The organism is Candidatus Ruminimicrobiellum ovillum, from assembly GCF_002392975.1.
Classification (GTDB): Bacteria; Elusimicrobiota; Endomicrobiia; order Endomicrobiales; family Endomicrobiaceae; genus Ruminimicrobiellum; species Ruminimicrobiellum ovillum.
Genome location: NZ_DGIC01000007.1, coordinates 1 through 49,205, shown reverse-complemented (window position 1 = coordinate 49,205; position 49,205 = coordinate 1). Strand labels below are relative to the sequence as shown.

37 protein-coding genes and 4 tRNA genes are annotated in these 49,205 nt (G+C 33.8%); 36 read left to right on the top strand and 5 right to left on the bottom strand.

Annotation, left to right across the window (positions count from 1 at the left end):
• The first annotated feature begins 44 nt into the window (after positions 1-44).
• Positions 45-13,259, top strand: a complete 13,215-nt coding sequence (locus B2Y85_RS02490) for a hypothetical protein (RefSeq protein WP_372518898.1) — start codon at positions 45-47, stop codon at positions 13,257-13,259.
• A 92-nt stretch (positions 13,260-13,351) separates the two neighbouring features.
• Entirely contained in the window at positions 13,352-14,887 is a 1,536-nt protein-coding gene (gene lnt / locus B2Y85_RS02485; protein ID WP_372518897.1) for an apolipoprotein N-acyltransferase, read from the top strand.
• On the opposite strand, the gene B2Y85_RS02480 is transcribed toward lnt, so the two are convergent.
• Together B2Y85_RS02480 and lexA are read right to left on the bottom strand one after the other, a co-directional pair.
• Complete coding sequence (locus B2Y85_RS02480; RefSeq protein ID WP_372518896.1) at positions 14,877-15,086, bottom strand: hypothetical protein; 210 nt, start codon at positions 15,084-15,086, stop codon at positions 14,877-14,879. The two genes, lnt and B2Y85_RS02480, sit on opposite strands and share 11 nt — an antisense overlap.
• A 12-nt stretch (positions 15,087-15,098) precedes the next feature.
• Complete coding sequence (gene lexA, locus B2Y85_RS02475; protein WP_372518895.1) at positions 15,099-15,701, bottom strand: transcriptional repressor LexA; 603 nt, start codon at positions 15,699-15,701, stop codon at positions 15,099-15,101.
• 245 nt (positions 15,702-15,946) lie between these two features.
• Between lexA and B2Y85_RS02470 the strand changes: the two genes are divergently transcribed.
• The 13 genes from B2Y85_RS02470 to rpsI all read left to right on the top strand — a co-directional run bounded on the left by B2Y85_RS02470 (position 15,947) and on the right by rpsI (position 27,318).
• Positions 15,947-16,867 carry a foldase protein PrsA gene (locus tag B2Y85_RS02470; protein ID WP_372518894.1) on the top strand — a complete coding sequence of 307 codons (921 nt, stop codon included), beginning with the start codon at positions 15,947-15,949 and terminating at the stop codon, positions 16,865-16,867.
• 25 nt (positions 16,868-16,892) lie between these two features.
• The gene (locus B2Y85_RS02465; RefSeq protein ID WP_372518893.1) at positions 16,893-17,942 is read left to right on the top strand and encodes a peptidylprolyl isomerase; all 1,050 of its coding nucleotides are present in this window, start codon (positions 16,893-16,895) and stop codon (positions 17,940-17,942) included.
• 3 nt (positions 17,943-17,945) lie between these two features.
• Positions 17,946-18,875 (top strand): 4-hydroxythreonine-4-phosphate dehydrogenase PdxA, encoded by a 930-nt coding sequence (gene pdxA, locus B2Y85_RS02460; RefSeq protein WP_372518892.1) that lies wholly within the window; start codon positions 17,946-17,948, stop codon positions 18,873-18,875.
• A 502-nt stretch (positions 18,876-19,377) separates the two neighbouring features.
• Positions 19,378-19,911 (top strand): translation initiation factor IF-3, encoded by a 534-nt coding sequence (infC, locus tag B2Y85_RS02455; RefSeq protein WP_372518899.1) that lies wholly within the window; start codon positions 19,378-19,380, stop codon positions 19,909-19,911.
• 21 nt (positions 19,912-19,932) lie between these two features.
• Positions 19,933-20,133, top strand: coding sequence for a 50S ribosomal protein L35 (gene rpmI, locus B2Y85_RS02450; protein ID WP_372518891.1), 201 nt, complete (start codon positions 19,933-19,935; stop codon positions 20,131-20,133).
• 30 nt (positions 20,134-20,163) lie between these two features.
• Complete coding sequence (gene rplT / locus B2Y85_RS02445) at positions 20,164-20,511, top strand: 50S ribosomal protein L20 (protein ID WP_372518890.1); 348 nt, start codon at positions 20,164-20,166, stop codon at positions 20,509-20,511.
• 6 nt (positions 20,512-20,517) lie between these two features.
• Entirely contained in the window at positions 20,518-21,837 is a 1,320-nt protein-coding gene (locus B2Y85_RS02440) for a TrkH family potassium uptake protein (protein ID WP_372518889.1), read from the top strand.
• A gap of 23 nt (positions 21,838-21,860) precedes the next feature.
• Entirely contained in the window at positions 21,861-22,553 is a 693-nt protein-coding gene (locus tag B2Y85_RS02435; RefSeq protein WP_372518888.1) for a potassium channel family protein, read from the top strand.
• Positions 22,554-22,560: 7 nt separating this feature from the next.
• Positions 22,561-22,833 (top strand): tetratricopeptide repeat protein, encoded by a 273-nt coding sequence (locus B2Y85_RS02430; RefSeq protein WP_372518887.1) that lies wholly within the window; start codon positions 22,561-22,563, stop codon positions 22,831-22,833.
• On the top strand, positions 22,826-23,848 hold the full coding sequence (gene pheS, locus B2Y85_RS02425; RefSeq protein WP_372518886.1) for a phenylalanine--tRNA ligase subunit alpha: 1,023 nt from the start codon (positions 22,826-22,828) through the stop codon (positions 23,846-23,848). Before B2Y85_RS02430 ends, pheS begins: the two co-directional genes overlap by 8 nt.
• Before the next feature lie 31 nt (positions 23,849-23,879).
• On the top strand, positions 23,880-26,240 hold the full coding sequence (gene pheT / locus B2Y85_RS02420) for a phenylalanine--tRNA ligase subunit beta (RefSeq protein ID WP_372518885.1): 2,361 nt from the start codon (positions 23,880-23,882) through the stop codon (positions 26,238-26,240).
• A gap of 240 nt (positions 26,241-26,480) precedes the next feature.
• Positions 26,481-26,909, top strand: a complete 429-nt coding sequence (gene rplM, locus B2Y85_RS02415; protein WP_372518884.1) for a 50S ribosomal protein L13 — start codon at positions 26,481-26,483, stop codon at positions 26,907-26,909.
• Positions 26,910-26,925: 16 nt separating this feature from the next.
• Positions 26,926-27,318 carry a 30S ribosomal protein S9 gene (rpsI, locus tag B2Y85_RS02410; RefSeq protein WP_372518883.1) on the top strand — a complete coding sequence of 131 codons (393 nt, stop codon included), beginning with the start codon at positions 26,926-26,928 and terminating at the stop codon, positions 27,316-27,318.
• Between the two features lie 152 nt (positions 27,319-27,470).
• On the opposite strand, the gene gdhA is transcribed toward rpsI, so the two are convergent.
• On the bottom strand, positions 27,471-28,808 hold the full coding sequence (gene gdhA / locus B2Y85_RS02405; protein WP_372518882.1) for an NADP-specific glutamate dehydrogenase: 1,338 nt from the start codon (positions 28,806-28,808) through the stop codon (positions 27,471-27,473).
• 295 nt (positions 28,809-29,103) lie between these two features.
• Between gdhA and B2Y85_RS02400 the strand changes: the two genes are divergently transcribed.
• The 8 genes from B2Y85_RS02400 (at position 29,104) to B2Y85_RS02365 (ending at position 36,825) form a co-directional block, all read left to right on the top strand.
• Entirely contained in the window at positions 29,104-29,391 is a 288-nt protein-coding gene (locus B2Y85_RS02400) for a co-chaperone GroES (RefSeq protein ID WP_372518881.1), read from the top strand.
• A 161-nt stretch (positions 29,392-29,552) separates the two neighbouring features.
• The gene (groL, locus tag B2Y85_RS02395; protein WP_372518880.1) at positions 29,553-31,184 is read left to right on the top strand and encodes a chaperonin GroEL; all 1,632 of its coding nucleotides are present in this window, start codon (positions 29,553-29,555) and stop codon (positions 31,182-31,184) included.
• A gap of 363 nt (positions 31,185-31,547) precedes the next feature.
• Positions 31,548-32,153, top strand: a complete 606-nt coding sequence (locus B2Y85_RS02390) for an outer membrane beta-barrel protein (protein ID WP_372518879.1) — start codon at positions 31,548-31,550, stop codon at positions 32,151-32,153.
• Positions 32,154-32,232: 79 nt separating this feature from the next.
• Entirely contained in the window at positions 32,233-32,832 is a 600-nt protein-coding gene (locus B2Y85_RS02385; protein ID WP_372518878.1) for an outer membrane beta-barrel protein, read from the top strand.
• 298 nt (positions 32,833-33,130) lie between these two features.
• On the top strand, positions 33,131-33,736 hold the full coding sequence (locus tag B2Y85_RS02380; RefSeq protein ID WP_372518877.1) for an outer membrane beta-barrel protein: 606 nt from the start codon (positions 33,131-33,133) through the stop codon (positions 33,734-33,736).
• Between the two features lie 209 nt (positions 33,737-33,945).
• Positions 33,946-34,019 (top strand) — tRNA-Pro (locus B2Y85_RS02375).
• A 73-nt stretch (positions 34,020-34,092) separates the two neighbouring features.
• Positions 34,093-36,156 carry an LTA synthase family protein gene (locus B2Y85_RS02370; RefSeq protein WP_372518876.1) on the top strand — a complete coding sequence of 688 codons (2,064 nt, stop codon included), beginning with the start codon at positions 34,093-34,095 and terminating at the stop codon, positions 36,154-36,156.
• A gap of 27 nt (positions 36,157-36,183) precedes the next feature.
• Complete coding sequence (locus tag B2Y85_RS02365; RefSeq protein WP_372518875.1) at positions 36,184-36,825, top strand: hypothetical protein; 642 nt, start codon at positions 36,184-36,186, stop codon at positions 36,823-36,825.
• Here B2Y85_RS02365 and queA read toward each other — a convergent pair.
• Positions 36,815-37,897 carry a tRNA preQ1(34) S-adenosylmethionine ribosyltransferase-isomerase QueA gene (queA, locus tag B2Y85_RS02360; RefSeq protein ID WP_372518874.1) on the bottom strand — a complete coding sequence of 361 codons (1,083 nt, stop codon included), beginning with the start codon at positions 37,895-37,897 and terminating at the stop codon, positions 36,815-36,817. The two genes, B2Y85_RS02365 and queA, sit on opposite strands and share 11 nt — an antisense overlap.
• Entirely contained in the window at positions 37,884-39,023 is a 1,140-nt protein-coding gene (locus B2Y85_RS02355) for a SpoIID/LytB domain-containing protein (protein WP_372518873.1), read from the bottom strand. The genes queA and B2Y85_RS02355 overlap by 14 nt, the downstream gene beginning before the upstream one ends.
• Positions 39,024-39,284: 261 nt before the next feature.
• Here B2Y85_RS02355 and B2Y85_RS02350 point away from each other — a divergent pair, with 261 nt between their 5' ends.
• From B2Y85_RS02350 to B2Y85_RS02290, 13 genes are all read left to right on the top strand, one after another.
• On the top strand, positions 39,285-39,998 hold the full coding sequence (locus tag B2Y85_RS02350; RefSeq protein WP_372518872.1) for a hypothetical protein: 714 nt from the start codon (positions 39,285-39,287) through the stop codon (positions 39,996-39,998).
• Between the two features lie 11 nt (positions 39,999-40,009).
• A complete protein-coding gene (locus B2Y85_RS02345) occupies positions 40,010-41,026 on the top strand; it encodes an acetyl-CoA carboxylase carboxyltransferase subunit alpha (RefSeq protein WP_372518871.1) in 1,017 nt (338 codons plus the stop codon).
• Between the two features lie 2 nt (positions 41,027-41,028).
• Positions 41,029-42,021 (top strand): class II fructose-1,6-bisphosphate aldolase, encoded by a 993-nt coding sequence (gene fba / locus B2Y85_RS02340; RefSeq protein WP_372518870.1) that lies wholly within the window; start codon positions 41,029-41,031, stop codon positions 42,019-42,021.
• Positions 42,022-42,126: 105 nt separating this feature from the next.
• Positions 42,127-42,417 carry a hypothetical protein gene (locus B2Y85_RS02335; RefSeq protein ID WP_372518869.1) on the top strand — a complete coding sequence of 97 codons (291 nt, stop codon included), beginning with the start codon at positions 42,127-42,129 and terminating at the stop codon, positions 42,415-42,417.
• 79 nt (positions 42,418-42,496) lie between these two features.
• The gene (locus B2Y85_RS02330; RefSeq protein WP_372518868.1) at positions 42,497-43,921 is read left to right on the top strand and encodes an ATP-binding protein; all 1,425 of its coding nucleotides are present in this window, start codon (positions 42,497-42,499) and stop codon (positions 43,919-43,921) included.
• Between the two features lie 11 nt (positions 43,922-43,932).
• The gene (locus tag B2Y85_RS02325) at positions 43,933-44,868 is read left to right on the top strand and encodes a GGDEF domain-containing response regulator (protein WP_372518867.1); all 936 of its coding nucleotides are present in this window, start codon (positions 43,933-43,935) and stop codon (positions 44,866-44,868) included.
• A 24-nt stretch (positions 44,869-44,892) separates the two neighbouring features.
• Entirely contained in the window at positions 44,893-45,591 is a 699-nt protein-coding gene (locus B2Y85_RS02320) for a response regulator (RefSeq protein WP_372518866.1), read from the top strand.
• A 56-nt stretch (positions 45,592-45,647) separates the two neighbouring features.
• Positions 45,648-47,789 carry a tetratricopeptide repeat protein gene (locus B2Y85_RS02315; RefSeq protein ID WP_372518865.1) on the top strand — a complete coding sequence of 714 codons (2,142 nt, stop codon included), beginning with the start codon at positions 45,648-45,650 and terminating at the stop codon, positions 47,787-47,789.
• Positions 47,786-48,310: a hypothetical protein gene (locus B2Y85_RS02310; RefSeq protein WP_372518864.1), complete on the top strand. Its 525-nt coding sequence runs from the start codon at positions 47,786-47,788 to the stop codon at positions 48,308-48,310. The genes B2Y85_RS02315 and B2Y85_RS02310 overlap by 4 nt, the downstream gene beginning before the upstream one ends.
• A 110-nt stretch (positions 48,311-48,420) precedes the next feature.
• Positions 48,421-48,504 (top strand) — tRNA-Tyr (locus tag B2Y85_RS02305).
• An 8-nt stretch (positions 48,505-48,512) separates the two neighbouring features.
• A tRNA-Gly gene (locus B2Y85_RS02300) sits at positions 48,513-48,583 on the top strand.
• Between the two features lie 22 nt (positions 48,584-48,605).
• Positions 48,606-48,677: transfer RNA gene (locus B2Y85_RS02295), tRNA-Thr, on the top strand.
• 47 nt (positions 48,678-48,724) lie between these two features.
• A partial coding sequence (locus B2Y85_RS02290; RefSeq protein WP_372518412.1) for a GTP-binding protein occupies positions 48,725-49,205 on the top strand: 481 nt, incomplete at its 3' end.

The window sequence follows — 49,205 nt, the reverse complement described above, 5'->3', positions numbered from 1 at the left end:
GCGGCAGCTATACACAAGAATACTTAAAAGATGTAACTACATATGTGGATAAAGACGGCAACCCGGTAGAGAAGGATGATCCGAATGCGATAACTAAGGTTACATATGAGAAAGGATTCAAGATAAGAGTAACATACGATAAGACAACGAAGAAAGCAAATCAAGAAATAATAGGTGGCAGCTATACCCAAGAATACTTAAAAGATGTAACGACATATGCGGATAAAGACGGCAACCCGGTAGATGAGAATAATCCGAATGCAGTAAAGAAAATGGTGTATGAAAAGGGATTTACGATAAGAATAACATATGATGAAACTACAAAAAAAGCAACTCAGCAGATTTTGAGTGGTACATATACGGAAACATATTTGCAAGATGTTGCAGATGTTAAGAACGAGGTAATGTATTTAAAAGGATCAGAGTTAAAAGTGACTGTTGAAAACGGCGAAGAAAAGTATGATTATAGTGGAATGAAGACTGCAAAATTATGGACAAATGCCAGTGTAAATGGGCAATCTGCTATGGCTTACTTAGAAGAAATTACCGATGATAAAGGAAATGTTATTGGTTATAAAGCTTACTATAGTATTGATGATGGAGAAACATTTGAGGAATATACACAATCTGCTACATTTGAAAAACAGAGTACATACAAAGGTTTTGTACTGGATAAGTCCTATTCTATACTTGGTGCAGACGGTTCGCTTTTCTTGTATTTTGAATATGATTCCGATAAAAAATGCGGAAGCATTAAATCGGACGGATTTGTTACGAAAAAAGGTACATTGCCTGATGGTACCGAAATTGTAGCTGAAATCGGATATGATTCCGAAAAAGGCGGATTGTATCTGATGAATGAAGGAGAAATAACAAAGGTAATGGATGTTGATGAGTATATATATGAGTATGGTATGTATACTTACGATACTCTTAGGATGAGTCAATTTAATTCTTATGAAGAATATTTACAACATCTTGCTTATTCATGGGGAGTTTATGATGAAGAAACAGGTATGCATACATTGGATAAGGATGCTGTAGAAGCTTATATAGCAGATAAGGCAAATGGAAAGAATGCGGATTATTATGCGAATATGTCATATGATGACTATTTACAAGATCATGGAATAATGACAAGAGATCAATTTAATGATGCCAAAGAAAAACGTCAGGAATTTGCGATACTTATTGATGAAGAAGCCAGAAGTTATACAGAGAAATTGTCTCTTAGTGATATTACATTCACAGATTCTTTCTTGTCGGATTCTACAGGAGATTCGAAAGATACTGACACTTATAGTTACAGAATACTAGATTCTTCTATAGGTATTAATGGATTAAATATTACTGCAAGAATGTCTCTTAATGATGGACAGAGTATTACAATGAACGGAGATATTGAAGTTCCGGGTGGTGAAGGAGGAGAATCTCCTAAAGAAGTTGAAAGAATTGTTACTGAAGTACACGCGGATATTCAGGGTGATAAACTCACATTAAGTGGAAAAGATGCTCAATTTGATATTTCTTTCAACGGAGAAACGAAGAAGGAAGGATATTATACTCCTCAATTTAATCAGTTCATAGGTGGAACAAGATTAACGTTAACCGCAGATTCACATATCAACTCAACAAACGATAATTTACAATCATTATCTAATTCTACTGTAGATGCCGGAACTATATTGGGGCAAGATCTTAGTGTTACAACTAACGGTGAGACTGTAGTAGTCTTAAAAACAGATACAAAACTTTATGCTTTAGCAGGTAAGATGTTGGAAACCAATTTGGAATCAGGAAGTATAACAGTAAAGGCTACATATAAATTTAATCCTGCAACAATAAATGATGTTAAAGATGGAAACTTTAATGCTAATTTAAATCAAGAGTTGACCATTACAGGAACTATTAATGGTGGACAGAGTTGGAAAGGAGTAGATGTTAAGAATAAGACATTCTCGTTAAATGGTATTGAATTGAAAAATGGAGATTCTGTATTTGGTGGAACATATAATAATGGAAATATCGATATGGGTGGATGGTTCAATTGGAATGGAACTATTGAACTAAACAAAAATATTTCAAGTATAACTATAAATAAAGGATGGTTCGCAAGAACATGTGAGACAGTTGCCGGTTTTGTTGTAAGTGTTGTTGGTATAGTTGTAGATCCTATAGTTAGAGCTGTAACTACAATTGTAACAGATATTCAAAATGGAACATTCGGAATAAATACCGTATTTAATGCTGTCAATGATTTACAGACAGGTGGTTTAATTGGAGGCCTTGTAAATGCTATATCAAGTGCTATAGACGGCAAAGGTTTTGGTGCAGGTTGGAACGAATATTTCTCTGGCAATGTGCTTCTTAATTGGTCAGCATCAATGATGTTGAATAAGTCATATAGTCAGGTTGTTGCTGATGGTGATGCAGGTAAAGCGGCAATAATGGGTGCTGTAGCGGTTGCAGCTATAGTAGTAACTGTATGTACAGGTGGATTAGGTCTTGCCGCATTTATTCCTGCGCTAGCGGCAGCAACACCTGCATTAACTGGAGCAGCATTAGTTGCTTCGGCAGTTATAACATCTTATCTTGCAGGAACAGCGGCATTTAATTCCGCGCTTGCTTTTGAAAAAGGCGATACACTTATGGGTGTAATGAATGCTGTAGCAGCAGTAATGACAATATTGTTCCCTGTTCGTATAGGAGGTGGAGCAGAAGGTGCAACAGCTGCAGCAAATGCAGCGAGTGCAGACAAAGTAGTTGTACATTTGTCAGCTGCTGAAAGATTGGCAGCAATTCCTAATTCAATAGTAACCGGTTTAAAAGGTTCAGTTAAGGCTTTTGGTGCACTATTCGGTTCACAAGGTGGAGTAGCAGCATTTAAAGCTTGGCAAGGATTGGCACAACATATGTATTCTATGACCAAATTAAATGTTGGCATGAATGTAATAGGTGCTGTATTTGAAACCTTTGGAATAACAGATGCGGTTGATAAGTGGTTAGGAAATGGCGGTTTTGGTAATGGTTGGCTTGGTAAGTTAGGAAATAGTGTTGCCAATGCAGTATTTGTAGAATCCGCACAATCAGATAGTTTAATATCCGTGAATATGGGTAATAGTGTAATGTTTGCTGGTATTATGTATGTAAGTATGCCTTTGGCACAAGAATTAATGTCCGGACTCTCAAAAACATTTACCGGTAAAATAACAATAGAAGCTCAAGCACCGGTAGAATCTCTTACTGGATTTGATAAATTTAAATATAATTTTGAGCATAGCTTTTTAGGTGAACAGGTAGGTGGATTTGTTGAAGAACAGGTAAAAGAAACAGTACTTAAACACGGTTTAGTTTCTTTAGGTATGGATCCTGCAGTTGCTGAATACTTTGTTGAATATTTAGATCCTTCCGGATCAGTAGCATTGACAAATTCTATGTATACAAATTTTGTAAACAATGCAAACTATAATGCTTTAGCTTCTTCTAACGGAAGTTCAAGTAATGTAACCGGCATGATAGATTCTATGTTTGCACTCAACGGAACTACTGCTCAAACATCATTTGCAAATAATACTTTAACAATAACTGTTAACGGACAAACATTGTCTATCAGTAATATTACAAATAATACAAGTTTACAAAATGCAATGCTTACATTGGCAACAGTTGCACAAACAACTGATTTTGCAAAAGCAGACATGGCAACTGTTCAGGCAAAAGTTAATGCTATATCAGAATCTGTTGCCAGTTTAAATACTTCTGATGTAAATACTGAAAACTTAATGCTTGCACTCACAGCATCAGTTGTTATGAACGGAGATGTTACAGCTTCACAACTTCAAAATGCTTATCAGATTGTAAGTAATTATAACGGCTTCAATAACTTAACTTTTAGCCAAGAATTCCACGGTGCTACAGAACTTAATTTGCAAACAAAAGTAAATCTTATAGCATTAGTTTCTAATTATGCGAATGCGAACGGTGTATTAGATAGCAGTAAGATTGTTGCTGATATTAATGCCGGCAATGTTCAAGCCGTAAATGCATTCGTTCAACTTGCAGTATATAACAACTTAAGTGCAATAAGCGGAGTGGCTGTTAATATATCGGATGTTATGCAGAATTTAGATTTGTCAAATGCAGAAGCTAATATTATTAACAACACTGTTAATTCGTTGCAACAAAGATTTTCTTCAGAAATAGAAACTATACAAAATGTACCAGGAGAATTAACGGCGCAACAAAGAGAAAGATTAGTTGCATTACAAGATGTTAATGAAGCTTTGTATGCATTTACTGAAGGAAGAACAACATTTGAACAATTAATGGAAAATAGTGTTGTAAGCGAAGTTATACAGCAAGAAACTTTGAGTTTTGTTTCAAATTTGGCATATATTGCTGATATTGCCAATAATAGCAAAAATAAAGTATTTACTTTAACAAATGAAGAACTTTCTTCTTTAACTACTCAATTAGAGACTTTTGTTGATAACAATAGTGCTATTTTGTCAGGAGCAATATTTAATTTAAATCTTTCAGATTTACAAACTTTAAATAGAGGATTACAGGCATTAAATTTTGCTGAAGGTTCGGCATTAAATACTTTGCAACAGAAAGTAAATAATCTTATAGAAAGCAGAACACCTGTTTCAGCGGAAGAAATTGCTGCTGCTAAAGTCAGAAATACAGAAATACAGACAGTATTAGATACGGCAACACGCAGTATAGGCTCTAATGCAACTACAGCAGAAGAACAAGCAGGAAAGGTAAATGAATTATTGAGAGGTGAAAATGGTAAATATGCAGCATTAAATTTCTTAATGAGCAGAGGATTAATAACTTCAGGATTTATGAATAATGCCGGTCTTCAGGTTTTGGTAGAAGATATACTCTCAGGAAGGGAAATAGATATAAACAGTGAAAGATATAGTGAATATTTAACAGGTTATTCATCCGATAATTATATGGCATATCTTGATTATAATAAGCTTGCAGAATGTATCAATCAAGCTGTTATGGAATTAGAGGGAAATTTTAGAGATTATACAGGTTGGAAAGGATATAAAACTGAGGGAGATAATTTAGGACAGTATGGAGCATTACTTAGTGTTCTTTGTGGTGCAAACCAAGGTATATATGCAGAAGTAGGTTTTGGTAAAACGTTTATTGCCGATTCCATAGGCCTTGCAAGATCGTATATCGGTAAGGCGGATATGGATCTTATTGTTCAAAATGATTCCGAATTAAATAACCATTTGAAAAACAAAGCTCTTATGGAAAGAAACGGAGCAGTTGTTTATGTAATGGGAGATATAGTTGATGCGGCACAGAACAGACCGGATTCAATTGTTGAATTTAACGGAGAGAAAATGACTGCTATTGAAAGATATACCAGAGTAATGAATGATGAAAACGGTATTCGTATATGGTTAGATTCTCAGTATGGTTTTGGAAGAACAACAGCAGAAAGAAATGCCACCGAGCAGGATACAAGATTACAGGATGTTCAGAAAGCTCATCAGGCAAGAACAGGAAGACTTACAATAGCTGATGAAGTTCATAAATTCATGGAAACAACGATGAGTTATGTAATGAGTGATGGCGGTAATTCTACATTAAGACAAGAGTTTAGTACAGAACAACAGGAAGCAATGAAACAGTTGTTTGCTATTGCAAATAATTTAGTTGAAGGTAAAGATTTTGTTGTAGATACCGTAAACGGGCAAGTTTCATTTACAGAAGCCGGAATGAGAAGTGTAAGAGAACAGATAAGTGGTATAAAAGATGCTACAACCGGTAAAGTAAAATCTATGTTACAGGCTATGAGTGAAGCAAGTTCAGGAAATAAATATATGCTTACCAATAATGCTGAACTTGTCGGAGAAGATGCAGTTGGAAAATTGGTAACAAAAGGTGCAACGGGACAAGCAGAACCTAGTATGATATTGTCGGATTTCAGTTATGCTTATGCTGCAACTATAATGTGTTTAACATCCAATAATGCTGAAGCTGATTTGAGATGTACGGAAGAAGAGGCTATAGAAAGAGCTTTTGATTGTGTTAGAACAAGTCATACAACTTATGGAACATCAAGGAGCGGATTATTCTTTGGTCAAGGGCAATATGTCGGTATGTCGGGAACTTTATCACATGTTGCTACTTTGTCTGATGTTTACGGAATGACAGTGACAAGATTTGGAACTCAAAAGAATTTTGATTTCGGTGAACTTAATATAGGAGGAACAAGAAATAGTCTTGAAGCAAAACTTGCACAGGCTAAGGCAGATTTGGCACAGGCACAAACAACAACAGGAGCACTTCATGATCAGATTGTTGATGCAAAACAAAAAGTAGTTGAAGATTTAACGGCTGCATTACAAATATTTGATACAGTTACCAATAATGGAACAGAAACAGATACTCAAAAAGTTCTTAATGAGCTTGGAAAAGCAATGCAAAATAAAGTTCCGGGTGCACAAATGGCTTATGAAGCATACAATACAATTTCTTTACAAGCTTTCACAACGGATAACGGAATGATTGACTCTAATGGAGCAATAAGCGATGCGGGAATAGATGTTATAGCAAATAATATTTTGAACGGTTCTGCTACCGGAATGAATCAACTCTTTACATCTGTAAGACAAGATACATTAGATAAAATTAAAGCGAGAATATTGGAAATAGCAAATTCTGAAAATAGCGGGTATACAGTATCTGAGATAAACGGTATAACAACGATAACTTCTAAGACCGGTCAAGTAATACAATTACTTGAAATAAACGGAACAACAAGAGCTGATGATATATATAAGAAATCAGAAACAGGTGAAGAAACCGGTTATATACTTGCTGAAGAAGGAGTTACTAAGATAATTTTGGGTAATGAAAGATCCGGTATGGGATTAGATTTTTCTGGAGATTGGGCACTCAGCACAGACAGTACAGATGCCGTCTATTCATTCTTACATCAGGATTTTGGAAGAGTTGGAAGACATAACGGTGAATTGTTCTCTAGAACAGTTTATGCAAATATGTCTGAAATCGGTACATTGTTGAGCGATGTTGAAACTGCCGGAATATATGAGTGGTTACAAAATGAATTTAGAACCAATTCAGAATATTCAAAATATGGAATTTTTGATAATATCACTTCCGCAGAGGATATAAATAATTTAACGGATGCACAAAAATTGATGCTTGCAAAGATGTATAAGGGTTTTGTGCAGTCTTCTTCTTCGTTAATGTTTGGTATGATAGATACTTTAAACGATAAATGTGTAACGAGTGCGATAGCAGATTTAATGGGTGAAGCCGGAATTTCAGAAGCAGATAGAGAAGTTATAAGAAACGTTCAGAAGAATTTATTTGATAATCATACCGATGGTGAAGCGACTGTTGGAAGAGGAGAAATATTATCAGGAAAAGATCAGATAACAAATTCTTTGGAAAGTCAAAGACAGAAAGCAATAGAAGCATTTAGCAGCCTTGTAACTTTATTGGAAACAGATGCAGCAAAAGCAAAGGCTCAGCAATGGCTTGAGGCATGGGAGAATGCTCAATTTGATGAAACAGGAGCTGCAAATGCAGACGGAAGTATAGTAAGTTTAGATGTTGATGCAAGTTCCGTTCAAGCTGCATTTGATATTATTTATCATCAAGCAGATAAGGTTATGCCATATTTCAGTTCAGCTGCAAATGGTATGCAGATGACAAAAACTCAAGCTCAGCAACAGTTACAGTCAAATGGTATTAACGAAACTGAGTTGATGGATATTTTGAATGATAACAAATATAGTGTCGGTGAAAATTTAACTTATGAAGGTGTCAGATTAGTTAAGGCATATACAAAACTTAAAATGGCTTCAGATGATGATGATTTAGCAAGAGCATTGGCAATATTGTTGGGAGAATTGTTAGGTCTCGATTTTTCTGGAGAAACAGGAAGTTCGGCTATTGCAGATAATGCGTTAAGTATAGCTCAACAATTAGCAAAAGAAGATATATCGGTAGATAATTTAACATCACTTGCAAATATGGGTATGATAACGTCGGATAATGTAAATGTTTACAGACCATATTTAAAACAAATATTAAAGGCTCAATATCCGCCAAGTTATTTAGCACAGCAAAATATAAAACTACCTTCTGCAATGTATATTGAAATGCTAAAAGTAAGAAATGAGTTAACAACAGGAAAACTTAGAACTAATGAAACCGAGCTTGATAGAGATAAATTAATTGGTAGAATAGGTTTAAATGCTGATGAACAAAAGATTTTGGATAGTTATAATGCATTAACACCGGTAATAGATGCTGCTCAATATAAAAATTTAGCTTTATCTCCTGCACAAAGAGCAAAAGCGGATTATAAAGAATTTGAAGACAATCATCCGTTTATAGCACCTTTAATAAACGATGCTGTTTCTGTATTGAAACAGTCAGCAGCATTCTTACCGACTTCAGCAGTATTAGGTATTATTAATGGTGCTTTGGGTGTTGGCGGTGGAAATCAAATAATAAGTGGTTCTTACAAGTTACAAGGACAATCTATTGTTGATACCATAAAACAGGTATTTGGTATGCAGGTATATAATGCTGCTAAGGCAGGCATATCTTCATTGGCAAAGAAAGACGGTAGCGAAGAAAATGCTCAAGCTACAGCCAAGGAAAAGAAAGATTTTATTGAAACTGTGTTTACTGGTATAGAACAGGCAAAAGCTGTTTTGAGTAAAATACCAAACGCAATAAGTGACGGAAGAGCCGTGAAAGGTTGGAATTCGGTATATGATAACAATATTGATTTGAGACTTGCAGATGTTGAAAATATAATGACAGTTGATTCTACAGAACTCAAAACTCGTATGGCACAGATGGGATTGCCAATAACAGAAGAAACCGATACTGCTATAGCAAATATGCAAGCATATTTAGGAAGTTTGAGTGATAAAGAAGTAAAGGCTGTAAGAAAAGAATTAAGATTGAGTGACATAAGTAGATTTAATGATATGCCTAAATTAATATATGATTTGGCACAAAACGGAACAATAACATTAAGTGATAAAGAGAAATATGTTCTTGAAGGCTTGGTAGGTAGTAAGGGTGTAAGTACAGTTAATAATGGTGATGTTAGAATCGGCAATATAAGAAACTTGATGGAACAAACAAGAGGTACGGAAGAAAAACCGATAGATATAACATTGCCTACGGATGAAGAAATATTAGAAATTGCAGCAAGAATGACATATCCTACACAAGAACCTAAAGTTTTTGCGGACAGATATAATTTTGTGATGAATAATGTTGAGCTTGATGTTATAGACAGAATGTCATTGTCTGTAATAGCAAATGGTGATAACTTTGTTACGGATAGAGACAATAAAGTAGTATCCACATGGAAAGGCTTCGAAGAAGAATACGAAAGATTATTAAAAGCAACGACGATAGGAGAAATAATAGGAATAGAAGATGCCGCAAGAGAATTTAGGAGAGCAGCTGATATAATTGAGACATACGGAGAAGGAAAATATAAAAATCTGGTATCGGCATACAGACAGTTTGAAAGAACGGTAGGAAGAGATAGAGTATTAGAGATAATGAAATCGCCGTATAGTGATAAAGTAAGCGAAGCAGAAACAGCGGCATATGATTTATATTTACAAAAGATAATGGATCAAGGAGTAGAAGATTATCAAGTTATAGCACAAAGGTTGGCATATAATAAGACGACAGGAAATAATGACATAGCAAACGATATCGAAAGAAGAGGAATAGAATACGGTACGGCAAAAGGAAATTATGAAACGCTTGTAAACTTCTTTAAAAATAAAGGTATTCCTGAAGCGGAAGCTAAAAAGTTAGCCGGATCGTTTACATTAGAAGAGATGACAAGTGAAACATTTACAGTACAATTGCAAAGTATGATAACTAATGGCTTAATAACGATAAATCCGGATACAGAAATAACAAGAGCAAAATTATATGAACAAGTAAGAGGAATAACGCCACAACAATTGAGAGATAGTAACTTGCCTAATGTAGAAACTGTGCTTGAAGCATCAGGATTAGATATGGAAATAGTAAGGGATAATAATAAGAAGATATTTGATTGGTTAAGTAAATCTGCATTGTTAGACGAATTAGACGGAGTAATAAAATTTGATACCGGATTGACATTAGGGCAATTGAGTGATGGTACGAAAGTAAGACAGATGATGAAGGTAACAGCGGATGAATATGTAAGAGATACTTATATGGGCAAGAGTTATGCTGCAGTAGTAGAAGAGATAGGAGAAAGAAATCTTGACAAATTTGTTTCTGTAATGGGATTGGAAAAATTAGATAAAAATAAAGAAAGATTAGAACGTGTTGTAGGAGAATCGTTAGCAGGAAGAGATATAAGTATAAAGCAACACAACGAAATAGTAGCAAAAGTAGTTGGAGGAATGAGCATAGAAGAATTATCAAATTCAGACTATGTTGAAGGGGTATCGACATTAATAAGCGATGGTGTGATCAGCGTTGAAGATATCGTAAGCGGGAAAGCGATAGGAACGATAATAAGAGAAAAGAAGATAGGAGAAGTAAGAGCGGCATTAGGAGAAGAATATAGTACGGCGATGACGGCATTCGGTTTAGGTAATGTGATAGATAACAAGAGTAAATTGGAAGAAAAATATACGAGTGATGTTGAAAAAGCAGCGATAAGTGAGATGAGTATAGCAGAGTTAACGGATGTAGAACAATTAATCAGCAGTGAAGATAAGATGAAGGAGAGAGTAACCAGCTTCGGAGACACATTGACGATGAACAGAGCAAAGATAATATCGGAAAGAGAAGGAATATCTTTAGCAGGAATAATAAACGGAGCAACAAGATATTTAGGATACGCATTATATGATAAGAGAGCTAAAGAATTGGAGAAATTAGGAGAAATAGATGTAGATAATTTACCGATAAAATCGATAATAGATAACGGAGATATAGTTGAAGAAGTTAAAGGATTACAAAAACTTGGTTTTGAAGGAAAAGATATAAACGGAATATTAAAAGAGGCAGGAAAAGCGAGAAAGACAATAAGAGAAACAATACAAGGAAAGAGTATCAGAGAATTTGGAGCAATGATGAGAGGAATGAGCGAAGAACAAATAGATAAATTATATGAATATTTGGGAATAGACAGAAAGGCGATAGAGAAGAAGATAAGGGAAATAAAGAACAGAATGGGCGTACCTGAAGGATTGGCAATGGAGAAATTGACAATCGGAGAAGTAAACAGAAGCAAAGATATAAAAGGTTTGGCAACAAAGGTAGATAGAAGAGTAGAGACCGCAAATTATAAGAGATTTACAATAGAAGAATATTTAGGATTGAGTGAACAGGAAAGAGCAAGATACGGAGCGGATCAAGTTAAGATAGATGCAAGAGTAAGAGAGTTAGTAAGCGGAGAAGATGCAATATTGAAGGGATATATAGTAGGAGATATGAGTGTAAGAGATATTCTTGGTGAAGGAGTAGCAGAGAAGAAGATAAATAGAATAATGAACAGTAAAGCTGAGAGAAACAAGTATTACAATAAGATGAGCGGAGAAGACTTTATGAAAGCGACGGAAGTAATGAGAGGAGAAAGAGTGGATAAGAGAAAGACAGAAGAAAAGAGAAAAGAGATATTGGGTGATAATTATGCAACATTCATGAAGAATTATTATAGTTTGAGTAGGGCAACGAGTTTCGGAGATGTAGTAAAGAAAGTAAGTGTGGAAGTATTGAGCAGTGACAGAGCAAAGAAGAGTATAGAAGCGGTAGTAGGAGACGGGAAATTAACGGAAGAACAAGTTACAAAGATAGTATTGGTAATAGAGGAATCGAAAGAAGAAGATTCAAGAGACAGAGAAGTATTGGGAGAAAAGATAAAGCCGGTATTGGAGGAAGCACAAAGTACAGCCGGAGCAGAAGTGATGGATTGTGTAGAAGTAGCGGCAGAGACGATGGGTAAGATAATTCCTTTAAGTTCATTAACAGAGGCGGCATTGAGAGCAAATCCGTATGCGCAGGATAAGTTAAAAGCGGCAGGAGTAGGAGAAGGATTGGAAGGAACGGAATTAGGGCAATTGAGAAAGAGAACGGGATTGAGTTATGCAACATTGTCCGAACAAACGGTTGATATGGAGAAAATTGATACAAAGAGACTTAACAAAGAACCAGTTACAATATATATGCCGGAGACCGGAGAAGTAATAACAGTAACAGGAGTTAAAAAGAGCGGAGGAGAAAAGGTTGTAACATACACAATAACGACACCAAAAGGTGAAGAAATAGAAACAGAAAAGACAATGGAAGCATTCAAAGGATTAAAGGGAGTAGTAATACCGTCAGCATTTATAGCATATAAAGAAAATGCCGGAAAAGAAACAGGACATGTAATAACGGTAACGGAAATAGCCGGAGGATATTTGACATATACAGGCACGAACGAAAAGGGAGAAAAGGTAGAAGAGACGATGAGTATAGATGAGTTCTTTAAAGAAGAAGGGTTCACCGGCTTGATGTTGACGCAGAAAGGACAAAAGGGAGTAAGTTATTTGGATAGCAGAGTAAAAGAAGTAATAGGCGAAGTGTTCAATAAAGTAAAATCGAGCAGATACGAAGACGGGAAAGAGATGTTAGAGAAGATAATAGACGGAGTAACGGCACCCGGAGAATTAAGCAAAGCATTGAAATATGTATTATCGATATGGAACAAAGACGCAACAAGTATGTTGGAATACATAGGATTGGATGAGAGTGCATTGGGTAACAAAGAAGCGATAGTACAGGGAGCAACAAAAAAGATAACGGAATCGGTGGCATTAGGAAAAGAAGGAAAATTGAGTGAAGCGGAAGTAAGAGTAGAGATAGAGTTAGTAACGACATTGAGAGACTTATTGATGACAGTTGGAACAGATAAAGAGTGGTTAACGACAGCAAACGAAGAAGAGATAATGGCAAAATTGATAGTAGGTAAAGCAGTAAATCAGAATGTGATAGTAAATATGTTTGAAGATGGGGTAAAGACATCAGTATCTAAAGCAAGTGACGGAGATTTTGTAATAGATGTTAAGAAATTACAAAGCACGATAGTGGATAAGAATATTAAGTTTGCAAAAGATGCAAAGATAGAAGATGTAATGGAATTGTTGGCAGGATCAGACAAGAAATACAGAACACCGATGATGAGCTTTAGTATGAGAAATATTCATGCGATAGCAGCGGCGGCATAATTGAAAAAAACAGCAATAACGAAAGAGGCAGATGAGAAAATCATCTGCCTTTTTTTATTGTAAAATAATATAATAATGGTATGATAAAAAATATGATAAATAAATTTATAGTTAGAGAATATAAGTTTAAATATTTGATATTTTCGATAATATCCGGGATATTGCTTGCATTATCTTTTCAAAAATTTAATCTTTTTATCTTTGCATGGATAGCTTTTATTCCTTTAATATATTGTGTATATAAAAACAATTTAAAATATTCTGCGTTGTATGGATTTGTTACCGGAATGGTAAGTTCCCTAATTGCATTCAATTGGATGTTTTTATTTTTGCTTACAAATACCAAATCAATAAAAGCAGCATTGATAGTAGCAATATTGTTTTGGCTTTATCAAACGACATATATTGTTTTATGGTCTTCAATAGTTAATATCACTAAGAGTTATAAAAAAATAATAGCTGCAATATTTGCAGCAAGTTTATGGGTTATTTTCGAATATATAAAAAATTATTTTTTAAGCGGTTTTCCGATAAATCTTTTAGGATATTCACAAAGTTCGTTTACACAAATAATACAAATTTCCGATGTTTTCGGAGTGTATGGCATATCTTTTGTAATAATATTAATAAATTTTTTATTGTTTTATTGGCTATACAACAAGGGGAAAAAGTATTTAATGATTACAATCTTAATACTTGCTTTGTTATTAAGTTACAGCTTTATTAGAATAAATCAAATAACAAAAATGAGTACTAAAAATGAAATAAAAATAGGAGTTGTTCAACCTAATATTGCTCAAGAGAAGAAATGGAGAAAAAGCTTAAAAAACGAGATAATAAATACTATATATACTAACGCACAATTTTTCAAAGATAAAAACTGTGAAATAATTTTGTATCCTGAAACTGTTTTGCCGAGAATATTAGAAGAAAATGAAGAAATTCAAACTTTAGTTAAAGATATTTCAAAATATTCCGATTTAAGTTTAATAGGCGGCAAAGCAGTTGAAAATAAAAAGTTATATAATTCAATATTTTTTATCTCTCGAGATGGTAACATTGCAGATAAATATAAAAAGAAACATCTTGTTTTATTCGGAGAATATGTTCCTTTTGAAAATTTTCTTGTTAAACTTTTGGAAAAAGTAAATTTGACCGATAATTTCAGTAAAGAACACGATTTAAAAGTTTTTGATTTTGATAAATATAATTTAGGAATAAATATTTGTTCGGAAAATTATTATCCTTACTTGTCACGAGAATTGGTTTTAAAAGGAGCAACTTTATTAACTACACATTCAAACGATGCTTGGTGTGATGGTCTTTCTTATCCGTATCAGCATTTTGTGTTAAATATTTTCAGAGCAATAGAAAACAGAAAATATCTTATTGTTGCATCAAACACCGGAATATCTGGTGTAATTGCACCGACAGGTAAAATTACAAAACAAACTAAAAATCAAGAACAAGTCTGTTTTGAAGAAACAGTATACACAAATAATTACATAACGATATACGATAAAATCGGAGATTTGTTTGTGTATATATGTATGACATATGTTTTGTTAGTGCTGTTAATTTATGGAATATTTGGGAAAAATATAAAAATAACAAAAATTAATAAATAATTTTATTACTGATATTATCAATCTCTTTTTTCTTTTTGTCTATTTTTAAAATAACAACAAACGTGATTATGTTTATAAGCAACAAAACACAAGCTGTCGTTATACCGATAACAATATTTAAGAACAGAGATAAAATTATTCCGATAATAATATCAAAAGCAAACAATATATAAAAAAATATTTTTAAACCTTTTGCCATAAATATACCTTATTATCCTCTGTATTGTCTTACCAAATATATAAGTTTTCCGACAATATCAATATCATATTCATCGGAACTTAATGTAGGATATTTAGGGTTCGTGGATTTTAAAAATATTTTACCTTTTTCTTTAAAATACATTTTTACCGCGGATTCATTATTCACCAAAGCTACAACAATATCTCCGTTGGAAGGAGCTTCTCCTTTAGAAACCACAATTGTATCTCCTTCAACAATTCCCGACGGTTCCATGCTGTCACCTTTTACTTTTAATGCAAAACACTGTTTATTTCTTGTGATATCGGTGTTAATATAAATGTAATCACTTGCATCTTCAATTTGTTCCAAAAAAGTTCCCGCATGAACACTGCCTAAAATTGCCACCGGGGTAAAAGTTTTTCTGTTTGGAAAATCTATTCCTCTTGATAAAGATCCTCTTTTTACTAAAAAACCTTTTGATAATAGTGCTCTTAAATGTTGTTGAACCGACCCGATAGATAATTTAAAATTTTTTGCAATTTCTCTAACGGTAGGCATCATTGCATTAGCGGTGTGAAACTTTCTGATAAATTCCAAAACTTTTTCCTGCTTTTCCGTAAGTTCTTTTTTCATATAGCCTCCAAAGCAATATTAATTAATATACAATATTATAATATACATTTGTATTTTAGTCAAGTCTTAAACTTTTTTTAATGCTTTTATATTTAAACAAAATTTAATACAATATTAAGATATTAAAAACAGTTTTTTTTTAATATAATAAAAAATGTTTATTTTATATTGAAAGCTTTAAGTGAAACATTATTGATGCAGCAGTAGTCTAAAATTTGTGATTCGTTAAAAAGGAGTTGTTAAAAATGAAAATTTGTAAATTAGTTACATTATTGATTTGCGGTTTGATGGTTTTAGGGGCCTGTAAACAGAAAGGAGATGTTCTTGCCAAGGTTGGTAACGATAGTATAACAACCGAAGATTTTTCCGAAAGATTAATGTCGGCACCTCCGGCATATCAGGCATATATTAATACCGAACCCGGCAAAAAACAATTTATTGATTTATTGGTTAGAGAAAAATTGATACTCGAATCCGCAAAACAAGCCGGCGTAGATAAGAGAGAAGAATACAAAAACTCTATACAAGATTTTAAAGATGAACAGAAAAAACAATTGAAAGATTATGAAGACGGTTTAATGATAGAAATGTACATTAAGGAAGTTCAGGAAAATATGATATCCGCAAGCGAAGATGAAATAAATAAATATTACGAAGAGCATAAAGCGGATTTTACAAGTCCGATAGCCGTAATTGCAAAACATATTCTTGTACCTACAAGAGAAGAAGCGGAAATTGCTTATGACAGAATAAATAAAGGGGAAAATTTTGATATCGTAGCAAAAGAAATGTCTACAGATAAAGTTTCCGCACAAAGAGGGGGACAAATCGGTCCTTTCAGAAGAGGAGAACTTGTAAAAGAATTTGAAGATGTCGTATTTAATTTGAAAAACGGCGAAATATCCGATATAGTTGAAACACCTTTCGGATTACATATAATAACGAAAGTATCGGAAGAAAAATTGCAACCTATTCCTGAAGATGTTGCAAAGGCGGAAATAAAAAATATTATAGAAAAAACAAAATTTGAAAAATGGTTTGAAGATGCAAAGAAAAAATTAAATGTAACTGTAGATTATTCAAAATTGGATAATATAAACGGTTCTGGGCTTACAGACAATATTGATGTGCAACAAGAACCGGATTTAAAAGAGTTTTCAAATTAGTATTTTGTTATAGGGGGATAATAAAGTGAAAAAAATTTTATCATTGGTATGTATGATGTTTCTTATCAGCGGAGTTGCTTTTTCCGATGAAGTTGTTGATAAAACATTGGCTATAGTTAACGGAGAACCGTTAATGAGTTCGGAGTTCGATAAAATAGTTGAGCCTATGGTTCAACAATATATGGCAATGACACCGGTAACCGAACAATCCGATTCAAAAATAAATGAATTAAAAAATCAAATTTTGGAACAAAGAATTGATCAAATGGTTTTAACTCAGGAAGCTAAAAAACAAAAAATAAAAATTGTTAAAAGAGAACTTGATGAAGCTGTAAATCAAGTAAAAAAGAGATTTCCTAACGATGAAACTTTTCAGGCCGAATTAAAAAACGAAGGTTTAACTCAAGTCCAATTTGAAAAAAGAATAGAAGAACAATTAATGGTTCAAAAGCTCGTTGAAAGAGAAATGAAAAGCAACATAAAACAACCCAGCGAAACGGATGTTAAGAAATTTTATGATAATGTAAGAGCTAAGATGAAAGGTGAAAATTTGGGGCTTTCCAAGGAAGATGAAGAAACTGTTGATGCAGTTGCAAAATTGTTAAAAAGAATGTCTTCGGAACAAGTAAGATTGAACCAAATTTATATTAAGTGCGATAAAAATGCAACACCTCAAGAAAGAAAAGCTGCAGAAGGCAGAGTTGCAAGTGTTAAAAAAGAGTTGGCTTCCGGTGCAAGTTTTTCAGCAACATCCGAAAAGTATTCGGAAGATTCTTTACTTAAACAAAGAAAAGGTGATATGGGTTTTGTAGTAAAAGGTGATTTGGATAAAAGATTGGAAGAAAAAGCTTTCAGCATGACGGTAGGTCAATATACAAAAGAACCGGTACAAACAGATTCGGGTTATCATTTTATAAGAGTAACCGAAAGCAGAGCAAGCCAATCTTTTACATTTGAAGATGTAAGAAACGATTTGGCGGAAGTTTTGTACAGACAGAACGGTAAAAAACTTTACGATAAATGGGTTGAAGGTTTAAAAACAAAAGCAAATATAAAAATTAACCAAGTTTGGTAACAGATGTTAAAACCGAAAGTAGCAATAACAATAGGTGACCCGGCAGGTATAGGTCCGGAAATAGTTTTAAGGGCTGTAAATTCTTTGAAAGTTCAAAGGGTTTGCAGCCCTGTTGTTGTCGGTGACAAAAATGTAATATCAAAATATTTTGATATAAACAAAAAATCAAAAAAAGCGGAATTTGTTTTTTCTTCGAACTATTCCGAAAAATTTGTTTTGGGAAAACCGTCAAAAGTATCTGGACTTATAGCTTGTGATGCCATAAGACAGGCCGTAAAAATGTGTATGAACGGACAAGCAAAATCTATGGTTACAGCTCCCGTATCCAAAGAATCGTTTAAGTATGCGGGATTAAAATATTCCGGTCATACGGAATTTTTGGCCGCACTTACAAAAACAAAGAATTATTGTATGATGATGATTTGCGATAACATAAATTCGGTTATGGTAACAAGACATTTGCCTGTATCAAAAGTTTCGTCTGTTTTAACTAAAAAAGATATTGTTTTAACAACCGCGCTTTCGGCGGATTTCGTTAAATCTTTTTTAAAAAGAAAACCTGAAATTTTGGTATGTGCATTAAATCCTCATGCCGGTGATAACGGAATTTTAGGTAACGATGAAAAAGAAAAAATTATTCCGGCAATAAATACTTTAAAGAAAAAAGGATACAATATTTGCGGACTTTACCCTGTAGATGTTGCATGGGCAAAGTTCTTAAAATATAAGTATGATTTGCTTGTCGGAATGTATCACGATCAAATAATGTTACCTTTAAAAATTTTGAACCCCAAGAAAATAGTAAACGTTACCGCGGGACTTCCTTTTGTAAGAACTTCACCCGGACACGGAACGGCATTTGATATTGCTGGTAAAAATGTTGCCGATCCTTCTTCCATGGAAGAAGCAATCCTAAAATCAATTAGCAATTAGCATCATTGCGAAGGGCTTTAGCCCTGTGGCAATCTACATATATGTCTTTTAAAATTTCTCATTTACAAGTAAAAAAGCCATTCGTTTGAAAAATTTAAAGCCGTGCTCCAACTTGAAAAATCCTAACAGACTAATGTAACGGATTTTTCTTCAATCATATTCGCACTAAAAAACTTTTTTTGATTTATAGTTTTTTACTTTAAATTTTTCTACACTCATAGACGGCTTTAATCATGCTTGTAAACGAAAATTTAAAAAGTTTCATTAATTGTAAATTGTACATTATACATTGTACATTGCTTTGCTGTTGACTTTTTAAAATAATTTAATTATAATAATCAAACTAAATTGGTAAAGAAGTCGTCCCGACTCACCTTCACCTTACTTTTAGGGAAAAGGTTTTATAAGTTTAGAGTTATGGCAGTATTGTATATATGGGACGGGTATCTTTATCCGTTCTATTTTTTATTTTTGCAGGTGAAAGTCCTGCGAGGGGGATTGTATAGATATTCGAAGATATCGTACTAATCAGTACATAAGAGTACCGGAAGTAAGACTTATTGATGAGAAAGGCGAACAGGTAGGTGTAGTATCGATAGCGGTTGCTTTACAAAAAGCAAGGGATGCAGGGCAGGATTTAATAGAAATTGCTCCGCAAGCTAAGCCGCCAGTATGTAAAATTATGGATTTTTCAAAGTTTCGTTATGAAATGGCGAAAAAAGAAAAAGAGTCTAAAAAGAAACAGAAAAATATGCAGTTGAAAGAAGTCAGACTCAGAACAAGAATTGCCGAAAATGATTTTAATGTGAAGTTAAAAAAGATAAGAGATTTCCTTGAAGGCGGAGATAAAGTTCAAATAACGGTTATGTTTTCCGGAAGAGAAATGCAACATAAAGATTTAGGTCTTGCCGTTTTGGAAAAAGTTCAGGCGGCAGTTGAAGATATAGCAGTAGTTGAAGGTAAATTATCTTCTATGGGTACAAGGTCATTTGCAACTTTGACACCTAAAAAGAAAGATTCTAAAAATAAAAAATAAAATATTGGAGGAGCACTAATTATGCCAAAGATGAAAACTCATACCGGTGCAAAAAAAAGATTCAGAGCTACCGGAACAGGTAAATTGAAGTATAAAAAATCAGGTAACAGACATTTACTTACGGGAAATCCGGGTGAAACAACAAGAAAATTGAGAAAATCCCAAATAGTAGACGGTACCGATATGAAAAGAATGGCAAAGTTTATGCCTTACGCAAAGTAGTTTTTTTAAGAAAATTAAGGAGAAAAGATAATGAGAGTAAAAAACGTTGTTCAAACAAGACAAAGAAAGAAAAAAGTCTTTAGACTTTCCAAAGGTTATTATTCGGATAAAAACAATCGTTGGAGAATGGCTATTCAACAGGTTGAAAAGTCTTTGGTATATGCATATAACGACAGAAAAGACAGAAAAGGAACATTCAGAAGAATGTGGATAGTAAGATTGAATGCTGCAGTAAGAGAAGAAGGTTTGTCTTACAACAGATTTATTTCCGGTCTTAAAAAAGCAAATGTTATTTTGGATAGAAAAATGCTTGCGGAAATTGCGGTTACCGATAACGCAACATTTAAACAATTGGTAGAAATAGCAAAAGCTGCATAATGACGGATGAACGGATCACCTGTTAAAACTATAATTTTATTTTTTATAGCTTTAATACTTTTGGGAACAGCATTGTTGTGCCTACCTTTTGCAAGGCAAGATGGTGCTGCTTTCTCGGTGTTGACGTGTTTGTTTACCGCTACATCGGCAGTTTGTGTAACGGGTTTAACGGTTGTAGATATAGGAACTTACTTTACTCAATTCGGTCAGATAATAATACTTTTATTATTACAAATCGGCGGTCTCGGGTATATGTTGGTTTCAACAGGATTAGGTCTTTTAATAGGTAAGATGGCTTTAAAAGACAGAAAAATAATGCAGGAACTTTTTGATATAAGTTCTTTCAGTGAGCTCTTTAAATTATTAAAAAAAGCAGTATTTATTGTGCTTAATATAGAATTGTTGGGTGCGATAATTCTTACTTTCGGTTTCTTGAAAGATTTCCCTTTGGGAAAAGCAATATATTGCGGAATATTTCATTCCGTGTCCGCATTTTGTAATGCGGGTTTCAGCCCTTTCGGTAACAGTTTGGAAGGATTTTCAAATAATCCGACGGTACTTTATACTGTTGTAGCACTTGTTGTTTTGGGCGGACTCGGATTTTTTGTATTAGTGGATGTAATGGATAAAATCAGAGGCAAAAACATAAAACTTACTTTTCATTCAAAAGTAATTTTGTGGATGACCGCACTTTTAATAGGGTTGGGATTTGTTGCTTTTTGTGCAGGTCAGGCTTATATATTTATAAATCATGATTCTGCCTGGGGTTGGGTTGTAAACAATTCGATTTTCCAAGCAATAAGTTCAAGAACGGCGGGATTTAATTCTTTGCCGATGTCTACCATGACAACATTTACCGCATTTTTCTTAATAATATTAATGTTTATAGGCGGCGGACCGGGCAGTACTGCCGGCGGTATAAAAATTACCACCTTAACATTGGTCTTTGTATTTATAAGAAGTGTTATAAAAGGGCAGGATGATTATGTTCTTGCCAAAAAGAGTATGGATTACGATTTGGTAAGAAAAGCTCTTTTAGTTTTTATACTTATGATAGTGTTGGTTGTATTGTTTATTACTTTGATGTTGTTTGTAGAACCGCAACTTGACACATTGAAAGTTATATTTGAAGCGGTATCCGGTTTTTGTACCGTAGGGTTGTCTCTCGGTATTACTTCGCAACTGTCTGTAACGGGCCGAATATTGTTGATATTGGCTATGTTTGTAGGCAGAATCGGAGCAATAACGATACTTATATATTTGATGAACAGAAAACCTGTTGCAAACAATATAAAATATCCTGAAGGCAGAATCCTTATAGGATAAAAACTGTAACAAACGGAGAAATTATGGCAAAAAAACAATTTGGAGTGATAGGGTTAGGAACATTCGGTTCAAATGTTGCAAAAGAATTGGCAGCAAGAGAATTCCCTGTACTTGCGATTGACCATAAAGAAGAAGTAGTTAACAGAATAAGTTCTTTTGTAACACAGGCAATAGTTGCGGATGCAACCGATGATATATCGTTGAAAGATGCCGGAATTGCAGACTGCGATACGGTTATAATTTCTATGGGTGAAGATATTGAAACAAGTATTCTTGCAACCCTTATAGCAAAAGATTTGGGAGTGCCTAACGTAATTGTAAAATGTACAAGTATGTGGCATTCAAAAATTGCAGTAAAAATAGGTGCCGATAAAGTTATTTATCCGGAACTTGAAATGGCAAAAAAACTTGCGGAAAGTATGGCAAGTCCGAACATATTGGAACAGATAGAATTTTCCAAAGATTATAATCTTGTGGAAATAATTGCTCCGGAACCTTTTTGGAAAAAGACGATAAAAAGTGCAAACATAAGAAACAAGTACGGAGTAAACATAATAGCAATAAAAAGAAATGTTCCGTTTATAAACGATGACGGACAGAGTGATATTAAAGAAGAAACGAATATTGCTCCCGGTCCGGATGACGAAATATTGGAAAACGATATTTTGGTGGTTGTAGGAAAAGACGAACAGTTAAAAAAGTTTAAAAAGTTGTAGGTTATATATGGCAGAAGAAAGTACAAAGGAACAATTGTTGGAGTTGGCGAACTTTTATTTTTTGAACAGTAAGTTTGAAGAAGCGGAAATAGAGTTTTATAAAGTGTTGGAAAAAGATTCTAAATGTTGGCAGGCATACTGCAGTTTAGGGTTAATATACGAAGAAAGGCAAGATTTTATTAAAGCAAAACAGATGTACGATAAAACTCTTGAACTAAATAAAGAAAACAAGGTCGCAAAAGAACATATTAGTAAAATTACGGGAATGAACAATGAATAATAATATCAACGGAATACTTAACGAAGCATTAAACAAACTTCAAGCCGCACAACTTGCAGATATTGAAAATATCAAAGTTGAATATTTAGGTAAGAAAGGTAAAATTACCGAAATTTTAAAATCTCTTTCTTCGTTATCGATAGAAGAAAAGAAAGAAATCGGTTCGCAGGTTAATTTGGCAAAAACACAGTTAACCGAAGCGATGGAAGCAAAGAAAAAAGAGATAACAAACAAACTTTTAGAAGAAAAAATGAAAAACGAAAAGATAGATATTTCTACTGCTTTTTCGTTTAATTTTCCTAAAGGTCATTACCATATAATAAGTAAAGCAATAGAAGAAATGAGTGATATATTTGTTTCTTTAGGATTTAATGTTACCGGCGGCAGAGAAATAGAAACCGATTGGTACAATTTTGAAGCGTTAAATATTCCTAAAGATCATCCCGCAAGAGATACTCAAGATACATTTTATCTTGAAAATTCGGAAAATTTGTTAAGAACACAAACTTCGGCCGCACAAATACATATTATGGAAGAATCAAAACCTCCCATAAAAGTTATTGTGCCGGGAAGAGTTTACAGAAACGAAGCAACCGATGCTTCACATTCTGCAATATTTCATCAAATAGAAGGACTTGTAGTCGGTGAAGATATCACATTTGCACAACTTAAAGGAACATTGCAGTTATTTATAAACAGATTATTCAATCAGGAATTGCCTATACGATTTAGACCTTCACATTTCCAGTTTACCGAACCGTCTGCGGAAGTGGATATGAAATGTGTATTCTGCGGCGGTAAAGGTTGCAGAGTTTGTAAAGGCAGCGGTTGGATAGAAGTGTTGGGCTGCGGAATGGTACATCCTAACGTTTTCAGAGCAGTAAAATATGATCCCGAGAAATATACGGGATATGCTTTCGGGTTGGGTGTTGAAAGATTTGCAATGCTTAAGTACGGAATTGACGATATGAGAGTTTTATACGAAAACGATTTAAGAGTGTTAAGACAGTTTTAATTTGATTATAAAAAAGAGGAATATATAAAAAATGAAGATTTCATATAATTGGTTAAAAGAGTTAGTAGATTTTGATATGGAACCGCAAGACCTTTGTAAAATGCTTACATTTTTGGGCGTTGAAACAACGGTTGTAGGCGGCGGAACTAATTGGTCCGGAGTTATTACGGCAAAAGTTTTAGACAGGCAAAAACATCCTAATTCCGATCACCTTTCAATATGTAAAGTTAACGACGGAACAAAAGATTATCAAATAGTTTGCGGTGCACCCAATGTTGCAGCGGGGCAAACGGTTCCTCTTGCATTAATCGGTGCGGTGTTACCCGGAAATTTTACTATAAAAGCATCTAAAATAAGAGGTGTATCTTCCGAAGGTATGATATGTTCTAAAGAAGAGTTGGGATTGGAAGAAAGTTCCGACGGTATAATGGTGTTGGATGAAAAAACTCCTTTAGGTAAAAAACTTGAAGATGTTTTGGAAAAGCAAGATACAATTTTGGAAATAGAAATTACTACAAACAGAGGCGATTGTTTAAGCCATTGGGGAGTAGCAAGAGAAATTGCTGCAAAATTACAAAAAATCGTTACATTACCTCCGCTTAAAACAGCAAAATATACGGAAAAAAATCTTGTTGAAGTAAAAGACAAAGATTTATGTACAAGATATATAGGTTGTCATATAACAGGTGTAAAAATTGCACCTTCTCCCAAATGGATGAAAGATAAACTTGAAAGTTGCGGAGTAAAATCAATTAACAATGTTGTGGATATTACCAACTATGTTATGTTGGAATTAGGTCAACCGTTGCATGCTTTTGATGCTACCACTCTTTCGGGCGGAAAAGTTGTGGTAAGAAGAGCAAACGACGGTGAAAAGTTGGCAACACTCGACGGAAAAACTCACGAGTTGGATAAAAATAATCTTGTTATAGCAGACGGTTCAAAAGCACTTGCAATAGCAGGTGTTATCGGAGGACAAAGTTCTTCAATAACGGATGCAACCACCGAAGTATTTTTGGAAGCTGCGGTATTTAATCCCGGAAGTGTAAGAAAAACAGCAAGAAAATTAAATATTTCCACCGATGCATCTTACAGATATGAAAGAGGAACATCCTGGGAAGTTGCCGAAATGGCAAGTTGGAGAGCATTGAATCTTATAACGGAACTTGCCGGCGGAAGACTTGAAACAAGAGAAGATTATAACAGTCCCGACAACGAAAAAGTTGTAATAAACTTAAGAGTGGAAAGAGTAGAAAAACTTTTGGGGTATGCCGTTGATGAAAAAACAATAGCAAATATATTAAGATTTTTGGGTATAGAAATAAGTTCAAAAGTTCAAAATGTTCTTATAGCCGAAGTTCCTTCTTACAGAAACGATATTAAAGAAGAAGTTGATTTGATAGAAGAAATTGCAAGAGTTAACGGTTACGAAAATATTCCTATGGATATAGATTCCGGTATAAGTTCAACCGAACAAAAAGGATCGAATAAATTAATAAAACAAATAACCAATTCTTTGGTGGGACTCGGGTTCTGCGAAGCTATGAATTACAGTTTTGCCGAAATAAAAGATTTGGATAAATTATATTTAAAATATACATATAAAATTGCAAATCCGATATCAAAAGAAAACGAAGTTTTAAGACCTTCATTGTTGCCGAGCCTTATGAAAAATTTTGATTTTAATATAGGTCAGGCGACAACGGACATAAAATTGTTTGAAGTAGGCAAAATATTTGACGATAAAGGTGAAAGAAGAGTTTTGGGAATTCTTATGTCAGGCCCTGTATGGCAACCATGGTGGAACTGGGAATCATCAAAACAAAATCCTGTATTCGATTTTTATTTTGCAAGCGGTATTATATCAAACATATTACCGTCAAAAGAGTTTACGATAGCCGAAAACAGAACACCTGCAAAATATTATCATCCGGGAAAAACGGCGGCAATAGTTTATCACGGTAAGGTTGTCGGTCAATTCGGTGTTTTAAGACCGGATGTTGCAGAAAATACCAACGATGAAGTTATATATGCGGAAATTGAAACAGAAAATATAGAAAAAAATTATAAAAACAAAATTAATGCTTACGAACATGTAGCAAAGTTCCCTGCGGTAAAAAGAGATATTTCCGTTGTTGCAGATAAAACAATTAAGTTTGAAAAGATAGAAAAAATTATAAAACATGTAATGAAAGACGGCGGAATATTAAAAGATTGGTCATTGTTTTCCGTATATGAAAACGAGAAGTTGGGTGCAGGTAAAATAAGTTATTCGTTTAGATTAACTTACAGACACAACGATAAGACATTGAACGATACGGAAGTAAATAAAGATATCGCAATTCTTTTGGAAAAGTGGAACAAAGATTTGGGAATATCTTTGAGAAATTAGAACGACAGGTTATAGGGTGATAAGGTGATAGGGTTATAGGTTGAGAACAGCAACGACAAACAGCTAAAAAATAACCGATAACCCAATAAACCAATAACCCCATAAACTAAAATTTTGTGAAACAAAATTTTGTATTTGTATAATCCTATAGTTAACGAAAGAGTGGACTTTCAGTTGACTATGAGCCCAAAATTATATAAAATACAAATTTAATATACTAAATAGGTAGGTTCGACTAAAATGAAGAATGGTAAAACTTATCTTCCAAAAACGGAAGAAATAACAAGAAAATGGCATTTTATAGATGCTGATGGTCAGGTATTGGGAAGATTGGCAGTAAGAGTAGCAGCGTTATTAAGAGGAAAAAGAAAAGCAATTTATACATCTCATATAGATTGTGGAGACTTTGTTGTATTAACAAACGTTTCAAAAATTGTTCTCACAGGAAAGAAACTTGAACAAAAAACAGCTTTTTCGTTCTCGGGCTATCCTGGTGGAGCAAAATTAACTCCTTATTCAAAATTAATGGCAGAAAATCCTGAAAAGGCAGTAAGAATTGCAGTAAAAGGAATGTTACCGCAAAATAAATTAGCAGATAAACAAATGAAAAGATTGAAACTTTTCAAAGGTGCAGAACATACTCACCAAGCACAAGCAGTTACAAAATAAGGAGAAATAAAAAAATATGAATACAGGTTATTTAAAAGCAGGAAGAAGAAAAAATGCAGTTGCAAGAGTAAGAATGTCTGAAGGTACAGGCAAAATCGTTATAAACGATAAAACCGTTGAAGAATATTTTAAAGGTTTACAAAGAAACACAAAAATTGCTTTGAAACCTATCGAAGTATGGTCCGGTTCAAAGAAATATGATATTTATGTAAATGTTAACGGCGGCGGAGTTTCGGGACAAGCGGGAGCAGTCAGCCACGCATTGGCAAGAGCAATCTTAACAATAGACGAATCCATGAAAGATACATTGAGAAAAGAAGGTCTTTTAACAAGAGATCCGAGAATGGTAGAAAGAAAGAAACCGGGAAGACCGAAAGCAAGAAAGAGATTCCAATTCTCAAAGAGATAATACTTATTACAATACACAAAAAGGAAGGGGAAAAAATCTCCTTCCTTTTTTTTATTTACTTAAATAAAATAAAAACGGGAAGAACAAATTTCTTCCCGTTTTTATATCGTATTTTTACTTCAATTCTTCAAATCTTCCAAAGTTCTAATCTTTTAGATAAGTCCGTGAGCCAACATTGCTGTTGCAACTTTTTTGAAACCTGCAATATTTGCACCGTTAACCATGTTGCCCGGTGTTCCGTATTCTTCTGCAGCTTCTTTAGCATTTTTGTGAATGTTGATCATAATTTGATGTAATTTGTTATCAACTTCTTCAAATGTCCAAGAAAGTCTTTGAGAATTTTGTGCCATTTCAAGACCTGATGTTGCAACTCCGCCTGCGTTGGATGCTTTACCCGGAGCATAAGCAATTTTTGCATTTATGAATGCTTCTACTGCATCCGGTGTTGAAGGCATATTAGCACCTTCTACAACTGCAATTACACCGTTTTTCAAAAGTGTCTTTGCAGCTTCACCGTCAAGTTCGTTTTGTGTTGCGCATGGTAATGCGATATCACATTTTATTGTCCAAATACCTTTGCAACCTTCCGTATAAACTGCGCCCTTCTTCAAGTTTGCATATTCTTTTATTCTCTTTCTTTCAACTTCTTTCAATTGTTTTACTATAGATAAATCGATACCGTCTTTATCATATATGTATCCGTTGGAATCGGACATTGCAACAACTTTTGCTCCCAAACTTTGAGCTTTTTCTACTGCATATATTGCAACATTTCCCGAACCGGAAACTACAACTGTTTTTCCGTCAAAAGAAGTTCCTCTGTCTTTTAACATTTCGTTACAGAAATAAACAACTCCGTAACCTGTTGCTTGTGTTCTTGCAAGGGATCCGCCGTAGGTAAGACCTTTACCTGTTAAAACTCCGTGGAACACATTTCTTATTCTCTTATATTGACCGAACATATAACCGATTTCTCTTGCACCTGTTCCGATATCTCCTGCAGGAACATCTGTATCTGCATCGATATATTTGCAAAGTTCTGTCATAAAACTTTGGCAGAATCTCATAACTTCGTTATCTGATTTACCTTTAGGATCGAAATCCGAACCGCCTTTTCCGCCGCCCATCATTAAACCTGTTAATGAGTTTTTGAAAATTTGTTCGAATCCCAAAAATTTAATTGTACTTAAATTTACTGAAGGATGAAGTCTTAATCCGCCTTTGTAAGGCCCGAGAGCGGAATTGAATTGTACTCTGAAACCTCTGTTTACATGGAAAGCACCTTTATCATCCTGCCAAGGAACTCTGAAAATTATTTGTCTTTCAGGTTCAACGATTCTTTCAAGAATACTTGCATCTTGATATTCTTTGTGTCTTTCAATTACCGGGCTGATTGATTCCAAAACTTCTTTTACTGCTTGTAAGAACAAAGCTTCGCCCTGATTTCTTTGTTCTACTTCTTTCAACACTTTTTCTACGTAAGCGTTCATCTTTTTTGGCTCCTTATATAAAAATTTTTTACACAAAAAAATGAATAATTCATCCCGTGCTGCTTTGTGAAAGCATCCTTGCTTTCGTGAATTATTCAGTATTTTATTAAACATTATATAGTGTGATTGGAAAGTATTTTACATTTTTATTTTTTTATTTGTCAATATTTTTTTTGCATAAAGTATTGACAAAAATAAAAACTTGTTATATAATTAGCAATTGTTTAGTAAGAGTGCTAAAAATAAATTTTAATAAGAGACTCAAAAAATATAAATAGTTTAGGAGGAGAAAAAGATGAAAATCAGACCATTAGGTGACAGAATTTTGGTTAAAGCCGAAGAACCAAAAGAAAAGAAAATCGGCGGAATAATTATTCCCGACACCGCAAAAGAAAAACCGCAGGAAGGAACAGTTATAGCAGCAGGTAACGGCAGAATGGGTAAAGACGGTAAGGTTATACCTATGGATGTAAAAGTCGGTGATAAAGTTTTGTACGGCAAATATTCCGGAACGGAAGTTAAAATAGATAACGTTGCATACTTGATAATGTCACAAGATGATGTTTTAGGTATTTTGGAGTAAGAACGACAGGTTATAGGGTGATAAGGTGATAGGGTTATAAGTTTAACGACTAACGGCAAAACAACTAAAAAACAACTAAAAAACAACTAAAAAACAACTAAAAAACAACCGATAACCTAATAACCCAATAAACTTATAAACTAATAAAGGAGATATATAAAATGGCTAAACAATTAAAGTATACGGATGATGCAAGAAAAGCTATGAAAGAAGGTGTAGATAAACTTGCAAATGCAGTAAAAGTAACATTAGGACCTAAAGGAAGATATGTAGTATTAGATAAAAAGTTCGGTTCACCTACAGTAACAAACGACGGTGTAACCATTGCAAAAGAAATTGAACTTGAAGATCCTTTTGAAAATATGGGTGCACAACTTGTTAAAGAAGTTGCTTCCAAAACAAACGATATAGCAGGTGACGGAACAACAACCGCAACAGTTTTGGCACAAACAATGATAGGTGAAGGTTTAAGAAATATAACTTCAGGTGCAAATGCAAATCATATAAAGAAAGGTATCGATAAAGCAGTTGCAGCAGTTATAGAAGAAATTAAAAAGATAGCAAAAAAAGTTTCCAGCAAAGAAGAAATTGCTCAAATCGCATCAATTTCAGCAAGTGATAAAGAAATCGGTGATTTGATTGCAAACGCAATGGATAAAGTCGGTAAAGACGGAGTTATTACCGTTGAAGAAGGTAAATCCGCAGATACAACATTGGATGTTGTTGAAGGTATGCAGTTTGACAGAGGATATTGCTCACCTTACTTTGTAACAGATGCAGAAAGAATGGAAGGTGTGTTGGAAGATCCTTATATAATAATTACGGATAAGAAGATTTCTTCCATGCAGGAAATTCTTCCTTTGCTTGAAAAAGTTGTTCAAACAGGTAAAGGATTTATCATTATAGCGGAAGATATCGAAGGCGAAGCACTTGCGACATTGGTTGTTAACAAAATCAGAGGAACATTAAAAGTTATCGCTGTTAAAGCTCCGGGATTCGGGGACAGAAGAAAAGAAATGTTGCAGGATATCGCAATTCTTACTGGCGGAACGGTAATTTCCGAAGAAACAGGTTTAAAACTTGATGCAGCAACAATAGAAATGTTAGGTCAGGCAAAAAGAGTTGTTGTAGATAAAGAAAACACAACGATCGTTTCAGGTTTGGGCGACAAGAAAGAAATCGAACAAAGAATTGCTCAAATAAGAAAACAAATCGAAGAAACAAAATCGGATTACGATAAAGAAAAATTGCAGGAAAGATTGGCAAAGTTGGTAGGCGGAGTTGCAGTTATCAATGTTGGTGCGGCAACAGAAGCTGAAATGAAAGCCAAGAAATTTAAAGTGGAAGATGCAATGAATGCAACAAGAGCAGGTGTTGAAGAAGGTATTGTTGCAGGCGGTGGAGTTGCATTACTTAAAGCACAATCCGTACTTGACGGTATAAAAGGTGCAGACAGCGACGAACAAACAGGTATAAATATAGTTAAGAAATCTTTGGAAGGTCCTATCAGACAAATAATCGAAAATGCAGGTATTGAAGCTTCGGTTATAGTTGATAAGATTAAAAATAAAAAAGATGCTTCTTACGGATACAATGCAGATAACGACGAATTTGTTGATATGATAAAAGCAGGTATCGTTGATCCTGCAAAAGTTACAAGAACAGCATTGCAAAATGCAGCTTCAATTGCGGGACTTGTTCTTACAACGGAAGCACTTGTAACGGATATCCCGGAAAAGAAAGACGGACCGGCAATGCCTCCGATGGGTGGGGGAATGCCTCCGATGTATTAATAATTAAATGAGGCTACATTAGTACAAAAAAACAGAAGTATTTTGGCTACAATTTTGAAACGCAAGAGTTTGAGTATGATAAAACATACACTTCACTCTTGCGTTTCTTCATTTCGCCTAAAATCTATTCTGTTTTTTTATGTCCTTACATTCTTATGCTTATACTAAATAATAATTAGGGAATTTTTTGTCTCACTGACAAAACTTTCAGTTTTTTTTGCTATCCTTACATTCTTATGATTATGCTAAATAATAGTTTTTGATGTCCTTACATTGTTTTTTGACAAATTTCATTCTTTTTTTTATAATAACGACAAATTGTAAGTGAGAAGTTGCAGTAAAATTTATAAAAGGAGACAGTAAATGAAAAAAGGATTGTTGGTTTTGTTGTTGGCCGTAGCAATGGTAGCACCTGCATTTGCAGCAAAAGGAGACATGTTTATCAACGGAAAGTTGGGGTTGGGTGTAAGCAACAGTTTAAAAATGTCTGGTGCGGGTGAAATGCCTGACGATCTTCTTATGGGTATTAAAGCAAAAAATCCTATTTCTTTAGGTGCGGAATTTTTTTACGGATTAATGGATAATTTGTCAGCAGGTTTTGGTGTAAACTATACTTTTAACAGTGAAACAAATATAAATAGAGTAAAAGCAAAAATAGGAACAACAAATATTTATGTAGCAGTAAAACCTGAAGCAAAAATAGATTCTGATATTGTTTCAAGTATATATGTAATAGGTCAAATAGGTTTGGCAATGAACAGATGTGATATTGATGGTGTCGAAGATAATATGCCTTCAATAGACAGCGGATTATATTTAGGTGCAGGTCTTGGTACAACAATAAAAGATTGTGTTATTGTTGAACTTATATTTTCATCATCTAACGGTTCTGCATCACAAGATGGAGAAACTGCGGATGTTCAATATACCGCAACAACAATTAATGTAGGTTACAAATTCGCATTGTAATTCAGTTGTTAAACCGCGGTAGCGGTGTCATCCCGTACTTGATACGGGATCTATAAAAAAATATAAGGAGAAAAAAATAATGAAAAAAAGTTTATTGGCTTTAATATTAGCAGTAGCAATGGTAGTACCTGCATTTGCAGCAAAAGGAGATAAGTATATCAATGGAAAATTAGGTTTAGGTGTAAATAGTAATATAGCTGTTTACGGTATAGAAACTACGAGTAGTGATGTTTTTGAAGGTTTTAAAGTGGATATGCCTTTTATGTTAGGTGCGGAATTCTTCTATGGAATGAGTGATAATTTGTCTGTAGGTTTCGGTGCAAACTACGTTTTTGATACCTCTGCAAAAGTTGACTCTGAAATAAAAGGCGGAACGACAAATATTTATTTGGCAGTAAAACCTGAAGCAAAAATAGATTCCGATATTTTTACAAGCTTATATTTAATAGGTCAAATAGGTTTAAGTTTCGGAAGAACGGATTTGCCTGGAGAAATGTCTGGTATTGATTGTGATTCCGGTATTTACTTGGGAGCAGGTTTCGGTACAACAATAAAAGATGCAGTATTTGTAGAACTTGTATTCTCATCATGTAATGGTACTTTAAAATTGGGTCGTGACTCGGTGGATATACAATACAGTATAACATCTGTTAATGTAGGTTATAAATTTAATATTTAATAAAGTACATTATCTTTTGAATTTATACGGTGTTACAGCACGGCTCATTTACTTTTCAATGTAAACTTTGCCGTGCTGTTGCCTTGCCTAAATTCAAAATATTTCGTCACTCTAAAAATTTTTTTTTCTGCCCCTACATCTTTATGGCCAAAATTCTTTTCGTTTCTTCATCTCGCCTAAAATCTATTCTGTTTTTTTATGTCCTTACATTGTTTTTTGACAAATTTCATTCTTTTTTTTATAATAACGACAAGTTTAAGTAAGGAATTGCAGTAAAATTTATAAAAGGAGACAGTAAATGAAAAAAGGATTGTTGGCTTTGTTGTTGGCAGTAGCAATGGTAGCACCTGTATTTGCAGCAGAAAAAGGCAGTATGGAAATTAACGGAAAGATAGCTTATCTTATTAATCCTGAATTGAAGGTTGAAGCAATGGGGCAGTCTAGGACTATTGATTTTAAAGGGACATTTTCTTTGGAAGCAGATTTCTTCTACTATGTAGCAAAAGAAATAGCAGTAGGTGCCGGTTTGGAATATGTTTTTCCAAGCGAAATAGATGAGAGTTTTGTTCCATCAGAAATGGACTCAAAGTGCGGAAACACAAATATTTTTGTTCAGGCGAAATATGATATTGCTACAGAAAATGATATATTCAATAATGTTTATCCTTTAGTTCAATTAGGTTACGGAATAATAAATTTAAGTGATGATATGAGTAAAGGTTTTGATGTTAAGAACGGATTATATTGGGCTATCGGTTTAGGAACAACAATAAAAGAAAACTTTATAGTTGAATTATTATATGCTTTCAATTATGGAGAAGTTGAAATGAAAGGCGAAAGTATTTCTGCTGATGCGACATACAAAACCTTGAAATTGAAAGTTGGTTACAAATTCGCGATATAATTTATAATAAAAAACAATTAAAGCACAGGAAGAGTTTTCTCCCTGTGCTTTTTATTTTTTATTTCGGCGAAGCGATCCGGTAGTTGTCGCTTCCATACCTCTATACCTCCATACATCCAAGTCTCCGGCTTTTCTTTGTCGTTTCGGTTTGCTAAAAAAATAAAATTTTAGTATAATCTTTAGCCAAGTTGTACAAGTTTATAATGTTTCGGGGAGTAGCGTAGTTGGCTAACGCGCCTGCTTTGGGAGCAGGAGACCGTGGGTTCAAGTCCCGCCTCCCCGATTTTTTTTATTTCATTTCCAAATCAATAAAATCATTGTTCTAATATTTTTTAAATGCTATAATCTACTGATATATGGAAGAAAGATTTAATTTTAATGTTATATTAAACAGTTTTGTTTTTCTTATACCTATAAATATTGTGGTGCTTTTTTTTCTTTTTGTTTATAGGCTTTTTTTCTTTGTATACTTTGCCGACTTTTCCGCAATATCATCTTTAAAATTGTATGTTTTAAAAGCTTTTTGGATGGGTTTCAGGTTTGATTTATCTGTAGTTGCATATATAAATGCTCCAATAACATTGTTGTTTTTAATATGTTTGTTGTTAAAAAGTTATCCTTTCTTTAAGAAAATAATTTCTTTCATTAAATACTATTATTTTGCGATATTTACTTTAATGTTTTTGGCAATATTTGTAGATTTGGCTTTTTATGCTTATTTTAAAGATCACTACAATTTAATGATTTTCGGCTTTTTCGAAGATGATACTTTTGCTTTAATAAAAACCATATTGTCCGATTACAGATTTTATTTCCTTGTTATAGTGTTTGTTGTTTTGGCAATTTTTATATTTGAATTGTCTAAATGGACTTGCAAAGAACTTAAATATAACGAAAGAATATTTAACACATTGTATTGGCCTAAAACCAAAAAGTTTATAACTGTTCTTATAATATTATGCCTAAATTTTATTCTTGCCAGAGGCTCTTTTTCAATGTTCCCGTTAGGTCTTTTTTATTCACAAATTTCACCTAACCAGTTTATAAATAAACTTTGCGTAAATCCGATACACCCTTTGGCAGACACGATATATTTAAAAATTAAAAATGCAAAAAATGAAACAAGCCTGAAAGAAAAGTTTAAATATAAAAACGAAGATGAAATAATAAAAGATTTGTCTGTTTTATCGAAATACGGCAATGCAACCGATATTAATAATATTTTTAATAAAATAACAAACGAAAACAAAAGTTTGGAAACAAATAAGCCTAATGTAGTTCTTATAGTTATGGAAGGGTTCGGTGAAATGCCTGTTTTAAATAACAGTAAAGAATTCGATGTTATGGGAGAACTGAAAAATCATTTTGATAAAGATATCGTTTTCTATAACTTTTTGGCAGCCGGTTTTATAACTATTCATGCAATAGAATCTATAACATTGGGAATACCGCAAAGACCTTATGTAAACCAAATTACGCAGACACAAGATGCTTTTTGCAAGTTTGCAAGTTCAATGGTGTTACCGTATAAGAAAGCCGGATATCATTCAACGGCTTTGTATGGCGGCAGTATGACATGGAGAGATTTGGAAGGATTTTTTAAAGTGCAGGGATTTGACGATATTATAGGGGAAGGCAGTGTGCATGTAGATGCCAAAGACAGACATTCTTGGGGAATAAACGATGATAAACTTTTTGAATTGGTGGAAAAACATTTGTTTGATGAAGATGTAACGGAACCGAAATTTATTTATGCTATAACGACACAAACTCATCCTCCGTATAAAGTATCCGATGATTATAAACCGTTGCCTTTAACCGTTCCTTCAAGTGTGGGAAAGATGATGTCGTCAAAAGATTTAAATAATAAAAATCTGTTTAAAGTTTATCAGTATGCAAACAGACAACTTGCAAAGTTTATAACCGATGTAAAAAAATCCAAGTTTGCGGATAATACAATTATTGCCGTTACCGGCGACCATAATTTAAGAGAACTTTCGAATTATGTTCCGGAAGAAACTTTTGTAAGATATGCCGTTCCTTTTTATATTTATATACCTCAACAGATAAAAAAAGAATTGAATATTCAAAAAGTGAACACAAAAGTTTTCGGTTCTCAAATGGATATAATGCCTACTTTATATAATTTATCGTTATCATCGGCAACGTATACTTCGTTCGGAAACAATTTGTTTGATACCGAAGATAATATTGCATTAAATGTCGACGGAGTTGTTTTAAAAGAAAATGTTGCGATAAAGTATAATTTAGTTGACGATTCCATACAATCGTTTACCTTTGATAACAAAACAAAAAAACTTTCTTTGGTTGATAAAACCGAAGAACACGAGTTGTTAAAAAAATATTATAAAGCTATAATGACAATTAGCGATATATTTATAAAGTCCAATTCGTTATAATAAAAATTATAAGCGGGTTAAAAATTTATGAAAAAAAGCGGAATACTCTTTATTTTGTTTGCGGTTGTTTTCTTGGCAGGTAATTTGGTTGCCGCATCGCAACAAAGCCCGAATATAAAGAAAAGTACAAAAGAAAAAAACGGAAGTGTTGCCTATTTGGGATTGGAAAAGAGAGCGTCCGACGTTAAAACGACAGACAAAAACAAGAAAAATGTAAAAGATACCGATGTTAATGTTTCCGACAGCGAAAAAAAAGAAGAAACACCAAAGAGTGTTGTTTATTATATAACCGGCGGAGAAAATAAGTTAATAAACAGCAAATATAAAAGTATTTTTGATGTGGACGGAAGAGAATTATATAACTATTCGAAAAGTTTAGCCTTTACAAAATATCAACAAGCACAGGTAGATTATCTTGAATTGGAAAGAAGAAGCAAAATTTTTGCTTTGGATAGAGAAATTTCAATCAGAAGAAAAATGTTGGATGAAGAATTAGCCAACGATATGTATGATGTTTTTGTTGTTGAAGAAATAGCAAGAGAATTAAAAAATTTGGTTGTAGATAAAGAAACCGTAAATTTGAATATCGACAAAAAATTAAGATATGTTTTAGATAGTGAACAATATTTAAAATATAAACGGAAAAAAAAGCGTTTAGCTACTCGATAAACATAGAATCTCCGTAAGAAAAAAATCTATATTTTCGTTCAACAGCTTGTTTGTAGGCCGACAATATAAATTCTCTGCCGGCAAAAGCACTTGCCATCATTAACGGTGTTGAGCATGGCAAATGTAAGTTTGTAAACATCGCTTTAACTATTTTAAATTTATATCCCGGATATATAAATATTCCCGTTTGTCCGTTACAACTTTCTATACTTGTAAGTTCGTTGTCGGAATTATATTTACCCGTTAGGTTGGCTATTGTTTCCAAACTTCTAACGGATGTTGTTCCTACGGCAATTATTCTTTTTTTGCTTTTTAATGATTCATTTATTTTTATCGCATTTTCTTCATCTAAGATATATTTCTCGGGTAACATTTGGTGTTGTTGAATATTATCGGAAAGTATCGGTTTAAATGTACCCCAACCGACATGTAAAATTACATTTGCGATAGTTACACCTTTCTTTTTTAAAGAGTCCATTATTTCGTTTGTAAAATGTAATCCCGCCGTAGGTGCGGCAATTGCTCCCGCCGTTTTTGCATATATCGTTTGATAACGTGTTTTATCCAAATCAAAATATTTTTCTGCAAGTCCGTCTTTCCTTTTTATGTATGGGGGAAGAGGCATAAATCCGTGTTTTTCAAGTAACGATTGAACATCTTTTTTGTTAAATTCCACTATTTTGTTACCGTTTTCATCCGTGCCCGTAAAAGAACATTCATAACCGTCATCAAAATAAATTTTATGATCTTTTCTTATATTGGGTTTCAATAATACGGCATATCTCGGACCTTCCTGCGTTGGGTTTAAGAACAAAAGTTCAACTTTTCCGCCTGTGGATTTTTTGCCGTAGAGTCTTGCCGGTACAACTTTTGTAGTGTTTATTACAAGGCAGTCGTTTTCACCGAGAATATTTACAATATCAAAAAAATTTTTGTGTGTTATCGTTTGTTTTTCTCTGTTTAAAATTATAAGTTTTGAAGAACTTCTTTTTTCTGCGGGAACTTGAGCTATAAGTTCCTGGGGTATATCATAATTATAGTTTTCTAACAGTAAATCTTTATTTTGTTGCATATTTAATTTTCCCTACTTTTGTTTTCGGATAATAAAATTCCAATATTTGTTTATATGTAAAACCCTTGTCTCCCATAGCTTTTGCACCCCACTGACACAACCCGACTTTGTGTCCCCAACCTTTACCTTCGAATATAAAATTTTTATTTTTTTGTTTAATACTTGTTATTAAAGTACTTTTTATTTTATCTGCGGAAACCGCACATCTGAAAGTATAAGAATTTAATTTTAATGTTCCTTTGTAATGTTTTATTACAATTTCTTTTGCCGCTTTTGCCGTTGTTGTTCCGGAAGCGGATATTTTCTTTATTTTTCCTATTTTATGTCCGGCTTTTATAAGCTTTTCTCTTATCGTCGTTTCCGGCAGGGTTGTTGTCCATGTTTGGTGAGGATTATCTTTGCAATAATTGTCCTTTATACCTTTTAAATATTCGGGTGTTTCCGTTTTCCATTGCCAAACAAATTTCGGGTCTTCGGTATGTCCGGCACAAGAAGAATGAAAAAAAGTTTGTGCCGGCTCATCTTTATACAAAACAACTTCTTGCTTTGTATCATAAACGGCTTGGTTACAGTTTTTAGTTTCGCAGGATGCTCCGCCGTAAACTTGGCAATGAACTTGAGAACATATATCAAAACCTTCTTTTGAATGTCTTCCTATATTTTTTAAGGCATAAGTTCTGCTTATAACGGCTTGTGCTTTTAATGCTTCCGAATTCCAAGAGGCACTTGCTTCTTTAGGTAAAATGCCTTTCAAATAATCTTCCATTTTAAGCTCGTTTATGATATTGTTTCCTTTGGAAGAAGAATTTACTATTATATTTCCTCTGTAAATTTTGTTGTTAACCAAAAAACATTTTGAAGAAACAAATTTTATCGGCAATTTGTAGCTTTTGTTTAAAATTATAACTTCTTTATCTTTTATTTTTACATTGATTTTACCTGCCGATAAATAATACTTTTTATCGTTTGAAACAAAATAGTATTTTTTATCGCTGGCAACAGTAAACTCTTTTTGGTTAGACAGTATTCCCACCTTTATATATTCCTTATAATCTTTTGCATATAAATCGGCAAAAGAAAACAAGAAAATTATAAAAATAATAAAACCGAATTTCAAAATTTTCATATCAATAAATAATAACAGAAAAGATTTTTTTATTCAATAGCCGCAGAACCGCAATTTATAATTTACAATGTACAATGTACAATTGAATTTCCGATCTTGCAATTTTTCGCATTTGCTGTTTTTTATATCCATACCTCTATTCATCCAATCCTCCAATCTTCTAATCTTCCAATCTTCCGTTTTTTCGCCGTTTGGTTTGACAATAACTTCTAAAAAGTGATAATATAAAACATACTATATTTTAATAAAGAGGGTTTTATTTTGTTTAAAAAATTTATAATTGTTTGTTTGTTTATTACAAGTATTTGTTTATTTCCGAAAGGAGCACAGGCATCCACGATTACTTACCTTGTAGATACACCTACATATTCCATATTGGATTACGGGTGTTACGATGTGTTGTTTAGAGTATTTTCCGGCGGAGGGGTTCTTGCAAAATTAAATTTCGGAGTTTTTCAGATTTTAAACTTGGGTGTTTCTTGGGAACTTGGCAGCCTTATTGGCTGTTACGATGTTGTTGTTGCGGTTCCCGCTTTACAAGTAAAATGTAATATTTATTCCGGAGATGAAAAAATACCGGGTTTTGCGGCAGGTTATGACGGGCAAGGTTTTTTTTATGATAAAGATGACGGAGATTTTATTCAAAAAGGTAAAGGTATATATTTGGTAGCAGGAAAAGAATTGTTTTTTCCTACATTAAATATTAATGCCGGTATCAATATGAACGATTTTAAAAATCCCGGCATTTTGGGATTTATTAATGCTTCTTATGAAATAATAGAAGATTCGTTTATGGCAATGCTTGAATTTGACAATATCGGCGGCGGTAAAGACGGAAGATTAAATGTCGGTTTCAGAGTATGGATAACGGAAGATTTTGATATAGATTTTATACTTAGAAATTGTACAACTCCCGATCAAGACAGATTCGGTTGTGAAAGAATTTTAAAAATCAGTTATCAAAGCAGATTTTAAGAGGAATTTTAATGAGTGAGTTTTTATTGGATTTTGAAAAACCCGTAGTTGAACTTGAAAAAAAGATTTTAAGTTTAAAGGTTTCCGCGGAACACAGCAAAATAGATTTTTCAAGTGAAATTGCGGAGCTTGAAGAAAAAAAAGAAAAACTTAAAAAAGAAATATACGGTTCGCTTACATCTTGGCAAAAGGTTATGCTTGCCAGACATCCCAGCAGACCTTATACCCTTGATTATGTAAAAATCATATGCGAAAACTTTGTTGAATTGCACGGAGACAGAGCTTTCGGGGACGATCCGGCATTGGTTTGCGGGCTTGCAACAATAGATAACAAACCGGTTGTTGTGATAGGTCATCAAAAAGGCAGAACAATCCAGGAAAATATAGACAGAAATTTCGGTATGGCTCATCCTGAAGGATATAGAAAAGCTTTAAGACTTATGAAAATGGCGGAAAAGTTTAACAGACCTATTATAACCTTTATAGATACTGCCGGAGCATATCCTGGAATAGCTGCGGAAGAAAGGGGACAAGCCGAAGCCATAGCAAGAAATTTAAGGGAAATGTCTTATTTGGAAGTTCCCGTAGTAAGCATAATTATCGGTGAAGGCGGTTCCGGGGGAGCAATAGGTATAGGAGTTGCAAATAAAGTTGCAATGCTTGAAAATGCATATTATTCCGTTATTTCACCGGAAGGTTGTGCGGCAATACTTTTCAGAGATGCTTCAAAATCAAAAGAGGCAACGGAAGCATTGAAAATTACCGCAAAAGATCTTTTTAAAAACGGTGTTATCGATGAAATAATAAAAGAGCCCGTAGGCGGAGCTCATGTTGATGCGGTGGAAACCGCAATGAATATAAAAAGATTTATAAATAAATCTCTTACAAGTTTATCAAAAATGTCCAAACAGGAACTTGCCGATGACAGATACGATAAGTTTAGAAAAATGGGCGTTTTTGAAGAAGAAACAATAAAAAATAAAAAAGCAAAAAGTAAAAAAAATAATACAAAATCGAGGAGGAAGTAAAAATGGCATTAGTACCAATGAAGCAAATTTTGGAAGAAGCAAAGAAAAAAGGTTACGGTGTTGGAGCTTACAACGTAAACAACATGGAACAAATTCAAGCTATTATGGCTGCAGCACAAGAAACACAATCTCCTGTAATTATTCAGGCAAGCAGAGGAGCATTAAAATATTCCAATTTTACATATTTAGGATATTTGATGAAAGCAGCAGTTATAGAAAATCCTACAATTCCTGTTGCAATGCATTTGGATCACGGAAATTCATTAGACAGTGCAAAAAAAGCTATTGATTTAGGCTTTTCTTCAGTTATGATAGACGGTTCATTAAAAGAAGACGGTAAAACACCTTCGGATTATGAATATAATGTTAATGTGACAAGATCTGTTGTTGAATATGCACACAAATATGGTGTTACCGTAGAAGCTGAAATCGGAAGATTAGGCGGAATCGAAGACGGAGTAGGTTCGGGTTCTGCACACATTACAGATCCTCAAGAAGCATTACAATTCGTAAAAGATACCGGAGTAGATGCTTTGGCAATCGCTATCGGAACATCTCACGGTGCATACAAATTTAAAGGTGCTAAAGTTTTGGCGTTTGATGTTTTACAAGAAGTTAGAAAACTTATTGACATTCCTATAGTTCTTCACGGAGCATCATCCGTTCCTAAAGAATTAATAGATGCAGTAAATAAATACGGCGGAAAAATGCCGGGTGCAGAAGGTGTACCAATGGAACACTTACAGAAAGCAATTAAATTGGGTGTTCAAAAAATCAACGTTGATACCGATGGAAGACTTGCAATGACAGCAACAATAAGAAAAGTATTTACGGAATCTCCTGAAAAATTTGATCCGAGAGATTATTTAGGCCCTGCAAGAACAGCATTACAAGGCTTAATCGCAAGCAAAATGAAAGCTTTCGGAACGGCAGGACATGCAAGTGATTATGCTCCTTTGACTTTGGAAGATATGAAAAAATTTTATAACAAATAATTTAAAAATCAACAAAAATTGTTGACAATAAGAAAAATGTCTGTTATAATTATTTCATAAATGAATAAGTTTTTGATGTAAAAAAAATAAGGGGGAATTTCAGTTATGGCAAATTATGAAGTTAAAAGTGTTGGTGTTGTATCTTTGATGAAGAATTTTCCGATAGTATTTGCTATTCTCGGAGCATTAATCGGAATATTTACATTCTTCATTTTTCCGACAGACTTGGCAGCAAATTTAGGTTTTGGTCCGAGACTTCTTTCATGGTGTATATTTATAGTTCTTTACACAGCTATAATGTCAGTTGGTGTAGTAGTTGTTGCATTCATCTATAATTTTGTTGTTGGAAAATTCGGAAAGGGTGCAGTTATTAATTTAGAACAATCAGAAGAATAATTTTTATAAAAGCTAGTTTATCATAATTTCTTATGTTATGGTAAACTAGCTTTCAATTTTACTACAAGAAGGGTATTTAATGAACCTCAGAGCCAAGTTTACCCTATATGTATCATTTCTCTTATTAATAGTTATTGTTGCCGTATCATATAACATTTTTACTACACAAAAAAAATTTTTAACACAACAGATTTCAGAAAACAGAACAAAAGCTTTTCAAAGTTTTGTTTCTATGTGCAATGAAGCAATAAAAGTAAAAGATGATAATCAAGTCGATAACGCGGTTAAGTTGTTGGTATCGACATATAAACCTTCCGTAGTTTATGCAGGATACATAAATTCCAATAATGTTGTTATGTTTTCTTCAAGAGATGAAGACAGAAATATAGATTCCGTACTTAAAACAAGAATTAAAAAAGCAAATAAAGATTATATTGAAACATACTCGTCGTTAGCGGGCGAACAAATTTGCGAATTTGCCACACCGTTTTTCTTTAACGGAGAAAATGTAGGAACTTTCGTCGTCGGTTTTTCTCAAGATATTATGAAAAAACAAATAGACGATGCAATTTCCATGATGTTATCCAAAATAAAAACAATAGTTATAATAACTATTATTTTGGGTATTTTATTGTCTTATTTCCTTAGTTATACTTTTACCAAACCTATAAAAATGCTTACAAATGCCGCAGAACAAATAACCAAAGGAAATCTTGATGTGGAAATCAAAGTTAACAGAAAGGACGAAATAGGGAAACTTTCTGATACTTTTAATAATATGGCCAAACAGATTAAGGAACTTGATTCAATGAAAGATAGTTTTGTTTCCAGCGTTTCTCATGAATTGAGATCTCCTCTTTCCGCAATAGACGGATATTGTGATTTGTTAATAGATTGCGTAGATAAAAATTATTCTAAAGAACAAGAATTGAAAGGATTAAAAATAATAAAACAGGCAACGGTTCGATTAACTAATTTTATAAACAATATTCTTGATTTGGCAAAAATGAAAGCAAATAAACTTGAAGTTAAAATGGTCAGTGCGGATGTAGGGCCATTGATAGAAGAAATAGTTTCTTTGTATCAACCGTTGGCAACACAACAGAAAAAGAAAATTTATGCTGAAATAAACGGCACAATTCCTAAAGTAAATATTGATGTGGAAAAAATAAAGCAAGTGATAACAAATCTTGTAAGTAATGCAATGAAATTTACAAAGGAAGACGGAAGTGTCGGAGTAAAAGCTTTTCCGAATTCCGGCGGTTACGGTAACGATTTTATAGAAATTTGGGTTCAGGATGACGGTGTCGGTATTCCGAAACAGCAGGTGGATTTGGTTTTTCAAAAGTTTTATCAAGTTCAGTCCGGAGAATTTAAAAGACCGAAGGGAACAGGGCTTGGGTTAACAATTGTTTTTGAAATGATAAAATTACATAAAGGTTATGTTTGGGCCGAAAGTGATTTGGGTAAAGGAACAACATTTAAATTTGTTTTACCTAAATAAGGAATTTTAAAATGGCATTTACAATTTTGGTAGTGGATGACGAGTTGTTATTGAGAGAAATGTTGAAAGACATTTTTACCATAGCCGGATATAATGTTATAACTGCGGAAGACGGTAAAGAAGGCTTGGAAATGATAGAAAAACATTTGCCGGATTTTGTTATATTGGATGGTTCCATGCCGGTTATGGACGGTTTTGAAACATTGGCACAAATAAGAAAAAATCCCAAATTTATAAATTTGCCGGTTATGATGTTTACTGCATTATCGGGAGAATCCGAACAGATAAAAGGATTAAATTTAGGTGCGGACGATTATATAACAAAACCGTTTAAAACTCCTATACTTCTTACAAAAGTAAAAAATATTTTAGACAGAAAAAAGAAAAGTATGGATGTAAATCCGTTAACATCGCTGCCGGGCAATTTGTCGATACAGGAAAATGTGGAAAAAAGAGTTGCGGCCAAGACTCATTTTTCTTTGTTGTATGTCGATTTGGATAATTTTAAAAGTTTTAACGATAAATACGGTTTTTATAACGGAGATGAAATTATTAAATTTACGGCGGAGTTATTACAGAAAACCGTAAAAAAATACGGAGCGATATCGGATTTTATAGGTCATATCGGCGGAGATGATTTTGTTATTATTACCGAAACCAATAACAGTATTATTTTAGCGGAAAATATTATTAAAGATTTTGATAAAGAGATACTTAAATTTTACAATGAAGAAGATTTGAAAAACGGATTTATTGTTTCTACGGACAGAAACAATAATGTTCAAAAGTTTCCTATAATGACTATTTCCATAGGAATAATTACCACGGATGTTGCTCATTTGGTACATTTTGCCGAAATTTCAAAGAGAGCTTCGGAACTTAAAAAGTTGGCAAAGAAAAACAATAAGAGCTCGTATGTTTTTGAAAGAAGAAAATATAGCAGATAAAGTTTAATTCTAAAGAGGATTTTAATGATAGAAAATAAAATTGTCATCGTTGATGATGAAGAAAGTATCAGAGAGTTGGTCGGCGATTTATTGGAATCCGAAAATTTTAAAGTTATAAAGTGTGCCGATACGGATGAAGGATATAAAAGAATATTAAAATCAAAACCCGATTTGGTTATTCTTGATGTTAAAATGCCGCAGATAGGCGGTATAGAGTTATGCAGATTGTTAAGAGAAAATGTAGAAACAAAAAATATTCCCGTAATTATGTTAACCGTCGAATCTACCGAGACCGATAAGGTTATAGGTCTTGGTGTCGGTGCCGATGACTATATAACAAAACCTTTCAGTAACAGAGAACTTGTTGCAAGAATAAGGGCTTTGTTGAGAAGAGTTTCGAGAATAGATGATAAAAATGTCAGCATTGAAGTTGATGATTTGGTTATGAATCTTGAAGCAAGAACGGTAACAATAAAAGGAAAAGAAATTAAATTGAGACCTAAAGAATTTGATTTGTTACATATGTTTTTGTTGAAACCGAATGTCGTTTTAAACAGGGACTATATCTTGGAAAATGTTTTTGACTACAATATAGGGGTTACAACCCGAACCATAGATACTCACATCAAAAATTTAAGACAAGCTCTCGGAAGTTGGGGAGATAAAATCAACACCATTTTCGGAAGAGGCTTCAAGTTTGTCCCCAATGTAAAGAAAAAATAAAATTTTGTATAATATATAAAATACATTTAAAACAGAACTAAGGATATTTTAATAAGATGTATATAAAAAAATTAACAGCCGTAATACTTGTTTTAAGTTTTATTGTTTTACCGTTTCAAAATGTTTTTGCTACCGGTAAAGTATTTTTATTAAATCCCGATCCTGTAACTTCCGCTATGGGGGATTCCGGTGTTGCATTAATGTCTTCATATGCAACCGGTGCGAACATAAACCCCGCTTCAACCGTAGGAGTTTACAGAACCGTTGCTACACTTGCCGTATCAAATATCACGGGAAATATCCAATACGATTACGGAAGTATTGCATTTTTAAGTTCCATAGGTGTGTTCTGCGCGGGAGTAATGTATGTTGATTATCAAACCGGAGATTATTTGGATAATGTAGGTAATGTTATAAACGATTTAGGTCCTACTTACGATATATCGGCGGTGTTAACTTATTCGTTTCCGTTAAAAAGGTTTCTTCCTACTTTTATAGATTACGGGGGATTCGGTGCGAGTTTAAAATTTATAAGAAGTTCGTTAGCCGACTACATCTCCGAAGCGGTAGCTTTTGATTTCGGAGGACTTTTTGCCGTGCCTATGGTTGAACATTTGAGTTTCGGTTTCGCTTTTAAAAATTTCGGAACAAATCAAAAGTATGTTAAGGAAAATTTTAATTTACCGCAAATGTTTACTTTAGGTTTGGGTTTTACATATGAAGATTTTTATAATGCGAAAATCGCACTTGATTTCAACAATATGAAAGATTATGAAAATTTTACAAGTATCGGTCTTTCGTTTAATCCGGTATATTTTCTTGCTTTTAGGTTTGGTTTAAAACTTGGCGGAGATTCTATTTTTAACAACACGAGATTCGGTGTCGGATTACAATTTAAAGGTGTAAATTTTGATTATGCTTTTATTCCTACATCGGATTTAAATGCAACGCATCAGTTTAGTTTAAGTGCGGCTTTCGGTAATTTTTCCGATCAAAAAAGAGCATATGAATATTATTTGGATAATCATTTCAGAGAAGCGGAAGCAAGTTTTTTTGCCAAAGATTTTGTAAAAGCAAGAGAACAGTTTGACGATATTTTGGCTGTTTATCCGGATCATGCTCCGTCTCAGGAATATTTAAGAAAAACAATAGACGAACTTGCAAAAATAGATGATTACAATTTGGATAAAATCAGCAGATATATGAAAAAAGCCGACAAAGCGCTAAAGAAAAACGATGTTGTCACGGCAGACAAATATTACAGGAAGGCATTGGATCTTGATCCTACAAATAAGACGGCAAAATACGGTATAGAAAAAGGTGAGGTTGCAACACATAACGTTAAAGTTGAACAGGAAAGAGCCGAAAACAGCGAAAGAATAGAATATTTGTGGTCAAGATATGAAAAATTTTATAAAAAAGGTGATTTGGTAAGAGCCAGAGACTCTTTAAAATATTTGCTTGATATAGATTCCGAAAATGCTTTAGCCAACGAAAAAATAGTAAATCTCGATAATCAGCTCGCAAAAGTTGCATCGGATAAAGCAAGTGAAATTTATAATCAAGGTATGAAATATTATAAAGACGGTGAATATGACGAGGCAATAAAATATTTTGAAGCTGTTATTGTTGCCGCTCCGCACAGACTTGATGTTCAAGAGTTAATTGAAAAGGCTCAAAAAAATATTCAGGAAATTGCAGAAGCCGAAAGACTTTCTGCATTGGAAGAAGAACAGAACAAGGTTAGGGGACAATTGTACGAAGCCTATAATGCAGGTTTGAAATATTATCAGAAAGGCAAACTTGAAAATGCCGTTAAGAGTTTCGAAAAAGCTAAAACTATTGCGGAAAAGTATGAGTTTGAAGAATATTATAAAAATGCCAGAAACTATATATCTAAAATCAGTGCGAACTTGTCGGAAAGATTTTATAAACAAGGTTTTGCCGCATTCAGGAAAAACGATTTTGAAGGAGCGGCAAGTTTGTATAAAAAATCATTGGAATATAATCCCGGTAACACTTCAGCTAAATTTGAGTTGGATAGAGTTGCCGACCAAGTTGCACAAAGTTTTTATGAAAAAGGTATGACGGCATACAGTAAAAACGAAATGGAAAAAGCAAGAGAATATTTCAGAAAATCATTGTATTACAGACCGAATAAGATTGAAGCACAAAGAGCTTTGGAAAGAGTAAGATGATAAAAAAAACAGTTTTATTTTTCGTGTTAATGTTGTTTTGTGTTCCGATATATGCTAAAGCTAAATTAAAAGTTTATCCCAACCCTTGGATTCCGGAATCGGGGAAATCTTTAAGTACATCTATGGGTGATGAAAAAAAACATGGTTCATATACCGCTGACGGTTGGATAAAATTCGAAGGTGTTGCGGAAGGTATTCCGGACGATCAAATTATGAGGCATGGCGGAACTTTGAGAATTTATGATATTACCGGTCATCTTATAAGATCCAAAAGGTGGACAATAGAAGATGAAAGTAAAATTCCTTTACCCGAGACGAGTCATGAACTTACTCCCAAAAAGCCTGAAGGTGCGGGGGACGATTGGTGGCCGCAGCCCGAGGATTTTCAAAGAAATTTGCATATAGTTCATTGGGATGGCAAAAACAACAATTATGAATATGTTGAAAGCGGTGTATATATTTGGATTATAGAAGAAGATAACGGCCATAAACATGATGGTAAAGTAGTTGTTATAAGATAGTATAAAATATAAAAAATAAAAAAGCAGTTGACTTTTATTTAGTTTTTATATAAAATCTTATAAACTCTCTATTTTGAGAGTTGTTCTTTTTTTAGTGTTTAAAAAGTTTTGGGGGTGTCGCATAGCGGTCTAGTGCAGCAGACTGTAAATCTGCCGGACTTTGTCCTTCGGTGGTTCAAATCCATCCGCCCCCATTTACTGTGCGGGAGTAGCACAGTGGTAGTGCTCCAGCCTTCCAAGCTGGCCATGCGGGTTCGATTCCCGTCTCCCGCTCTTTTTATTTCTATCTGAGTTTGCCGAGGTGGCTCAGTGGTAGAGCACCTCCTTGGTAAGGAGGTGGTCGTGGGTTCAATTCCCATCCTCGGCTTATTTTTATATTAAATTAGTACCAATAAAATTGGGAGGAAGAATAAAATGGCAAAAGAAAAATTTGACAGATCAAAGCCACATGTAAACGTAGGAACAATAGGACACGTTGACCACGGTAAAACAACCTTAACAGCAGCAATAACAAAGGTATTGGGCGATCAAGGCTTAGCAGAATATATACCTTACGATACAGTAGCAAAAGCATCGGAATCACAAGGAAGAAGAGACGATACAAAGATTGTTACAATAGCAGTAAGCCACGTAGAATATTCAACAAAGAACAGACACTATGCACATATCGATTGTCCGGGACATGCTGATTATGTTAAGAACATGATCACCGGAGCAGCCCAGATGGATGGAGCAATCTTGGTAGTAAGTGCATTGGACGGACCGATGCCACAAACCAGAGAACATATCTTGTTGGCAAGACAAGTAAACGTTCCGAACATAGTAGTATTTTTGAACAAATGCGATGCAGTAGAAGATAAAGAATTGTTGGACTTGGTAGAAATGGAAGTAAGAG

Bases quoted from the DNA above. Each gene is read 5' to 3' on its own strand.
- lnt (WP_372518897.1), top strand. From the start codon at position 13,352: ATGATAAATAAATTTATAGTTAGAGAATATAAGTTTAAATATTTGATA.
- B2Y85_RS02480 (WP_372518896.1), bottom strand. From the start codon at position 15,086: ATGGCAAAAGGTTTAAAAATATTTTTTTATATATTGTTTGCTTTTGAT.
- lexA (WP_372518895.1), bottom strand. From the start codon at position 15,701: ATGAAAAAAGAACTTACGGAAAAGCAGGAAAAAGTTTTGGAATTTATC.
- B2Y85_RS02470 (WP_372518894.1), top strand. From the start codon at position 15,947: ATGAAAATTTGTAAATTAGTTACATTATTGATTTGCGGTTTGATGGTT.
- pdxA (WP_372518892.1), top strand. From the start codon at position 17,946: ATGTTAAAACCGAAAGTAGCAATAACAATAGGTGACCCGGCAGGTATA.
- rpmI (WP_372518891.1), top strand. From the start codon at position 19,933: ATGCCAAAGATGAAAACTCATACCGGTGCAAAAAAAAGATTCAGAGCT.
- rplT (WP_372518890.1), top strand. From the start codon at position 20,164: ATGAGAGTAAAAAACGTTGTTCAAACAAGACAAAGAAAGAAAAAAGTC.
- B2Y85_RS02440 (WP_372518889.1), top strand. From the start codon at position 20,518: ATGAACGGATCACCTGTTAAAACTATAATTTTATTTTTTATAGCTTTA.
- B2Y85_RS02435 (WP_372518888.1), top strand. From the start codon at position 21,861: ATGGCAAAAAAACAATTTGGAGTGATAGGGTTAGGAACATTCGGTTCA.
- B2Y85_RS02430 (WP_372518887.1), top strand. From the start codon at position 22,561: ATGGCAGAAGAAAGTACAAAGGAACAATTGTTGGAGTTGGCGAACTTT.
- pheS (WP_372518886.1), top strand. From the start codon at position 22,826: ATGAATAATAATATCAACGGAATACTTAACGAAGCATTAAACAAACTT.
- pheT (WP_372518885.1), top strand. From the start codon at position 23,880: ATGAAGATTTCATATAATTGGTTAAAAGAGTTAGTAGATTTTGATATG.
- rplM (WP_372518884.1), top strand. From the start codon at position 26,481: ATGAAGAATGGTAAAACTTATCTTCCAAAAACGGAAGAAATAACAAGA.
- rpsI (WP_372518883.1), top strand. From the start codon at position 26,926: ATGAATACAGGTTATTTAAAAGCAGGAAGAAGAAAAAATGCAGTTGCA.
- gdhA (WP_372518882.1), bottom strand. From the start codon at position 28,808: ATGAACGCTTACGTAGAAAAAGTGTTGAAAGAAGTAGAACAAAGAAAT.
- B2Y85_RS02400 (WP_372518881.1), top strand. From the start codon at position 29,104: ATGAAAATCAGACCATTAGGTGACAGAATTTTGGTTAAAGCCGAAGAA.
- groL (WP_372518880.1), top strand. From the start codon at position 29,553: ATGGCTAAACAATTAAAGTATACGGATGATGCAAGAAAAGCTATGAAA.
- B2Y85_RS02390 (WP_372518879.1), top strand. From the start codon at position 31,548: ATGAAAAAAGGATTGTTGGTTTTGTTGTTGGCCGTAGCAATGGTAGCA.
- B2Y85_RS02385 (WP_372518878.1), top strand. From the start codon at position 32,233: ATGAAAAAAAGTTTATTGGCTTTAATATTAGCAGTAGCAATGGTAGTA.
- B2Y85_RS02380 (WP_372518877.1), top strand. From the start codon at position 33,131: ATGAAAAAAGGATTGTTGGCTTTGTTGTTGGCAGTAGCAATGGTAGCA.
- B2Y85_RS02370 (WP_372518876.1), top strand. From the start codon at position 34,093: ATGGAAGAAAGATTTAATTTTAATGTTATATTAAACAGTTTTGTTTTT.
- B2Y85_RS02365 (WP_372518875.1), top strand. From the start codon at position 36,184: ATGAAAAAAAGCGGAATACTCTTTATTTTGTTTGCGGTTGTTTTCTTG.
- queA (WP_372518874.1), bottom strand. From the start codon at position 37,897: ATGCAACAAAATAAAGATTTACTGTTAGAAAACTATAATTATGATATA.
- B2Y85_RS02355 (WP_372518873.1), bottom strand. From the start codon at position 39,023: ATGAAAATTTTGAAATTCGGTTTTATTATTTTTATAATTTTCTTGTTT.
- B2Y85_RS02345 (WP_372518871.1), top strand. From the start codon at position 40,010: ATGAGTGAGTTTTTATTGGATTTTGAAAAACCCGTAGTTGAACTTGAA.
- fba (WP_372518870.1), top strand. From the start codon at position 41,029: ATGGCATTAGTACCAATGAAGCAAATTTTGGAAGAAGCAAAGAAAAAA.
- B2Y85_RS02335 (WP_372518869.1), top strand. From the start codon at position 42,127: ATGGCAAATTATGAAGTTAAAAGTGTTGGTGTTGTATCTTTGATGAAG.
- B2Y85_RS02330 (WP_372518868.1), top strand. From the start codon at position 42,497: ATGAACCTCAGAGCCAAGTTTACCCTATATGTATCATTTCTCTTATTA.
- B2Y85_RS02325 (WP_372518867.1), top strand. From the start codon at position 43,933: ATGGCATTTACAATTTTGGTAGTGGATGACGAGTTGTTATTGAGAGAA.
- B2Y85_RS02320 (WP_372518866.1), top strand. From the start codon at position 44,893: ATGATAGAAAATAAAATTGTCATCGTTGATGATGAAGAAAGTATCAGA.
- B2Y85_RS02315 (WP_372518865.1), top strand. From the start codon at position 45,648: ATGTATATAAAAAAATTAACAGCCGTAATACTTGTTTTAAGTTTTATT.
- B2Y85_RS02310 (WP_372518864.1), top strand. From the start codon at position 47,786: ATGATAAAAAAAACAGTTTTATTTTTCGTGTTAATGTTGTTTTGTGTT.